The sequence below is a fragment of the Mycobacterium sp. NPDC049093 genome, from assembly GCF_040704635.1.
Classification (GTDB): Bacteria; Actinomycetota; Actinomycetes; order Mycobacteriales; family Mycobacteriaceae; genus Mycobacterium.
In genome coordinates, this window is the sequence record NZ_JBEZJS010000003.1 from 518105 (window position 1) to 574998 (window position 56894).

The 56894-nt window shown below is 67.3% G+C and carries 56 protein-coding genes and 1 pseudogene (2 of these 57 running past the window's edge); 19 read left to right on the forward strand and 38 right to left on the reverse strand.

Annotation, left to right across the window (positions count from 1 at the left end):
* The 3 genes from AB0876_RS12885 to AB0876_RS12895 all read left to right on the forward strand — a co-directional run.
* Positions 1-600 carry the 3' portion of an NADP-dependent oxidoreductase gene (locus AB0876_RS12885; protein ID WP_526042148.1) on the forward strand. 321 nt of this gene lie to the left of the window's left edge, so only the last 600 of its 921 coding nucleotides appear in the window; its start codon lies off the left edge, out of view; it ends in the stop codon at positions 598-600.
* A gap of 12 nt (positions 601-612) precedes the next feature.
* The gene (locus AB0876_RS12890) at positions 613-1074 is read left to right on the forward strand and encodes a cupin domain-containing protein (protein WP_526042149.1); all 462 of its coding nucleotides are present in this window, start codon (positions 613-615) and stop codon (positions 1072-1074) included.
* An 87-nt stretch (positions 1075-1161) separates the two neighbouring features.
* Positions 1162-1563, forward strand: coding sequence for a carboxymuconolactone decarboxylase family protein (locus AB0876_RS12895; protein ID WP_526042344.1), 402 nt, complete (start codon positions 1162-1164; stop codon positions 1561-1563).
* 70 nt (positions 1564-1633) lie between these two features.
* On the opposite strand, the gene AB0876_RS12900 is transcribed toward AB0876_RS12895, so the two are convergent.
* Entirely contained in the window at positions 1634-2059 is a 426-nt protein-coding gene (locus tag AB0876_RS12900) for an Rv2576c family protein (RefSeq protein ID WP_174554256.1), read from the reverse strand.
* 158 nt (positions 2060-2217) lie between these two features.
* Here AB0876_RS12900 and AB0876_RS12905 point away from each other — a divergent pair, with 158 nt between their 5' ends.
* A complete protein-coding gene (locus AB0876_RS12905; RefSeq protein WP_491838957.1) occupies positions 2218-3879 on the forward strand; it encodes a purine-cytosine permease family protein in 1662 nt (553 codons plus the stop codon).
* A 72-nt stretch (positions 3880-3951) separates the two neighbouring features.
* Here the strand turns inward: AB0876_RS12905 and hisS are convergent, their stop codons facing one another.
* The gene (gene hisS / locus AB0876_RS12910; RefSeq protein WP_491838956.1) at positions 3952-5217 is read right to left on the reverse strand and encodes a histidine--tRNA ligase; all 1266 of its coding nucleotides are present in this window, start codon (positions 5215-5217) and stop codon (positions 3952-3954) included.
* On the reverse strand, positions 5214-5879 hold the full coding sequence (locus AB0876_RS12915) for an MBL fold metallo-hydrolase (protein ID WP_491838955.1): 666 nt from the start codon (positions 5877-5879) through the stop codon (positions 5214-5216). The genes hisS and AB0876_RS12915 overlap by 4 nt, the downstream gene beginning before the upstream one ends.
* A 133-nt stretch (positions 5880-6012) precedes the next feature.
* Between AB0876_RS12915 and AB0876_RS12920 the strand changes: the two genes are divergently transcribed.
* Together AB0876_RS12920 and AB0876_RS12925 are read left to right on the forward strand one after the other, a co-directional pair.
* On the forward strand, positions 6013-6888 hold the full coding sequence (locus tag AB0876_RS12920; protein WP_491838954.1) for a peptidylprolyl isomerase: 876 nt from the start codon (positions 6013-6015) through the stop codon (positions 6886-6888).
* A 7-nt stretch (positions 6889-6895) separates the two neighbouring features.
* Positions 6896-7852 carry a peptidylprolyl isomerase gene (locus AB0876_RS12925; RefSeq protein WP_526042150.1) on the forward strand — a complete coding sequence of 319 codons (957 nt, stop codon included), beginning with the start codon at positions 6896-6898 and terminating at the stop codon, positions 7850-7852.
* 10 nt (positions 7853-7862) lie between these two features.
* On the opposite strand, the gene AB0876_RS12930 is transcribed toward AB0876_RS12925, so the two are convergent.
* The 6 genes from AB0876_RS12930 to yajC all read right to left on the reverse strand — a co-directional run bounded on the left by AB0876_RS12930 (position 7863) and on the right by yajC (position 16008).
* Entirely contained in the window at positions 7863-10214 is a 2352-nt protein-coding gene (locus tag AB0876_RS12930; RefSeq protein ID WP_491838952.1) for a RelA/SpoT family protein, read from the reverse strand.
* Positions 10215-10254: 40 nt separating this feature from the next.
* Positions 10255-10782 carry an adenine phosphoribosyltransferase gene (locus tag AB0876_RS12935; RefSeq protein ID WP_491838951.1) on the reverse strand — a complete coding sequence of 176 codons (528 nt, stop codon included), beginning with the start codon at positions 10780-10782 and terminating at the stop codon, positions 10255-10257.
* The gene (locus AB0876_RS12940) at positions 10779-12446 is read right to left on the reverse strand and encodes an ABC transporter substrate-binding protein (RefSeq protein ID WP_491838950.1); all 1668 of its coding nucleotides are present in this window, start codon (positions 12444-12446) and stop codon (positions 10779-10781) included. The genes AB0876_RS12935 and AB0876_RS12940 overlap by 4 nt, the downstream gene beginning before the upstream one ends.
* Positions 12447-12452: 6 nt before the next feature.
* Positions 12453-13730 (reverse strand): protein translocase subunit SecF, encoded by a 1278-nt coding sequence (secF, locus tag AB0876_RS12945; RefSeq protein WP_491838949.1) that lies wholly within the window; start codon positions 13728-13730, stop codon positions 12453-12455.
* Positions 13731-13734: 4 nt separating this feature from the next.
* Entirely contained in the window at positions 13735-15582 is a 1848-nt protein-coding gene (secD, locus tag AB0876_RS12950; protein WP_491838948.1) for a protein translocase subunit SecD, read from the reverse strand.
* Positions 15583-15654: 72 nt separating this feature from the next.
* Positions 15655-16008 (reverse strand): preprotein translocase subunit YajC, encoded by a 354-nt coding sequence (yajC, locus tag AB0876_RS12955; protein ID WP_409552074.1) that lies wholly within the window; start codon positions 16006-16008, stop codon positions 15655-15657.
* A gap of 160 nt (positions 16009-16168) precedes the next feature.
* Here yajC and gabT point away from each other — a divergent pair, with 160 nt between their 5' ends.
* Positions 16169-17509: a 4-aminobutyrate--2-oxoglutarate transaminase gene (gene gabT, locus AB0876_RS12960; RefSeq protein WP_526042151.1), complete on the forward strand. Its 1341-nt coding sequence runs from the start codon at positions 16169-16171 to the stop codon at positions 17507-17509.
* 4 nt (positions 17510-17513) lie between these two features.
* On the opposite strand, the gene AB0876_RS12965 is transcribed toward gabT, so the two are convergent.
* A complete protein-coding gene (locus tag AB0876_RS12965) occupies positions 17514-18131 on the reverse strand; it encodes a hypothetical protein (protein ID WP_526042152.1) in 618 nt (205 codons plus the stop codon).
* 68 nt (positions 18132-18199) lie between these two features.
* Between AB0876_RS12965 and AB0876_RS12970 the strand changes: the two genes are divergently transcribed.
* From AB0876_RS12970 to car (AB0876_RS12980), 3 genes are all read left to right on the forward strand, one after another.
* The gene (locus AB0876_RS12970; RefSeq protein ID WP_491838945.1) at positions 18200-18835 is read left to right on the forward strand and encodes a maleylpyruvate isomerase N-terminal domain-containing protein; all 636 of its coding nucleotides are present in this window, start codon (positions 18200-18202) and stop codon (positions 18833-18835) included.
* Positions 18836-19005: 170 nt separating this feature from the next.
* Entirely contained in the window at positions 19006-22491 is a 3486-nt protein-coding gene (car, locus tag AB0876_RS12975; protein WP_491838944.1) for a carboxylic acid reductase, read from the forward strand.
* Between the two features lie 170 nt (positions 22492-22661).
* Positions 22662-26144 (forward strand): carboxylic acid reductase, encoded by a 3483-nt coding sequence (gene car, locus AB0876_RS12980; protein ID WP_526042153.1) that lies wholly within the window; start codon positions 22662-22664, stop codon positions 26142-26144.
* A gap of 100 nt (positions 26145-26244) precedes the next feature.
* Here car (AB0876_RS12980) and AB0876_RS12985 read toward each other — a convergent pair whose 3' ends face one another.
* From AB0876_RS12985 to AB0876_RS13015, 7 genes are all read right to left on the reverse strand, one after another.
* The gene (locus tag AB0876_RS12985; protein WP_491838942.1) at positions 26245-27024 is read right to left on the reverse strand and encodes a MerR family transcriptional regulator; all 780 of its coding nucleotides are present in this window, start codon (positions 27022-27024) and stop codon (positions 26245-26247) included.
* A 74-nt stretch (positions 27025-27098) separates the two neighbouring features.
* Positions 27099-27482, reverse strand: a complete 384-nt coding sequence (locus AB0876_RS12990; protein ID WP_491838941.1) for a DUF1304 domain-containing protein — start codon at positions 27480-27482, stop codon at positions 27099-27101.
* Positions 27483-27487: 5 nt separating this feature from the next.
* Complete coding sequence (gene ruvB / locus AB0876_RS12995; RefSeq protein WP_491838940.1) at positions 27488-28543, reverse strand: Holliday junction branch migration DNA helicase RuvB; 1056 nt, start codon at positions 28541-28543, stop codon at positions 27488-27490.
* Positions 28543-29130 (reverse strand): Holliday junction branch migration protein RuvA, encoded by a 588-nt coding sequence (ruvA, locus tag AB0876_RS13000; RefSeq protein ID WP_491838939.1) that lies wholly within the window; start codon positions 29128-29130, stop codon positions 28543-28545. The genes ruvB and ruvA overlap by 1 nt, the downstream gene beginning before the upstream one ends.
* Complete coding sequence (gene ruvC, locus AB0876_RS13005) at positions 29127-29696, reverse strand: crossover junction endodeoxyribonuclease RuvC (RefSeq protein WP_064929840.1); 570 nt, start codon at positions 29694-29696, stop codon at positions 29127-29129. The genes ruvA and ruvC overlap by 4 nt, the downstream gene beginning before the upstream one ends.
* A gap of 75 nt (positions 29697-29771) precedes the next feature.
* The gene (locus AB0876_RS13010) at positions 29772-30092 is read right to left on the reverse strand and encodes a hypothetical protein (RefSeq protein WP_491838938.1); all 321 of its coding nucleotides are present in this window, start codon (positions 30090-30092) and stop codon (positions 29772-29774) included.
* Positions 30093-30163: 71 nt separating this feature from the next.
* Positions 30164-30766 carry a TetR/AcrR family transcriptional regulator gene (locus AB0876_RS13015; protein WP_526042154.1) on the reverse strand — a complete coding sequence of 201 codons (603 nt, stop codon included), beginning with the start codon at positions 30764-30766 and terminating at the stop codon, positions 30164-30166.
* Between the two features lie 68 nt (positions 30767-30834).
* Between AB0876_RS13015 and AB0876_RS13020 the strand changes: the two genes are divergently transcribed.
* Together AB0876_RS13020 and AB0876_RS13025 are read left to right on the forward strand one after the other, a co-directional pair.
* On the forward strand, positions 30835-31668 hold the full coding sequence (locus AB0876_RS13020; protein ID WP_491838936.1) for an alpha/beta fold hydrolase: 834 nt from the start codon (positions 30835-30837) through the stop codon (positions 31666-31668).
* A gap of 37 nt (positions 31669-31705) precedes the next feature.
* Complete coding sequence (locus AB0876_RS13025) at positions 31706-32356, forward strand: SDR family oxidoreductase (protein ID WP_491838935.1); 651 nt, start codon at positions 31706-31708, stop codon at positions 32354-32356.
* Between the two features lie 3 nt (positions 32357-32359).
* Here AB0876_RS13025 and AB0876_RS13030 read toward each other — a convergent pair whose 3' ends face one another.
* The 6 genes from AB0876_RS13030 to AB0876_RS13055 all read right to left on the reverse strand — a co-directional run bounded on the left by AB0876_RS13030 (position 32360) and on the right by AB0876_RS13055 (position 37083).
* Positions 32360-32689, reverse strand: coding sequence for a rhodanese-like domain-containing protein (locus AB0876_RS13030; RefSeq protein ID WP_491838934.1), 330 nt, complete (start codon positions 32687-32689; stop codon positions 32360-32362).
* A 21-nt stretch (positions 32690-32710) separates the two neighbouring features.
* Positions 32711-33130, reverse strand: coding sequence for a MarR family winged helix-turn-helix transcriptional regulator (locus tag AB0876_RS13035; protein WP_526042345.1), 420 nt, complete (start codon positions 33128-33130; stop codon positions 32711-32713).
* Between the two features lie 3 nt (positions 33131-33133).
* Complete coding sequence (locus AB0876_RS13040; protein WP_064886608.1) at positions 33134-33889, reverse strand: YebC/PmpR family DNA-binding transcriptional regulator; 756 nt, start codon at positions 33887-33889, stop codon at positions 33134-33136.
* Positions 33890-33966: 77 nt separating this feature from the next.
* Positions 33967-34293 carry a hypothetical protein gene (locus tag AB0876_RS13045; RefSeq protein ID WP_526042155.1) on the reverse strand — a complete coding sequence of 109 codons (327 nt, stop codon included), beginning with the start codon at positions 34291-34293 and terminating at the stop codon, positions 33967-33969.
* Between the two features lie 28 nt (positions 34294-34321).
* The gene (locus AB0876_RS13050; protein WP_526042156.1) at positions 34322-35749 is read right to left on the reverse strand and encodes an acyl-CoA reductase; all 1428 of its coding nucleotides are present in this window, start codon (positions 35747-35749) and stop codon (positions 34322-34324) included.
* Positions 35746-37083 (reverse strand): long-chain-fatty-acid--protein ligase, encoded by a 1338-nt coding sequence (locus tag AB0876_RS13055; protein ID WP_491838931.1) that lies wholly within the window; start codon positions 37081-37083, stop codon positions 35746-35748. The genes AB0876_RS13050 and AB0876_RS13055 overlap by 4 nt, the downstream gene beginning before the upstream one ends.
* Before the next feature lie 75 nt (positions 37084-37158).
* Between AB0876_RS13055 and AB0876_RS13060 the strand changes: the two genes are divergently transcribed.
* Genes AB0876_RS13060 through AB0876_RS13080 form a run of 5 tightly spaced genes read left to right on the forward strand, consistent with a single transcriptional unit; the run spans position 37159 to position 41384 of the window.
* Positions 37159-37791, forward strand: a complete 633-nt coding sequence (locus tag AB0876_RS13060) for a TetR/AcrR family transcriptional regulator (protein WP_526042157.1) — start codon at positions 37159-37161, stop codon at positions 37789-37791.
* Positions 37788-39206: an aldehyde dehydrogenase family protein gene (locus AB0876_RS13065; RefSeq protein ID WP_526042158.1), complete on the forward strand. Its 1419-nt coding sequence runs from the start codon at positions 37788-37790 to the stop codon at positions 39204-39206. Before AB0876_RS13060 ends, AB0876_RS13065 begins: the two co-directional genes overlap by 4 nt.
* Positions 39207-39233: 27 nt before the next feature.
* The gene (locus AB0876_RS13070) at positions 39234-39629 is read left to right on the forward strand and encodes a carboxymuconolactone decarboxylase family protein (RefSeq protein ID WP_526042159.1); all 396 of its coding nucleotides are present in this window, start codon (positions 39234-39236) and stop codon (positions 39627-39629) included.
* Complete coding sequence (locus AB0876_RS13075; protein WP_526042160.1) at positions 39622-40524, forward strand: NAD(P)-dependent oxidoreductase; 903 nt, start codon at positions 39622-39624, stop codon at positions 40522-40524. Before AB0876_RS13070 ends, AB0876_RS13075 begins: the two co-directional genes overlap by 8 nt.
* Entirely contained in the window at positions 40521-41384 is an 864-nt protein-coding gene (locus AB0876_RS13080; protein WP_526042161.1) for an SDR family oxidoreductase, read from the forward strand. The genes AB0876_RS13075 and AB0876_RS13080 overlap by 4 nt, the downstream gene beginning before the upstream one ends.
* On the opposite strand, the gene AB0876_RS13085 is transcribed toward AB0876_RS13080, so the two are convergent.
* The 12 genes from AB0876_RS13085 to AB0876_RS13140 all read right to left on the reverse strand — a co-directional run bounded on the left by AB0876_RS13085 (position 41374) and on the right by AB0876_RS13140 (position 53294).
* The gene (locus AB0876_RS13085; protein ID WP_491838925.1) at positions 41374-43263 is read right to left on the reverse strand and encodes a glycosyltransferase family 39 protein; all 1890 of its coding nucleotides are present in this window, start codon (positions 43261-43263) and stop codon (positions 41374-41376) included. The two genes, AB0876_RS13080 and AB0876_RS13085, sit on opposite strands and share 11 nt — an antisense overlap.
* A gap of 60 nt (positions 43264-43323) precedes the next feature.
* Complete coding sequence (gene pdxT, locus AB0876_RS13090; RefSeq protein ID WP_526042162.1) at positions 43324-43905, reverse strand: pyridoxal 5'-phosphate synthase glutaminase subunit PdxT; 582 nt, start codon at positions 43903-43905, stop codon at positions 43324-43326.
* Positions 43902-44750, reverse strand: a complete 849-nt coding sequence (gene tesB / locus AB0876_RS13095; RefSeq protein WP_064929812.1) for an acyl-CoA thioesterase II — start codon at positions 44748-44750, stop codon at positions 43902-43904. The genes pdxT and tesB overlap by 4 nt, the downstream gene beginning before the upstream one ends.
* Before the next feature lie 42 nt (positions 44751-44792).
* A complete protein-coding gene (gene pdxS, locus AB0876_RS13100; protein ID WP_055120035.1) occupies positions 44793-45704 on the reverse strand; it encodes a pyridoxal 5'-phosphate synthase lyase subunit PdxS in 912 nt (303 codons plus the stop codon).
* Between the two features lie 65 nt (positions 45705-45769).
* Positions 45770-46828, reverse strand: coding sequence for an NUDIX hydrolase (locus AB0876_RS13105; RefSeq protein WP_526042163.1), 1059 nt, complete (start codon positions 46826-46828; stop codon positions 45770-45772).
* Positions 46829-46830: 2 nt separating this feature from the next.
* Positions 46831-47955, reverse strand: coding sequence for a glycosyltransferase family 4 protein (locus AB0876_RS13110; protein WP_491838922.1), 1125 nt, complete (start codon positions 47953-47955; stop codon positions 46831-46833).
* A 2-nt stretch (positions 47956-47957) separates the two neighbouring features.
* Positions 47958-48866: a phosphatidylinositol mannoside acyltransferase gene (locus AB0876_RS13115; protein WP_526042164.1), complete on the reverse strand. Its 909-nt coding sequence runs from the start codon at positions 48864-48866 to the stop codon at positions 47958-47960.
* The gene (gene pgsA, locus AB0876_RS13120; RefSeq protein ID WP_491838921.1) at positions 48863-49510 is read right to left on the reverse strand and encodes a phosphatidylinositol phosphate synthase; all 648 of its coding nucleotides are present in this window, start codon (positions 49508-49510) and stop codon (positions 48863-48865) included. Before pgsA ends, AB0876_RS13115 begins: the two co-directional genes overlap by 4 nt.
* Positions 49507-50070 (reverse strand): ATP adenylyltransferase, encoded by a 564-nt coding sequence (locus tag AB0876_RS13125; RefSeq protein ID WP_491838920.1) that lies wholly within the window; start codon positions 50068-50070, stop codon positions 49507-49509. Before AB0876_RS13125 ends, pgsA begins: the two co-directional genes overlap by 4 nt.
* Before the next feature lie 34 nt (positions 50071-50104).
* Positions 50105-52159, reverse strand: a complete 2055-nt coding sequence (gene thrS, locus AB0876_RS13130) for a threonine--tRNA ligase (RefSeq protein ID WP_526042165.1) — start codon at positions 52157-52159, stop codon at positions 50105-50107.
* Positions 52160-52233: 74 nt separating this feature from the next.
* Positions 52234-52665, reverse strand: coding sequence for a TIGR02611 family protein (locus AB0876_RS13135; RefSeq protein ID WP_491838918.1), 432 nt, complete (start codon positions 52663-52665; stop codon positions 52234-52236).
* Positions 52662-53294 (reverse strand): PaaI family thioesterase, encoded by a 633-nt coding sequence (locus AB0876_RS13140; protein WP_526042166.1) that lies wholly within the window; start codon positions 53292-53294, stop codon positions 52662-52664. The genes AB0876_RS13135 and AB0876_RS13140 overlap by 4 nt, the downstream gene beginning before the upstream one ends.
* A gap of 31 nt (positions 53295-53325) precedes the next feature.
* Here AB0876_RS13140 and AB0876_RS13145 point away from each other — a divergent pair, with 31 nt between their 5' ends.
* Both AB0876_RS13145 and AB0876_RS13150 read left to right on the forward strand, forming a co-directional pair.
* On the forward strand, positions 53326-53823 hold the full coding sequence (locus tag AB0876_RS13145) for a DUF1990 domain-containing protein (RefSeq protein ID WP_491838916.1): 498 nt from the start codon (positions 53326-53328) through the stop codon (positions 53821-53823).
* A gap of 14 nt (positions 53824-53837) precedes the next feature.
* The gene (locus tag AB0876_RS13150; RefSeq protein WP_491838915.1) at positions 53838-54905 is read left to right on the forward strand and encodes an NAD(P)H-dependent amine dehydrogenase family protein; all 1068 of its coding nucleotides are present in this window, start codon (positions 53838-53840) and stop codon (positions 54903-54905) included.
* On the opposite strand, the gene AB0876_RS13155 is transcribed toward AB0876_RS13150, so the two are convergent.
* The 3 genes and pseudogenes from AB0876_RS13155 to AB0876_RS13165 all read right to left on the reverse strand — a co-directional run.
* Positions 54906-55712 carry an SDR family NAD(P)-dependent oxidoreductase gene (locus tag AB0876_RS13155; RefSeq protein ID WP_491838914.1) on the reverse strand — a complete coding sequence of 269 codons (807 nt, stop codon included), beginning with the start codon at positions 55710-55712 and terminating at the stop codon, positions 54906-54908.
* A 36-nt stretch (positions 55713-55748) separates the two neighbouring features.
* Positions 55749-56546, reverse strand: coding sequence for an NADPH-dependent oxidoreductase (locus AB0876_RS13160; RefSeq protein WP_491838913.1), 798 nt, complete (start codon positions 56544-56546; stop codon positions 55749-55751).
* Positions 56546-56894 (reverse strand): annotated as a pseudogene (locus tag AB0876_RS13165) (TauD/TfdA dioxygenase family protein); it runs 590 nt beyond the window's last position. The gene AB0876_RS13160 and the pseudogene AB0876_RS13165 overlap by 1 nt, the downstream one beginning before the upstream one ends.

Consider the following 56894-nt stretch of genomic DNA (forward strand, 5'->3'; position numbering starts at 1 on the left):
GCCCGTAACCTGGCGCCGCTGCCGGCAGATGTCGACCACGTGGTGGCTGCCGCACTGCCGATATCCGGATTGACCGCGTGGCAGGGCCTGTTCGACCACGGCCGGCTCGCCACCGGGCAGACGGTGCTGATCCACGGCGCCGCGGGTGGAGTCGGGTCCATCGCGGTGCAGCTCGCTCGTGAGGTAGGCGCACACGTCATCGGTACCGGCCGCGCGGCGGACCGGGACCGGGCGCTGGCGCTCGGTGCCCACACCTTCGTCGACCTTGCCGCTGAAAAGCTGGAGGAGGCAGGCGAAGTCGATGTGGTGTTCGATGTGATCGGCGGAGACATTCTCGCCCGCTCAGCCGCTCTGGTGCGGGCCGGAGGCACCCTCGTCACCATCGCCGAACCACCAGAAGTCCGCCCCGAGGACGGACGGGCGGTCTTCTTCGTCGTCGAACCCGATCGGGTCCGGTTGGCCGACCTCATCGCGCGAGTGCGGGACGGACGACTCACCCCGGTCGTCGGCGCCGTGCGGCCGTTGGCCGAGGCAGCGGGCGCGTTCGCGCCGGGCAAGCGCATCCCCGGCAAGACGATCATCCAGGTGACCGAAGACTGACAGGAGCAGAACATGACGGGAATGCGTATCGCGGGAGGGATTCTGGCCGTCGCCGCCCTGACCGGCGCCACGGCGTGCACGTCTGCGAGCCAGGCGGCCCCCACCACGACACCGGCGCCTGCTGCCACATCGGAAGCCTCTTCGGAGACCCTGACCCCGTTGATCGAGCAGGCCCTTCCGAACGTGCCGGGAAAGACGTTCACCTCGACGGTCGTCAGCTTCCCGCCCGGGGCCCGCGCCGTGCCACACCGCCACGGCGAGGCCTTCGTGTACGCCTACGTCCTCGAGGGATCCGTGCGCAGTGCGGTCGACGACAACCCGGTGACCACCTACCGCGCCGGCGAGAACTGGGTCGAGCAACCGGGTGCCCACCACCCCGTCACCGAGAACGCCAGCGACACGGATCCGGCCAAACTACTGGTTGTCTTCGTCTCCAACACCGGAGACCGCCTCAAGGTCGATGACCACCAGTAGCAGTCCCGCACCGACGAATCGAAGGAATCAATGGTGAGCTCACCGCGCGTCAACGTCGGCACCCAGCATCCGGCCGCCTACAAGGCGATGTTCGCTCTGTCGGGAGAGGTGGAGAAATGCGCGGCAGACGCCGGCCTCGACCCGCTCCTCATCGAGCTGGTCAAGATCCGCACATCCCAGATCAACGGGTGCGCGTTCTGTCTGCGTATGCACACCCGAGACGCCCTCGCCAAGGGCGAGAGCCCGGATCGGATCGCCGTGCTACCCGCATGGGAAGAAACCGGCTACTTCTCCGAGACCGACCGCGCCGCTCTCGCTCTGGCCGAAGCGGTCACCCGGATATCGGGTACGCACGTCAGCGATGAGCAATACGCCACCGCTGCCTCCGCACTCACCGCTGACCAGATCTCGGCGGTCATCTGGCTGGCCACCGTGATGAATGCCTTCAACCGCATCGCGATCTCCAGCCGGTACCGCGTCGCCGGCTGAATCGGATGGGGCGGGTCAGATCACCACACCCGCGAGCGGGTCAAATTACCACACCCGCGAGCGGGTCAAATTACCACTGACCGAGCTGGCAGCGCGGGCTGTACGGATGATCGTTCTGGACGGCGATCTGGCCGTCGACGGAGATCTCGCAGTGCGCGTTGGGCTGAGCCTGGCCCCCGTGCGTCGTGCTCGCGACCGTGAAGACAGCCCACTGCGGATCGGCGAGCGTGGTCTCGAACACCCAGGGCGTGTCGGGACCGACGTTCACCGTCGCCTTCTGCAGGTACTTGTACGCATCGGCGTTGTAGGCGTCTTTGCTCGCAGGCTGCGTCGTCAGGTAGTAGAGGTCGAATTCGTACGGCGCGCCGGAGGTGAGCGTGTACTTCACCTGATGGCCCTGGCCGGACGGGTCCGCATACGACGTTGCGTTGGAGACCGCCATACCCGCAGCCGCCAGTACGAGCGCCGCACCGACCGTGGTTGTCGCTTTTCGCATATTCGTCACATACGTCATATCCGAGCACGGTACCGCCTTGTTACACCTGTGACAGGACCGGTGGTGCATCATCATTGCGCCGACAACGTCCGAAATCTGTTCACGCTGGGAACATGGCTGTCATCGGGAGGTAACAAGCCGCTCTTAATTTTTCCCGCATGACACAAGACCTCGGCAGTAAGCCGGCGGACGAAACTGTCGAGCCCGGCCTCGACACCATGAATGCCACCAGGGAAACCCTGGAGGACTACACGCTGCGGTTCGCGCCGCGCAGCTACCGGAAATGGTCGACGCGGGTGGTGGGGATCTCCGCACTCGGCGGCATCGCCTACCTGGCCGACTTCGCGATCGGCGCCAACATCGGCATCTCGTACGGCACCACCAACGCGCTGTGGGGCATCCTGATCTTCGCGGTCGTCGTCGTCCTCACCGGATTCCCGGTCGCCTACTATTCCGCGCGCTACAACATCGACCTCGACCTCGTCACGCGCGGTAGCGGATTCGGCTACTACGGCTCCGTCGTCACCAATGTCATCTTCGCGACGTTCACCTTCATCTTCTTCGCACTCGAAGGTTCGATCATGGCGCAGGGCCTCAAGCTGGGCCTTCACATCCCGCTGTCGCTGGGCTATGCGGTGTCCACACTGGTTATCTTCCCGCTGGTCATCTACGGCATGAAAGCGCTTTCCACACTCCAGGTCTGGACGACTCCGCTGTGGCTGGTCCTGATGGTGGCACCGTTCGTCTATCTCGTGGTGAGCCACCCGGAGTCGGTCGGTCAGTTCTTCGCCTATCAGGGCGAGAACGGCGTCAAGGGCTTCGATCTCGGCTCGACGCTGTTGGCCGCCGGCGTGTGCTTGTCACTCATCGCCCAGATCGCCGAACAGAACGACTATCTGCGGTTCATGCCGCCGCTGACTCCGGAGAACAAGCGCAGCTGGTGGACCTGGATGATCCTGGCCGGGCCGGGTTGGGTGTTCTTCGGCGCCGTCAAGCAGGTCGTCGGGCTCTTCCTCGCGGTCTATCTGATCGCCAACGTCGCCGACAGTGCCGGAATCGCCAACCAGCCAGTGCACCAGTTCCTGGAGATCTACGAGAACTTCCTGCCCGGTTGGCTTGCGATGACTCTGGCCGTGGTGCTCGTGGTGATCAGTCAGGTCAAGATCAACGTCACCAATGCGTACTCCGGTTCGCTGGCGTGGACGAACGCCTTCACCCGCGTCACCAAGCACTACCCTGGGCGGCTCGTGTTCCTCGGGCTGAACCTGTTGATCGCACTGATCCTGATGGAAGCCAACATGTTCGACTTCCTCAACACGATCCTGGGCTTCTATGCCAACTGCGGCATGGCGTGGGTGGTCGTGGTCGCCAGCGACATCGTGTTCAACAAGTACCTGCTCAAACTGTCCCCGAAAGAACCCGAGTTCCGGCGCGGGATGCTGTATGCGTTCAACCCCGTCGGTTTCGGCTCGATGCTGATCGCTGCCGGGCTGTCGGTGATCGCGTTCTTCGGCGGACTCGGCGAGGCCATCCGGCCCTACTCGCCATTGGTCGCCATCGGCCTCGCGCTGGTGCTGCCGCCGATCATCGCCGTCGCCACGAAGGGGAAGTACTACCTGCGCCGCACCGACGACGGCATCGACCTGCCGATGTTCGACGAGTTCGGCAACCCCTCCGGTGCGCACCTCAAATGCCATGTCTGCCATCACGATTACGAGCGTCCGGACATGCTCAAGTGTGAGACACACGATGCCTACGTGTGCTCGCTCTGCGTGAGCACCGACAAGGTCGCCGACCACGTGCTGCCGGCCGCACGGTAAGGCTCGACCCACGTACGTTCACGTCCCGGCGGCCCGCTATCGATCGGATAGCGGGCCGTCGGGCTCGCAAGACTAGCCGGCGAGGCGGGAAAGAACCTCGGCGACAACGGAATCGGCGGGTACATCGACCTGCTCGCCGGTCGAGAGGTCCTTGAGACCGACGGTGCCGGCCTCGATGTCGCGGTCGCCGGCCACCAACGCGTACTTCGCACCGGAGCGGTCGGCCGCCTTCATCGCGCCCTTGAGCCCGCGGTCTCCGTAAGCCAGGTCGACGCGCACCCCGTCGGCACGCAGCCGCGCGGCGAGCTTGGCCAGCTCGAGCTTGGCGGCATCGCCCAGCGGCACACCGAACACCTCGACGCCACCGACGCCGGCCACCGTCTTGCCCTCGGCCTGCAGGGCGAGCAGGGTGCGGTCGACGCCGAGGCCGAAGCCGATCCCCGAGACGTCCTGACCGCCGAGCTGACTCATCAGCCCGTCATAGCGGCCACCGCCACCGATGCCGGACTGTGCGCCGAGACCGTCGTGCACGAACTCGAAGGTGGTCTTGGTGTAGTAGTCCAGCCCGCGCACCATCCGCGGGTTGATCACGTACGGCACGCCGAGCGCGTCGAGGTGCGCCTGCACCACCTCGAAGTGGGCCTTGGCGCTGTCGGAGAGGTGGTCGAGCATCAGCGGCGCGTCCGCGGTCATCTCCCGCACCTGGGGCCGCTTGTCGTCGAGCACGCGCAGTGGGTTGATCTCCGCGCGCCGCCGGGTCTCCTCGTCGAGGTCGAGCTTGAACAGGAACTCCTGCAGCAGTTCCCGGTACGCGGGCCGGCAGGTGTCATCGCCCAGCGAGGTGAGCTCAAGACGGAAACCGTCCAGACCCAGCGACCGGAACCCGGCGTCGGCGATCGCGATCACCTCGGCGTCCAGTGCCGGGTCGTCCACCCCGATGGCCTCCACGCCGACCTGCTGCAGCTGCCGGTAGCGGCCGGCCTGCGGACGTTCGTAGCGGAAGAACGGACCCGCGTAGCAGAGCTTGACCGGCAGGGCGCCCCGGTCCAGGCGGTGCTGGATCACGGCGCGGATCACCCCGGCGGTGCCCTCGGGGCGCAGGGTCACCGAGCGGTCGCCGCGGTCGGCGAACGTGTACATCTCCTTGGACACCACATCGGTGGACTCACCGACCCCACGGGCGAACAGCGCGGTGTCCTCGAAGATCGGCAGCTCGATGTCGCCGTAGCCGGCCCGGCGTGCCGAAGCCAGCAGACCGTCCCGGACCGCCACGAACTGTGCCGACTCGGGCGGTAGGTAGTCGGGCACGCCCTTGGGCGCCTGGAATGCAGAAGTCACAGAGTCAAACCTTCGAGAAACGGGTTGGTACGGCGTTCATGCCCAATGGTTGTGCGCGGGCCGTGCCCTGGTAATACCACGGTGTCGTCGTCGAGTGCCAACAGCTTTGTCACGATCGAGTCGAGCAGGTCACGTCCGCTGCCGCCGGGCAGGTCGGTACGGCCCACCGAGGACCGGAACAGCGTATCCCCCGTGAAGACGGTTCCGTCCACCCGGAACGCCACCGATCCCCTGGTGTGGCCCGGGGTGTGATCCACCGTCACGGAGACACCGCCGAAATCGAGCGTCTCGCCGTCGCGGTCCAGCTCGACGAGCTGTTTGGGCTCGGACAACAGCACCCCGAACGCGAGCCGGGCCAGCCCTCCCAACATCGCCGGGCCGAAACCCTTGATCGGATCGGTCAGCATGAAGCGGTCTTCGGGGTGGATGTAGGCGGGACAGCCATAGGTATCGGCGACCTTCTGAGCCGACCAGATGTGATCGATGTGACCGTGGGTCAGCAGGACCGCCGCCGGAGTCAGGCGGTTGTCGTCGAGAATCCGGCGCAGCCGGTCCATCGCCCGCTGACCCGGGTCGACGACGATCGCGTCGGACCCTGGCCGCTCGGCCAGGACGTAGCAGTTGCATGCCAGCATCCCGGCCGGAAATCCGGTAATGAACACGGCCCCAGTTTCCCACGCGACCACTTGCCCGATGTGCCGCGACCTGCGGTCCCCGCGGGTCGCAGAACCGGTATGCAGGTTCGCCTGGCACACTCGGTGCCAACCTCAACCGCCTACAAGGAGGACTGCCGCGGTGCCGACCAACGAACAACGGCGTGCGACGGCCAAGCGCAAGCTGGAGCGCCAGCTGGAGCGTCGGGCCGCCCAGGAACGCAAACGACGCATCCTGGCCATCTCAGGAAGCGCGGTCGCGGCCCTCGTGATCATCGGCGCGGTCGTGGCCACCTTCGTCTTCACCAGCAAGGACTCGGGCAGTACCACCGCCTCGGCGGATACCACCACCGCGACGTCGGGCGCACCGGCCCAACCCGCCGCCAACGGCCAGCTACCTGCCTTCGCCGCCCCCGCCGACCTCGGCGCCAACTGCCAGTACCCGGCCGCAGCTGCGGCCAGCAAGCCGGCCACCCCGCCGCACACCGGCAAGGTTCCCACCGACCCGGCCACGGTCAGCGTCAGCATGGTCACCACCCAGGGCAACATCGGGCTGCAGCTCGACAACGGCAAGGCACCCTGCACGGTCAACAGCTTCGCGAGCCTGGCCGGGCAGAACTACTTCAACGACACCCCCTGCCACCGGCTGACCTCGGGCGGCCTTTCGGTGCTGCAGTGCGGTGATCCGACCGGCCAGGGCACCGGCGGCCCCGGCTACAAGTTCGCCGACGAGTACCCGACCAACCAGTACCAGCCGGACAACCCGGCGCTGCAGCAGCCGGTGGTGTACCCCCGCGGCACCTTGGCCATGGCCAACGCCGGTCCGAACACCAATGGCAGCCAGTTCTTCCTGGTCTACCAGGACTCGCAGCTGCCCCCGAACTACACGGTCTTCGGCAAGATCGATGACACCGGCCTGGCCACCCTCGACAAGATCGCCGCAGCCGGCGTCGCGGGGGGCGGACCGGACGGAAAGCCGGCACTCGATGTCCAGCTGAAGTCCGTGGCTCTGGACTAGGTACCCGTTGACCGCTCCGCCCCCTTACGGCGGTTACCAGCCCGGCTATCCCCCGCCTGCCCGCACCAACGGGATGGCGGTCGCCGCACTGGTGTCCTCGGTGCTCTTCGCACCGCTGGGCATCATCTTCGGGCACATCTCACTGTCGCAGCTCAAACGCAGCGGCGAGCACGGTCGCGGTATCGCGATCACCGGCCTGGTCATCGGGTACGTGATGACGGCGCTGGCCCTCGTGGCCGTGGTGTTGACGGTGGTGTTCGCCGTCATCGTCGTCAAGGCAGCAGAGAACATGCCACGCCAGGACCGCTACACGGCCTCCCCGGGTGCCGGCCAGGAGCTGCCTGCCTTCACGCCGTCGCAGAATCTCGGTGCCAACTGCCAGTACCCGGCCACCACCGAACCCGCCGCCAAGCGGGCCACTCCGCCACGCACCGGCGCTGTGCCGACCCAACCCGCCACGGTGCCCGCAGGCATCGTCACCGACCGCGGCAGCATCGGGCTCAAGCTGGCCAACGACCGGGCACCGTGCACGGTGAACAACTTCGCCAGCCTGGCCGGGCAGGGATTCTTCGACGGCACCCAGTGCCACCGGCTGACCACCGGCGACCTCGCGACACTGCAGTGCGGCGACCCGTCCGCCGCCGGCACCGGTGGGCCCGGGTACCGGTTCCCCAATGAGTACCCGACCAACCAGTACCGGCTCTCCGACCCTGCCGTGCAGCGACCCGTCGTCTACCCGCGCGGCACCGTCGCCATGGCCAACTCCGGACCCGGCACCAACGGCAGCCAGTTCTTCCTCGTCTACGAGGATTCTCTGCTGCCACCGACGTACACGGTGTTCGGCACCGTCGACAAGACCGGACTGGCCACGCTCGACGCGATCGCCGCGGACGGGGTTGCCGACGGCAGCCACGACGGCCGGCCCGCCACCCCGGTGACGATCAAATCGGCGAGTATGGACTGACCAGGCGGCGCTAGGCCGCACTGGTGACGCGGTAGACGTCGTACACGCCTTCCACGTTGCGCACCACGCTCAGCAGGTGGCCGAGGTGCTTGGGATCGCCCATCTCGAAGGTGAATCGGCTGATCGCCACCCGGTCGTTGGACGTGGTCACCGACGCCGAGAGGATGTTGACCTTCTCGTCGGCCAGCACCCGCGTCACGTCGGACAGCAGGCGGTGCCGGTCGAGCGCCTCGACCTGGATCGCCACCAGGAACACCGACGACGGGGACGGCGCCCAGTTCACCTCGATGATGCGTTCCGACTGTTGTTGCAGGGACGCCGCATTCGTGCAATCGGTGCGGTGCACGCTGACGCCGCCACCGCGGGTCACGAAGCCCATGATGGTGTCGCCGGGGACCGGGGTACAGCACTTGGCGAGCTTGGTCAGGGTTCCCGGCGCTCCCGGCACCGCGACACCGGTGTCGTCGGTGCTGCGCTGGCGCACCGGCATGGTCAACGGGGTGGACCGCTCGGCGAGTTCGTCCTCGGCCGCGTCGTCGCCGCCGAACTGGGCGAGCAGACGCTGCACGACGTGGCGCGCCGAGACGTGGCCCTCACCGACCGCGGTGTAGAGCGCGGACACGTCCGTGTACCGCAGCTCCCGGGCCAGTGCACCCATGGAGTCGGCATTGATCAAGCGCTGCAACGGAAGTCCGCCCCGGCGGACCTCCCGCGCGATGGCGTCCTTGCCGGACTCCAAGGCTTCTTCGCGGCGTTCCTTGGCGAACCACTGGCGGATCTTGGCCTTGGCCCGTGGCGACACCACGAAGGTCTGCCAGTCGCGTGACGGCCCGGCGTTGGGTGCCTTCGAGGTGAACACCTCGACGACCTCGCCGTTCTCCAGCTTGCGTTCCAGCGCGACCAGCCGGCCGTTGACCCGGGCCCCGATACAGCGGTGCCCCACCTCGGTGTGCACCGCGTAGGCGAAGTCGACCGGGGTCGATCCGGTGGGCAGGTTGATCACGTCACCCTTGGGGGTGAAGACGAAGATCTCTTTGACCGCAAGGTCGTAACGCAACGACTCGAGGAACTCGCCGGGATCGGCCGCCTCCCGCTGCCAGTCGAGCAGCTGGCGCATCCAGGCCATGTCGTCGATCTCGGTGGCTGCATGGCTGTGCGGAACACCGTTGCGGCCCTTGGCCTCTTTGTAGCGCCAGTGCGCCGCGATGCCGTACTCGGCGGTGCGGTGCATGTCACGGGTGCGGATCTGCACCTCCAGCGGCTTGCCCTCGGGCCCCACGACCGTGGTGTGCAGGGACTGGTAGACGCCGTAGCGAGGCTGGGCGATGTAGTCCTTGAACCGGCCCGCCATCGGCTGCCACAGCGAGTGCACGACGCCGACGGCCGCGTAGCAGTCCCGGATCTCGTCGCACAGGATCCGTACGCCGACCAGGTCGTGGATGTCGTCGAAGTCGCGGCCCTTGACGATCATCTTCTGGTAGATCGACCAGTAGTGCTTGGGCCTGCCCTCGACGACAGCGTTGATCTTCATCGCGCTCAGTGCCACGCCGATCTCGGCGCGCACCTTGGCCAGGTAGGTGTCGCGTGACGGCGCCCGATCGGCGACCAGCCGCACGATCTCCTCGTACTTCTTCGGGTGCAGGATGGCGAAGGACAGATCCTCAAGCTCCCACTTGACCGTCGCCATGCCGAGCCGATGTGCCAGCGGCGCAATCACTTCCAGCGTCTCGCGGGCCTTGCGGGCCTGCTTCTCCGGCGGCAGGAACCGCATGGTGCGCATGTTGTGCAGCCGGTCGGCCACCTTGATCACCAGCACCCGCGGATCGCGGGCCATCGCGATGATCATCTTGCGGATCGTCTCGCCCTCGGCGGCCGAGCCCAGCACCACCTTGTCCAGCTTGGTGACGCCGTCGACCAGGTGCCCCACCTCGGCCCCGAACTCGGCGGTCAGGGCCTCCAGGGTGTAGCCGGTGTCCTCCACCGTGTCGTGCAACAGGGCGGCCACCAGCGTGGTGGTGTCCATACCGAGCTCGGCCAGGATGTTGGCCACCGCCAGCGGATGGGTGATGTAGGGGTCACCCGACTTGCGCAGCTGGTCGGCGTGGCGCTGATCGGCCACGTCGTAGGCCCGCTGCAGCAACTGCAGATCGGCCTTGGGGTAGATCTCGCGGTGCACCGCGACGAGGGGCTCCAGAACCGGGTTGACCGCGCTGCGCTGCGCCGTCATCCGGCGGGCCAACCGCGCGCGCACCCGCCGTGAGGCGCTGGTCTTCGTGGCGTCGGGTCCCGTGGCGCCCGGCAACGCCGGGGGCGACTGCACCGCCTGGCCCACCGTCGCGTCCGTACCCGTATCGCCGGCCATCGTCACCTCCCGATCTTCGCCCAGAATCCGAGGATATCCCTCACACCGTGTGCAGGCTGGTGACCCGTAGCGGTGCCACCACGTCCCGGCCGCCCAGGGCCGCCAATTCCAGCACCACAGCGGCGCTCAGGACGTTCGCACCGCCGGCCTCGAGCAGTCGCATCGCCGCGGCCAGCGTCCCGCCGGTGGCCAGGACATCGTCGATGATCACAACGTTGCGCCCGGCGATATCAATCCCGTCGGCCGGGATCTCCAGCGTCGCACTGCCGTACTCCAGCTGATACGTCACGCTGTGCACCGGAGGCGGCAGTTTCCCGCCCTTGCGTACCGCCAGGACACCGGTACCGAGCCGGGTCGCCACCGCGGCGCCCAGCAGGAAACCGCGCGCGTCCAGGCCTGCGACCAGATCGGCGTCGGCCGCGGTGGCGGCCAGGGCGTCGGTCACCGCGCCAAGGCCCTCGGCGTCAGCCAGCAACGGGGTCAGGTCCTTGAACTGCACGCCGGGCTCGGGAAAGTCGGGAACCTCCCGGATCAGCTTCCTGACCAGCCCGGAAACATCCGTGCTCACGTGGACAACTTCCAGCGGTCCATGTTCCAACCCGCTCCCCACCGCGTCGGATTGCTGCTCACGGCATACATCTTGTTCGATGTCAGCACCGTGCGCTGCTGGCGGTACAGCGGCAGGGTCGGCATGTCGTTCCACAGGATCGGCGCGCCCTCCCCCGCCAGCCGGGCCAGTTCCTTCGGATCGCTCGTGACGGCCTGCGCATCGATGATGCCGTCGATCCGCTCGTTGAAATAGGCCGGCAGGTTGTTGCCGTTGCCGGAGTGGAATGCGTAGGCGTCGATCGCCGAAGAGCCCGAGGAACCGCTGCCCGCGGCACCGCCCGTGCTGGCCAGCAGACCGTCGATCTCGTTGTTGCGCAACGCCACCGGCCCCGCTGTCGCCGATCCGGCGTCCTGCACGGTGATGCCCGCCGCGGCGCACGATTTCGCGATCGCGCCGACGGTCGCGGCCAGTCTGGCGTTGGGCGTCTGATACCCGATGCGAATGGTCAGCGGCTTGTTGTTCAGTGCCGCGCGAGCCGCACCCGGGTTGGCTACGGCGAATTGCGCAGCCTCGCCGACATTCTCGGCCGCACTGAACGCATCGTCGCTGACCGGGCTGAGTCGCGAGTTGATGATCGGCGTCGCGGCGTTGCGGGCGATCACGTCACGCGGGGTGCACAGCGCGACGGCCCGGCGCGCCGGCGGGCCGGCCAGCGGACCACCCGGCGCGAAGATCAGCTGCTCGATACCGGCCGACGGGCTTTCGGTGCTGACGTAGTCGTCGGGAAGGTTGAGCAGGCCCGAGGATCCGGACTCGATGTCGACGACGTCGAAGGATCCCTGGTTGACCCGCTCCTGGATGTCGGCCCCGCGCGGCCATACCGCGATCCGGTTGGTGACGGGCGGAGTGCCCCACCACTTGTCGTTGGCGACCAGGACCACCACGCCGTCCTTGGACACCGAGTCGATCCGGTAGGGACCCGACGAGGGGAACCGTTTGAGGTCGAGATCCGGCTTGAGATCCCAGCTGGTGTTCCACGCCTTGGCGATCCGGTCGATGACCGGCTGGTCACCGTTCTGCAGCGCGGTGGCCACGCCGCCGTCGCCCAGGTCGAGTTCGTCGGCGAGGACGTGTGCGGGCATCAGCGAGGTGGCCGCAAACAGTTGGCCGTAGTCGAGGAATCCGCGGTCCTGGGCGAAGGACACCCGGGCCCGCTTCTGGCCGGGCGCGCAGTCCACCGAGGAGATGTCGCGGTAACCCGCCTGGCTGGCGGCGTCGAACACCGGGAACCGGCCGGACTGCGCACCCCAGGTCAACACCAGGTCGTCACAGGTGATCGGCTTGCCGTCGGAGTAGACCGCCTTGTCGCTGATCACGTAGTCGAGCACCAACGGGGCGCGACCCACCACCGACACCGAGCCGAAGTCGTTGTCGGCGACCACCTGTCCTTCCGGACCGTGATAGGCGAACCCGGTCAGTGCCCGGGCGAATGCCTGCGGTCCGGCGGACGCGGCACCGGCCACCGTGTTGGTGTTGTAGGTGGTCAGTGTTCCGTCGACGGCGTAGTCGATCTCGTCGGCCGAACTGCCCGAACATGCCGCCAGGCCCATCCCGGCGACCACGGACAGCGTGGCCACTGTCGCTACTGTCCGTGTTCGGGCCACGGCCCGCCACTGAACCATCTGGCGTTACCGCCGGGTGTTCCGCTTGCCCGACGGACGTCCGGTCCGGGTGCCCGGACGCGCGCCCGGCGCCGGCTTGGCCGGTGCGGGCTCGCTGACGATCGACGCCGACACCGTCCCAGCACCGGTGTCGTCGGCCTCGGTGGCGTCGGAGGCCGCGGCGGTGTCATTGGTAGCCGTCGCCGCCTTGTTGCCCTTCTCCCGGCGGTTGAGCACCCGCTTGGTGTGCTTACGCACCAGTTCGGTGCGTTCGCGCAACGACACCAGCAGCGGCGTGGCGAAGTAGATCGACGAGTAGGTACCGACGATGACACCGACCAGCTGGACCAGTGCCAGGTCCATCAGGGTTCCGACGCCCAGGAGCCACACCGCGACCACCATCAGCGCCACGATCGGCAACACCGAGATCAAGCTGGTGTTGATCGAACGCATGAAGGTCTGGTTGACCGCCAGGTTGGCCTGCTCGGCGAAGGTCCGGCGAGTGGTGTGTTCGAAGCCGTGGGTGTTCTCCTCCACCTTGTCGAACACGATCACCGTGTCGTACAGCGAGAAGCCCAGAATCGTGAGCAGACCGATCACCGTGGCCGGGGTGACCTCGAAGCCGACCAGCGAATAGACGCCGGCCGTCACGACCAGGTCGAACACCAGGGTGGCCATCGCGGCCATCGCCATATAGCGCTCATAGCGCCAGGCGATGTAGATCGAGGCCAGCACGATGAACACCACGAGCGCGATCAGTGCCTTCTGGGTGATCTGGCCGCCCCAGGTCTCGGACACCGCCGAGTCGCTGATCACCTGCTTGCTGGGCTGGCCGTCGGTGCCCTTCGGGTGGAACGCGTCGAACAGCGCGTTGCGCAGCTTTTCGGTCTCGTCGTTGGACAGGGTCTCCGAACGGATCTGGACCGTCGCCGAAGCTCCGCTACCGACCAGCACGACCGACTCCGGAGTCCGGTTCAGGGTCTTGTTGAAGACATCCTCGACCTGTTGCACCGTCACGATGCCTTCGGAACCGGCCGAGGGCATCGACACCTTGGTGCCGCCCTCGAAGTCGATGCCGAACGTGAACCCACGCAGCACCATGCTGGCGATACAGATCGCGACGATGACGCCGGAAACCGCGTACCAGAGCCTGCGGCGGCCGATGACCTCGAAGGCACCGGTGCCGGTGTAGAGCCGGACGAAAAAGCTGTGCTTGGGCAGGGCCGCAGACGTGGCCTCGATGCTCGGCGTCTCCACCGAGGTGTCCTTCACGTCCTCAGCGGTGGTGTCGTTCTTTGCTGCCATGTGCCTATCCCCGTCCCGCGGTCGCATGCGAAGCCTCCCGGCGTTCCCGCGCGATCTGCTGCACCGCGCCGAGACCGTTGAGGGCAGGTTTTGCCATCGTCGGGGACTTGGACGCCAGGTACACCAGCGGCCAGGTCACCAGGAACACCACCACGATGTCCAGGATCGTGGTCAATCCCAGTGTGAATGCGAAGCCCTTGACCTGTCCGATCGCCAGGAAGTACAGCACCGCGGCGGCCAGGAAGGTCACGGCGTTGCCGGACACGATCGTCTTGCGGGCACGCGCCCAGCCTCGGGGCACCGCCGACCGGAACGACCGGCCCTCGCGGATCTCGTCCTTTATTCGTTCGAAGAACACCACGAAGGAGTCCGCGGTGGTGCCTATACCGATGATCAGACCGGCGATACCGGCCAGGTCGAGCGTGTAACCGATGTATCTGCCGAGCAGCACGAGGATGGCGAAAACCATTGCGCCGGCAGCGACCAGCGACAGAGCCACCAACAGGCCGAGCACCCGGTAGTACAGCAGCGAGTACAGCAGCACCGCCGCCAGACCGACCGCGCCCGCGATCAGACCGGCCCGCATCGAGGACAGGCCCAAGGTTGCCGAAACGGTCTCCGCTTCCGACGACTCGAACGACAGCGGCAGCGACCCGTACTTCAGCACGTTGGCGAGTTCCTTCGCCGTGTCCGCGTTGAACTGACCGGTGATCTGCGTGTTGCCGCCGGGGATGGCTTCCCGGATCTCGGGTGCGCTGACCACCTGCGAGTCGAGGGTGAACGCCGTCTGCGTACCCACGTTCGCCGCGGTGAAGTCGGCCCAGGTCTTGGCTCCGCCGCTCTTGAAGGTCACGTCGACGACGTACTGGGCCTGCTGCTGGTTCAGACCTGAGGTGGCGTCCGCGATCTCTTCACCACTCATGATCGAGGGACTCAGCAGGTAGACGGTCTGGCCGTCGGTGGAGCACGTCACGAGCGGCAACTTGGGATCGTCGTTGCCGGCCAGAATGTCGTCCTTGTCGCAGTTCTGGGCGCGTTCCATGATCGCCTGGATCTGCATCATCGGGTTGGTGCTCTGACGGATCGTCTTCGCAAGCGTGATCAACGCGGCCCGAGTCTGTGCCTCGTCGGCTTTCGCCGGAGCGCCTGGCGGCGCGGGTTGCGGCGCCGGCGGCACCGGCGGCACTCCGGGAGCCGGAGCCGGGGCGGGTTCCGGAGCCGGTGCCGGAGTGGGCTCCGGCGCCGGGTCCAACGGGTACGGGCGCGGTTGCGGGGCCGGCTCGGGCTCACTCACGGGCGGCGCCGCGGGCTGCTCGGCCGGTGCCCCCGGGATCTGCCCGGGGATCGCACCAGGAAGGCCGGGCACGGCACCCGGGGCAGCGGGAGCACCCGGAGCCGCGGGAGCGCCCGGCGCTGCGGGGGCACCCGGAGCACCCGGTGCCCCACCCTGCGCGAGTTGCTTGATCTGCTGCACCGGTATGGCGCGAGCGACGGGCCGGATGTACAGCCGGGCGGTCTGACCCAGGTTGCGGGCCTCGGTGCCGTCGTTGCCGGGAACGGTGATCACCAGGTTGTCGCCGTCGATGACGACCTCTGAGCCCGAGACGCCGAGACCGTCGACGCGGGCACTGATGATTTGTTGGGCCTGGTTGAGTGCCTCTCTGGTCGGCGTCGAGCCGTCCGGGGTGCGCGCTGTCAGCGTCACCCGGGTACCGCCCTGCAGGTCAATGCCGAGTTTCGGCTTGGCCTGCTTGTCGCCGGTGAGGAACACCAGCAGATATACGCCGATCAGAAGGACCAGGAAAAGTGTCAGGTAGCGCGCAGGATGCACCGGCGCCGAAGACGATGCCACGTTTCTAGGGTCTCCTCGAGATCAGTTCGTCAGCACCGCAAAGGGTACGTGCTTGTCCTGGGTGCTCTGCGGTCAGTCTTTCTTGAGGCCGTCGGTGTCGGTGACACCGGTGCTCTCGGTCAGTTCGGTCGCCGCCGCCGGGACGTCGGTGCCGGCCTCGTCGTCGGTGTCCTCCTCGATGCGGTCGCGCACGGCGAGCTTCATCCAGGTGGTGACGACGCCGGGGGCGATCTCCAGGTCGACATTGTCATCGGTGATGCCGGTGATCGTGGCCTGCAGGCCCGAGGTGGTGTGCACGCGATCGCCGATCTGCAGCGAGTTGTGCAGGTCGATGGTCGCCTGCATGGCCTTGCGCTGACGACGCGACGCGAAGAACATAAACGCGCCCATGACGATCAGCAGGGGCAGGAAAATGACGAGATCCATGTCAACTATGTCTTTCGTGTCGGGTCAGATGTCAGGGCGACCGAGGCCACGATACCGCCGCCGACCCGGGCCACCCCATTCGCCGCCGACTGACGGCCCAGACGACTAGGCTCGATACGCGTTCTTTCCTTCGCCGCCGTTCCGTTTTCAGGAGGCAGTGTTGAGTCATCCCGAGCAGAGTCGCCATCTGGCCACCACCATTCCCGGACCCAAATCTGAGGCGTTGATCGGCCGAAAAACGGCGGCGGTGGCGCGCGGCGTGGGCAACACCATGCCCGTCTATGCGGCCCGAGCCGGGGGCGGCATCGTCGAGGACGTCGACGGCAACCGGCTCATCGATCTGGGCTCGGGCATTGCTGTCACCACCATCGGCAACTCGTCGCCGCGCGTGGTCGAGGCGGTGGCCGCACAGGCCGCCGAGTTCACCCACACGTGCTTCATGGTGACGCCGTATGAGCAATACGTCGCGGTCTGCGAGCACCTCAACCGGCTGGCGCCGGTCCGCGGCGAGAAGCGTTCGGCCTTGTTCAACTCGGGTTCGGAGGCCGTGGAGAACGCGGTCAAGATCGCCCGGTCCTACACCCACAAGTCTGCCGTCGTCGCGTTCGATCACGCCTATCACGGGCGCACCAACCTCACGATGGCGCTGACCGCCAAGTCCATGCCCTACAAGCACGGCTTCGGCCCGTTCGCCCCCGAGATCTACCGGGCTCCGTTGTCCTACCCGTACCGCGACGCCGAGTTCGGCAAGGAGCTGGCCACCGACGGCGCACTCGCGGCGAAGCGGGCCATCGACGTGATGGAGAAGCAGATCGGGGCGGACAACCTGGCCGCGGTCATCATCGAACCCATCCAGGGCGAGGGCGGGTTCATCGTCCCGGCCGACGGGTTCCTCCCAGCGCTGCTGGGGTGGTGCCGCGACAACAACGTGGTGTTCATCGCCGACGAGGTGCAGACCGGGTTCGCCCGGACCGGCGCGATGTTCGCGTGCGAGCACGAGGGCATCGATCCCGATCTCATCTGCACCGCCAAGGGCATCGCCGACGGTCTGCCCCTTTCCGGAGTGACCGGCCGCGCCGAGATCATGGACGCGCCGCACGTGTCCGGACTGGGTGGCACCTACGGCGGTAATCCGATCGCGTGTGCGGCGGCGCTGGCCACCATCGAGACCATCGAGGCCGACGGTCTGGTGGCCCGCGCCCAGCACATCGAACTGCTGATGAAGAACCGGCTGGGCCGGTTGCAGGCCGAGGACGACCGGATCGGCGACGTGCGCGGCCGTGGCGCGATGATCGCCGTCGAACTGGTCAAGGCAGGCACGACCACACCCGACCCGGATCTCACCAAGGCGCTGTGCGCCGGTGCCCATGCGGCCGGGGTGATCGTGCTGTCCTGCGGTACCTACGGCAACGTGTTGCGCTTCCTGCCGCCGCTGACGATCAGCGACGAACTGCTCGTCGAGGGACTCGACGTGCTCGAGCTGATCCTGCGGGACCTCTGACGCACTAGTGCGCGTGGGTGTGACGTCCACCGAAGAATCCACCCCAGGTCCGATGTCTGGGCGCGGGGGCTTCGGTCGGCGACGCGTCTGCGACTGCGACGGGTTCGGCCGACGCCGCCGTGGCGACAGGGCGTTGGGCATATTCGACATCGCGCACGCTGCGGACCGACAATCGGCCGACCGCCATGGCCCCCAGCAACACGATCAGTGCGCCCAGCCCGGAGAAGTAGGCCAACTCCAGCGACACCCGCTTGGCGTCGGTCACCGCAATCGGCATCCCGGCGTCGCCGATACCCAGCGGCCCGGCGAGCGCCCGGCCGATCACGAACCACGCTCCACTTAGTACGGCCAGCCATCCGCCGAAATGAGCCGTGGCCCGGTTACCCGAAACCAGAAGGAGCAGACCGCCCAGCGCTGTGACAGCACCCGGAAGCACCTCCAACCAGCCGCGCGCCGACGTCCACACCCAGGCTTGATCCGGGGTGTAGGCAAAGTCGAAGTACGGTCCGACGAACGGGATCAGAGCACCCCAGATTCCCAGTAGAACCAGCAGAAGTCCGCTGGCGGCACCGCGGCTGCGCCGCATGCGTAGCCGACCACCGCGGGTATCGAATTCGGTCATGATGCCTCCTTTGACACCCGGGTGGGTACCCCGAACTCAAGCGGGAATAACGCTCCTAGGGTGAAGGCATGCGTCTCGTCGGAAGGTTATTGCGCGACACGTTGGCCGACGCCTGGGAACGTTGGGGCCAGCGGTGTGCCGAGCTCACCGCGACACAGTGGCGAACCACCACCCGGTGTGAGGCCTGGGATGTGCAGTCGCTGGTTGCCCATGTCTGCCCGGAGGCATCGACGTTCAGCGCACTCGCCGGGGCGCGGGCGGACGGCCCGCCCGCAGTGACCGACGCTGCCGAGTTGCTGCGCATCTTCAACCAGCCCGACGGCGTCGCCAACACCACGGCCGACCGCATCGCCGCACAGGCCGTGCATGAGGCCTCGACAGTGCGTCCTGCGGCAGCATCGGCACGATTCCTCGACGCCGCGGACCGGCTGCGCCGGATGCCCGAAATGACCCGGGCAGGCGAGACGGTGATCCGCTATCCGGTTGTCGGCAGCACCACACTCGGGGTGGTTGCCGAGGTCGCACTGTTGGAAGCCACCGTGCATCTACTCGACCTGGCCGACGCTGTCGGCGGAGTGGCGCCATCGGCGGCGGCCCTGGCTGCGACCCGCGACCTGCTGATCGCGGTCCCGGATCCCGCAACGGCGGTGGAGGCGCTCGCCGGCCGGACGCCTCCCCAGACCGCGGTTCCGGTAATCCGCTGATTCGGTTAGCAGCCCGCCCCCGGGATATTCGCAGGAACGACCAGACTCACAGCACATTGACAGCTGAGAAGCTGGTTTTCCGGAAATAAGTTTAGCTTCACTAACGTAGTAGTCGGGTGGTGCAACGTCGCGCCGGTGACTATTTCCGCTATCTGTAAAGAGGGTTTTTGATGTCGTTTGATACTCGCGAGGAGCAACTGGCGATCCGCATCGCCGATCTGACCGCTACCGATCCACAGTTCGCCGCCGCGATACCGAGCGACACCGTCACCGCCGCCGTAGACGTCCCCGGCCTCCTTCTGCCCGAGATCGTCCAGACCCTCCTGCAGGGTTACGCCGATCGGCCCGCGCTCGGGGAACGCGCGCAGGAATTCGTCGCCGACCCGGCCACCGGTCGGACCACCGCCCGCCTGCTCCCCCGGTTCGACACCATCACCTACGGACAACTGTGGGACCGGGTGCGCGCCTTCGGTGCGGCCTTGCACGATTCCGGCGTCAAGGCGGGCGACCGGGTCGCCGTCCTGGGTTTCACCAGCGCTGACTACACCGTGATCGACACGGCTCTCGGCCAGATCGGCGCGGTGTCGGTGCCCCTGCAGACCAGCTCCTCACCCGAGTCGCTGGCGCCCATCGTGACCGAGACCGAACCGACTGTGATCGCCGCGAGTGTCGACCACGTCGCCGATGCCGTCGAACTGGCGCTCACCGCCCACGCTCCGGCTCGGGTGGTCGTCTTCGACCACCACGCCGAGATCGACGACCACCGCGACGCCGTGACATCGGCCGCCGAGCGGCTGGCCGGCGCCGGCGTCGCCGTCGAGACCCTGGCCGACCTGCTGGCCCGCGGCGCCGACCTTCCCTCTCCCGAGACGCCCAAGGCTGACGGCACCGACCCGCTCGCGCTGCTGATCTACACCTCGGGCAGCACCGGCGCCCCCAAGGGCGCGATGTACCTGCAGAGCTCGGTCGGCAAATTCTGGCGGCGCAACAGCAAGGCGTGGCTCGGACCGGTCAGCTCGGCGATCAACCTCAGCTTCATGCCGATGAGCCATGTGATGGGCCGCGGCATCCTGTACGCCTCGCTCGCCGCCGGCGGCACCTGCTACTTCGCGGCCCGCAGCGACCTGTCGACGCTTCTGGAGGACCTCGCCCTGGTGCGGCCCACCGAACTGAATTTCGTTCCGCGCGTGTGGGAGATGATCCACAGCGAGTTCCAGAGTCGGGTGGACCACCGTCTGGCCGAGGGTGGCGCGGACCGTGAGGCCGTCGAGGCCGAGGTGCTGGCCGAGGTGCGGGACAACGTCCTCGGCGGACGCTTCGTCGCCGCCATGACCGGCTCGGCACCCATCTCCGCCGAGCTCAAGACCTGGACCGAGGACATGCTCGGCATCCACCTGCTCGAGGGTTACGGCTCGACCGAGGCCGGCATGGCGCTGTTCGACGGGGTCGCCCAGCGCCCGCCGGTGATCGACTACAAGCTCGTCGACGTCCCCGATCTGGGCTACTTCGGCACCGATCAGCCGTACCCCCGCGGCGAGTTGCTGCTCAAGACCGAGAACCTGTTCCCCGGCTACTACAAGCGCCCCGAGGTCACCGCGTCCGTGTTCGACGAGGACGGTTTCTACCGGACCGGCGACGTGGTCGCCGAGATCGGTCCGGACCAGCTGCGCTACGTCGACCGCCGCAATAACGTGCTCAAGCTCGCCCAGGGTGAGTTCGTCACACTCGCCAAGCTGGAGGCGGTGTTCGGCAACAGCCCACTGGTGCAACAGATCTACGTCTACGGCAACAGCGCGCAGCCCTACCTGCTGGCCGTGGTGGTGCCCACCGACGCAAGCGTGTCCAAGGAAGCAATCAGCGAATCCCTGCAAGAGGTTGCCCGCGAAGCCGATCTGCAGAGTTACGAGGTTCCGCGCGACTTCATCCTCGAGACAACGCCTTTCAGCCTGGAGAACGGTCTGCTGACCGGCATCCGCAAGCTGGCCTGGCCGAAGTTGAAGGCACACTACGGCGAGCGCCTCGAGCAGCTCTACACCGAACTTGCCGAGACGCAGGCCGGTGAACTTCGGGCACTGCGCTCCTTGAGTGCCGACGCCCCCGTGCTGGAGACCGTGAGCCGGGCCGCAGGCGCCCTGCTCGGCGCTTCGGCGTCAGACCTGGCGCCGGACGCCCACTTCACCGATCTGGGCGGAGACTCGTTGTCCGCGTTGACCTTCGGCAATCTGCTGCGGGAGATCTTCGATGTGGACGTGCCGGTCGGCGTGATCGTCAGCCCGGCCACCGATCTGACCGGGATCGCCGCCTACATCGAAACGCAGCGCAACGGGTCCCAGCGCCCGACCTATGCGTCGGTGCACGGCAGGCACGCCGCCGAAGTGAGTGCCTCCGATCTCACGCTGGACAAGTTCCTCGACGCCGCAACCCTGGCCGCCGCCCCGGGTCTGCCCAAGGCTCCGGCCGAGGTCCGCACCGTGCTGCTGACCGGCGCCACCGGCTTCCTCGGGCGCTACCTGGCCCTGGAGTGGCTGGAGCGCATGGACCTGGTCGACGGCAAGGTCATCGCGCTGGTGCGAGCCAAGTCCGACGAGGAGGCCTGGGCCCGGCTCGACGCCACCTTCGATAGCGGCGACGCGAAACTCCTTGCGCACTACCAGGAATTGGCCGCCGACCACCTCGAGGTGATCGCCGGTGACAAGGGCGAGGAGAACCTCGGCCTTGACCAGCAGACCTGGCAGCGACTCGCCGACGACGTCGACCTGATCGTCGATCCAGCTGCACTGGTCAACCACGTGCTGCCCTACAGCGAGCTGTTCGGACCCAATGCGCTGGGGACTGCCGAGCTGATCAAGATCGCGCTCACCACGAAGATCAAGCCGTACACGTACGTGTCGACCATCGGCGTGGGCGATCAGATCGAGCCCGGGAAGTTCGTCGAGAACGTCGATGTCCGCCAGATGAGCGCGGTCCGCGCGATCAACGACGGCTACGCCAACGGGTACGGCAACAGCAAGTGGGCCGGCGAGGTCCTGTTGCGCGAGGCCAACGATCTCTGCGGGCTGCCGGTGGCGGTGTTCCGTTGCGACATGATCCTGGCCGATACGACGTACTCGGGTCAGCTGAACCTGCCGGACATGTTCACCCGGATGATGTTCAGCCTCGTCGCCAGCGGTATCGCACCGAAGTCTTTTTACGAACTGGACACCGACGGCAACCGCCAGCGCTCGCACTACGACGGTCTGCCGGTGGAGTTCATCGCCGAGTCGATCTCAACCCTGGGCGGGCAGTCCGTGGAGAGCTTCGAGACCTACCACGTGATGAACCCCTACGACGACGGCCTCGGCATGGACGAGTTCACCGACTGGCTGATCGAGGCGGGCTACGCGATCGAGCGGATCGCTGACTACGGGCAGTGGATCCAGCGCTTCGAGAGCACCCTGCGCGCCCTGCCGGACAAGCAGCGTCAGGCCTCCCTGCTGCCGCTGCTACACAACTACCAGAAGCCCGAGCGGCCGATGTTGGGCGCCCTGGCCCCGACGGACCACTTCCGGGCCGCCGTGCAGGACGCCAAGATCGGGCCGGACAAGGACATCCCTCACGTCAGCCCGGCGGTGATCGTCAAGTACATCACCAACCTGCAGCAGCTCGGCCTGCTCTAGTCCCCCGTGCGCCCGTCCCACATCGCGGTGGGGCGGGCGCACGTCGGCGTGACGCATCTCGCAGCCGTCGGACTGGCATCTCGAAATATAATTAGTTTTACTAACGTAGTAATTAGTAGGCGCGGCAAACGTGCCGACCATAGTTATTTTGATTTGCTCAGGGGACTGATATGACCACCGAAACACGCGAGGACCGGCTGCAACGCCGCATCGCACGCCTGTATGACACCGACGCCCAGTTTGCCGACGCCCGCCCCAGCGACGCCGTCAACGCCGCCGTCGCCCAGCCTGAGCTGCGGTTACCCGCCGTCGTCAAAGGCATCTTCGCCGGATACGCCGACCGCCCCGCCCTCGGGCAGCGCGCCGTCGAGTTCGTCACCGACGCCGCTGGCCGCACGTCGGCCCAGCTGCTCCCCCGTTTTGAAACCATCACCTACCGCCAGTTGGGCGACCGCGTCCAAGCGGTGACCAACGCCTGGCACAACCACCCCGTGAAGCCCGGCGACCGCGTCGCCATCCTCGGCTTCACGAGCGTGGACTACACCACCATCGATACCGCGCTGATCGAGCTCGGCGCCGTGTCCGTGCCACTGCAGACCAGCGCCCCGGTCACCACCCTGCGCCCCATCGTCGCCGAGACCGAACCGGCCGTGATCGCGGCGAGCATCGATTTCCTCGACGACGCAGTCGAATTGGTGCGCTCCGGACCCGCGCCCCGGCGCCTGGTGGTCTTCGACTACCGGCCCCAGGTCGACGAGCAGCGCGAATCCTTCGAGGCCGCCAAGTCCGCGCTCACCGGCACCGATGTTGTCGTCGAGCCGCTGGCCGACGTCCTGGACCGTGGCCGGTCGCTGGCCGACGCGCCGCTGTACGTCTCTGGCCACGCCGACCCGCTGGCCATGCTGATCTACACCTCCGGCAGCACCGGCACCCCCAAGGGCGCCATGTACCCGGAGAGCAAGGTCGCCAACATGTGGCAGATCGCCACCAAGGCCACTTGGGACGAAAACCAGGCCGCCCTGCCCGCGATCACCCTCAACTTCATGCCGATGAGCCACGTCATGGGCCGCGGCATCCTGATCGGCACGCTGAGCTCGGGCGGCACCGCCTATTTCGCCGCGCGCAGCGACCTGTCGACCTTCCTGGACGATCTCGCCCTGGTGCGGCCCACGCAGCTCAGCTTCGTGCCGCGGATCTGGGACATGCTGTTCCAGGAGTACCAGAGCCGTCGCGACCGCTCCGCGGGCGACGAGTCCGCCGTCGAAGACCGGGTGCTCGCCGAGGTCCGTGAGGACCTTCTGGGCGGGCGGTTCGTCTCCGCGATGACCGGCTCCGCGCCGATCTCGGCCGAGATGAAGACGTGGGTCGAGCGCCTGCTCGACATGCACCTGTTGGAGGGCTACGGCTCGACCGAGGCCGGCTCGGTCTTCGTCGACGGGTACATCCAGCGTCCGCCGGTGATCGACTACAAGCTGGTCGACGTCCCAGATCTGGGCTACTTCCGCACCGACCAGCCCCATCCGCGCGGTGAGCTCCTGGTGAAGTCCGAGCAGATGTTTCCCGGCTACTACAAGCGTCCGGAGATCACTGCCGAGATGTTCGACGAGGACGGCTATTACCGCACCGGCGACATCGTGGCCGAACTCGGCCCCGATCACGTCGAGTACCTCGACCGGCGCAACAACGTCCTGAAGCTTTCGCAGGGCGAGTTCGTCACCGTGTCCAAGCTGGAGGCGGTCTTCGGGGACAGCCCGCTGGTGCGCCAGATCTTCATCTACGGCAACAGCGCCCGCTCGTATCTGCTGGCCGTCGTGGTGCCCACCGATCCCACCGCCTCGAAGCAGGCGATCGGCGATTCGCTTCAGGAAGCGGCCCGCACCGCCGGGTTGCAAAGTTACGAGGTTCCTCGGGATTTTCTTGTAGAGACCACACCGTTCAGCCTGGAGAACGGTCTGCTGACCGGTATCCGCAAGCTGGCCCGTCCCAACCTGAAGAGTCACTACGGCGAGCGTTTGGAGGAGCTGTACACCGAACTGGCCGAAGGACAGGCCAATGAGCTGAGCGAGCTGCGGCGCAACGGCGCTCAGGCTCCCGTGCTCGACACCGTGAGCCGGGCCGCCGGGGCCCTGTTGGGTGCCGCGACAACCGATCTCGCACCCGAAGCCCACTTCACCGATCTGGGCGGGGATTCGCTGTCCGCGTTGACCTTCGGAAACCTGCTCCAGGAGATCTTCGACGTCGAGGTGCCCGTGTCGGCCATCGTCAGCCCGGCATCGGACCTTCGGACCATCGCCGAGTACATCGAGGCTCAGCGCTCCGGTACCAATTTGCGGCCGACCTTCACCTCGGTGCACGGTCGCAACGCGACCGAGGTCCACGCGTCCGATCTGACACTGGACAAGTTCATCGACGCCGCGACGTTGGCCGCCGCACCGGGCCTGCCCGGTCCGGTCAGCGAGATCCGCACCGTACTACTCACCGGCGCAACCGGTTTCCTGGGTCGTTACCTAGCCCTGGAGTGGCTGGAGCGCATGGATCTGGTCGACGGCAAGGTCATCTGCCTGGTGCGCGCCAAGTCTGACGAGGAAGCCCGCGCGCGCCTCGACAAGACGTTCGACAGCGGGGACCCGAAACTGCTTGCCCACTATCAGGATCTGGCCGCCGACCATCTCGAAGTGATCGCCGGCGACAAGGGCGAGGCCGACCTGGGTCTCGACCCGGCGACCTGGCAGCGCCTGGCCGACACCGTCGACTTCATCGTCGACCCGGCCGCGCTGGTCAACCACGTGCTGCCCTACAGCGAACTGTTCGGCCCCAACGCACTTGGCACTGCCGAGCTCATCCGGATCGCGCTCACCACGCGGATCAAGCCGTTCGCGTACGTGTCGACGATCGGCGTGGGCGGCGGCATCGCGCCAGGGAAGTTCGTGGAGGATACCGATATCCGCGAGATCAGCGCGACCCGAAGCGTCGACGACGGCTACGCCAACGGGTACGGCAACAGCAAGTGGGCCGGTGAGGTCCTGCTGCGGGAAGCCCACGATCTGGCCGGCCTGCCGGTGACGGTGTTCCGCTGCGACATGATCCTGGCCGACACCACCTATGCCGGACAGTTGAACCTTCCGGACATGTTCACCCGCATGATGTTCAGCCTCGTCGCGACCGGTGTCGCGCCGAAGTCCTTCAACCAGCTCGACGCGGACGGCAACCGCCAGCGCTCGCACTACGACGGCCTGCCCGTCGAGTTCATCGCCGAGGCCATCTCCACCCTGGGCGCCCATGTCCAGGACGGCTTCGAGACCTACCACGTGATGAACCCGCACGATGACGGCCTCGGCATGGACGAGTTCGTCGACTGGCTCGTCGAGGCCGGCTACCCGATCCAGCGTGTCGAGGACTACCAAGAGTGGTTGTCCCGCTTCGAGACCACGTTGCGGGCGTTGCCCGACAAGCAACGTCAGGCCTCGCTGCTGCCGCTGCTGCACAACTACCAGCAGCCCGGCATGCCGGTGCACGGCGCGATGGCACCGACCGATGTGTTCCGTGCCGCCGTGCAGGACGCGAAGATCGGCCCGGACAAGGACATCCCGCATGTCACCCGCGAGGTCATCGTGAAGTACATCAGCGATCTGAAGCTGCTCGGATTGCTGTAAATAGACTTCCCCACAAGGGAAGAATCCCCTGAGCGGCCGCGGTCCTTATCCAGGACCGCGGCCAATCAGTATCTAGGGCGGCCGCGGAAGCTGTGTCGCGTCAGCGATCAGCTCGGTCCGCATTCGCATGAATCGCGTCGCGACAGAATGCCGCCAAGCCCGGAAGCGCGAAGGATTCGTCGTACTTTGCGACGTATGCTGGATCGCTCACGTACAGGTCTCCCAACTTGCGGTGGAACTCGCTCGGGCAGTCATAGAACCAGCGGTTCACGTGGAGCCGATGCCGCTCGGCTGCATCCATTGCCGCGTCGGAGTCGGCGGGTAATCCGTTGCGGAACGCGTCGGACAGGGCCTGCTCGACGGCTTCTCCTTCGGCTTTGATCTGGATCCACTCGTCCTTGCCGTAAGCCTTCGTTCGACGCTGCGACTCCTTCCACTCCGCCGTCTCGCCCCACTTCTGTTCGACCTCCGCCTGATAGTCGTCGAAGTCCTCGCCGAAGAGTTCGCGCATATCGTCATCGGTCATGGGGGTGTTCGTCATTGCCTTCTCCAATGCCTGGTCGATGGCCTCGACGAGGTCCTTCATCTCGTCGAGGCGGGTCATGACGCGTTCGCGCTGACGGACCAGGTGACTGACCTCATCACCCTCGTCCAGCAGCATCGCGATCTCATCAAGAGTGAACTCGAGCCGGCGGTAGACGATGATCTGGGACAGTCGCGTCAGGTCTGACGATGTGTACACCCGGTATCCCGAGGCGCCACGCCGGGTCGGGGTCAACAACCCGATCTCGTCGTAGTGATGAAGTGTCCGGACCGTGATGCCAAATCGCTCGGCCACCTGGCCCACGGTGAGCTCGCCCACCGGCAACTCCTGCGTCATGTTGAACAGACTGGTGCCTCACGCCGCGTGAGGGTCAAATGCTCATGCTCCGGCGGGGTGCCTCTGGTGCCGGCCTAGACCAGGCCGATCACCAGCAACACGACAGCGATCAGCGGGAAGGCACCTTGGGTTACCGCGGCGCGCGCCTTGTCCGGCGAGCTGGTGAGCAGCACGACGGCCGCCGCCAGCATCGACCCGACGCCGGCGAACACCAGCGCGGCACCAACCGCGTTGTGCCCCAAGCCAACCGCGACGATCCCGATCACCGTGACGATCGCGAGGAACAGGTTGTAGAAGCCCTGGTTGAAGGCGAGCTCCTTGGTGGCCTGCGCCTCCTCCTCGCTGATGCCGAAGGTGGCGCGGGTACGCGGTGAAGTCCAGGTCAGCGACTCCATCACAAAGATGTAGATATGCAGGACCGCGGCGAGCGCGGCGAACACCAGACCGGCGATGACCATGCGGTCTATTCAAACAGGCCGGGCTGCCCCAGTCCGGTAACCGGCGGTTGCATACCCAGATGAGTCCACGCCAGCGGCGTGGCCACCCGACCTCGCGGGGTGCGGGCCACCATCCCGGCGCGCACCAGGAAGGGTTCGCAGACTTCCTCGACGGTGGTGGCCTCCTCGCCGACGGCCACCGCCAGCGTCGACACCCCGACCGGGCCACCGCCGAAACTACGAGTGAGCGCCGACAGCACTGCACGATCCAGGCGATCCAACCCGAGCTCGTCGACGTCGTAGACCTCCAGCGCAGCCTTCGCGATGTCGCGGGTGATCACCCCGTCGGCGCGAACCTCGGCGTAATCCCGGACCCGGCGCAGCAGTCGGTTGGCGATACGCGGTGTACCGCGGGAGCGCCGGGCGATCTCGGTGCCGGCCTCGCGACCCAACTCGATGCCGAGGATGCCGGCCGACCGGGCCAGTACCCGCTCGAGTTCGACCGGCTCGTAGAAGTCCATGTGCGCGGTGAACCCGAAGCGGTCCCGCAGGGGGCCGGTCAGCGCCCCGGACCGGGTGGTGGCCCCCACCAACGTGAAGGGTGCGACCTCGAGCGGGATCGACGTGGCACCAGGGCCTTTGCCCACCACCACGTCGACGCGGAAGTCCTCCATCGCCAGGTACAGCATTTCCTCGGCCGGCCGGGCGATGCGGTGGATCTCGTCGATGAACAGCACGTCGTGCTCGACGAGGTTGGACAGCATCGCCGCCAGGTCACCGGCGCGCTCCAGCGCGGGGCCCGAGGTGAGCCGCAGCGAGGAGCCCAGCTCGGCCGCGATGATCATCGCCAGCGAGGTCTTGCCCAGCCCGGGCGGACCGGACAGCAGGATGTGATCCGGTGTGCCACCGCGATTCTTGGCGCCCTCGAGGACCAGCTGTAGCTGCTCCCGTACCCGCGGCTGACCGATGAACTCTCCGAGGGAGCGCGGGCGCAGGCTGGCGTCGACGTCGCCCTCACCGACCGTCAGCGCCGGCGAGACCTCCCGCTCATCAGGTTCCTCGGTGTCGTCGAAACGGCCCATTACTTCTTACCCAACATGGACAGCGCGGCCCGCAGCGCGGACGCCGTGGTGGCCTCGGGATCGTTGGCCAGCACCTTGTCGGTGGCCTCCTCGGCCTGTTTGGCGGCAAAGCCAAGTCCGACAAGGGCTTCCACCACCGGAGCCCGCACCGCGTGGCCGATCGCCCCACCGATGGCCCCCGGAGTGACCGGACCGATCTTGTCCCGCAGCTCCAGCACCATGCGTTCGGCGCCGCGCTTGCCGATACCGGGAACCCGGGTCAGCGCCGTCACATCGCCGTCGGCCAGCGCCTGCCGCAGGGCCTGGGGGTCATAGACAGCCAGTGTCGCCAACGCGATCTTGGGGCCGACGCCGGAGACGCCGAGCAGCGTCAGGAACAGGTCGCGGGCATCGCCATCGGCGAACCCGTACAGCGTCATCGAATCCTCGCGCACGATCATCGCGGTGATCAGCCGTGATTCGGTGCCACGGCGCAGGTTGGCCAGCGTCGAGGGCGTGGCCATCACCTTGTAGCCGACACCGGCGGCTTCGATCACGGCATGGTCGAGGGCGATGTCGATGACCTCGCCGCGCACCGAGGCGATCATGCCCGGGCCGCCTTCGCGGTGGCCTTCAACCTGGCCTGGTACTTGCGGCGTTGTTCGGCCGCCATGGCCTCGGCGGCGGCCATGCGCTCGATCATCGGGGCGCGCCAGCAGTGGCAGATGGCAAGGGCCAGCGCGTCGGCGGCGTCCGCTGGGGACGGCTTGGCTTGCAGCGCAAGAATTCTGGTGATCATCTCGGTGACCTGAGCCTTGTCGGCACGACCGTTTCCGGTGACCGCCGCCTTGACCTCTGAGGGGGTGTGAAAGTGCACCTCGATGTCGCGCCGGGCCGCGGCCAGGGCGATCACTCCGCCGGCCTGGGCGGTGCCCATCACGGTGGACACGTTCTGTTGGGCGAAGACGCGCTCGATCGCGATCACGTCGGGGCGGTGGGTGTCCATCCAGTACTCGGCAACGTTGCTGATCTCCAGCAGCCGCTTCTGCAGCGGTGCGTCGGCCGGGGTGCGGACCACATCCACATCGAGGGCGGTGACCTGCCGGCCCTTGCCGCTCTCGACCACGGACAGGCCGCAGCGCGTCAACCCGGGATCCACTCCCATCACCCGCACACGAACCCCTTCGTCAGAACACCTGTTCGATAGCCTAGCGGGCCGGGTCGGCGGGGCGTGGCAGGGACACGCCAGTCACCGGTAGTGCGAGACGTCGGCCCCGAGGATGCTCTGGCGGATCTGGTCGATTCGTCGCCCCGATGCCCGCCAACCCCTGACGCGTTCGGTGCCGACTTCCCGGCCGGCCCGCTCGATCACGATCGTCCACGACACCCCGAGGAACTTCGCCGCGAACCAGAACGGCCAGGCCAGGAGAACCAGCAGCCAGACAATGGCGAAGATCGCCCCGACCACACCGTCGGAGTCCCCCGACGTATCCGGGACGTACATCCACTTGCGTCGCACCGTCCAACCGACCCCGTGCGGGTCGGTCACCGCCCCGTTGACCAACTGCATGACCCCGTCCTCCTGCGCACCCACAAACGTTCGAGATCACCGTAACCGTGTGAACGAGGGGCGCCGTGCGGTCAATTCGCCGTATCGGTCAACACTCGCGCCCCCAGCGCGAGCCCCCGATACTGCGGGGCGAGTGCGCGGCCGGCAGCCAGCAGTGGTTCGACGTCACGCAGCGTGCGCGCCAGGATGAACGCGCCTTCGAGTGCGGCGACGATTGCCATCGTGACGTCACGCGCCATCGTCGGATCCACGCCGCGCTGGGCGAAGTAGGCGGCGCCACCGTCGAGCCATGCGGTGAAAATCCCGGCCGCGACGACCCGCAACTCCTCGACCGTGTCGGAGGTTTCGGCCGCCACCGTGCCGACCGGGCACATGTTCGCGTAACCGCTGGCTGCCATGTCCTCCGCGGCTTGGCTGAACACCCCCTCGACCGCACGGCCCAGGTCGTCGTACTCGTCGACGATGGTCGGAATGAGCAGCCCGTAGGCGGTCCCCGCATCGACCAGGGCCTCGCGGGCGATCTGCAGCTTGCCGCCCCGGAAATGGTGATAGAGCGACCCGATCGGGGCGCCGGAGGCCGCGACGATGTCCTTCATGCCGACCGCCGCATAACCCTTGTGCCGCATCAGCTCGGCCGTGGCGGTCAGGATCGTCTCCCGCGTGGACCTTGCCATCTGAACCTCCTGCAGACACACTAGAGCATAAATTCTAGAATCAACGTTCTAATGCCAGGAAGGTCGCCATGAAATCAGTGGAACTGCCCGCGGGGACCATCGAATATCGCGAAGAGGGGGATCCGTCCGGCCCGCCGGTGGTGCTGCTGCACGGACTCTTGATGAACGACACGCAGTGGACGACGACGCTGCCGTTGCTACCCGAGGGGTTCCGATATCTGCTCCCGGTACTCCCGATGGGTGGACACCGCATCCCGATGCGCGAGGACGCGGATCTCAGGATGGACGGGATGCTCGGCATCGTCGCCGATTTCCTCGATGCCCTGGATCTGGCGGACGTCACGCTGATCGTCAGCGACTGGGGCGGACCGCTGTTCCTCACCGACACCGGACGCGACAAACGGGTGGCACGGCTGGTGATCTGCCCGTCGGAGGCGTTCGACAACTTCCCACCGGCGCCCTACGCCAAGGTTCTGTGGCTCGCCAGCCGCACCACCGGCACCGTCTCCTTCGCGCTGCGCCAGATGCGCATCGAGTGGCTGCGCCGGCAACCGATGCTGTGGGGCGAGATGTCGAAAAAGCCGATCCCCCAGCATATTTTCGAGGGCTGGACCGACGCCGCACTGGCCGACCGGCGGATCCGCCGCGACCTGATCAGCTACTGCCGCAGCCGATTCGACAAGGCGGAGTTGATCCGGGCCACCAACGCACTCGCCGATTTCACCGGCCCGGCTCTGGTGTTGTGGAGCGACAACACCGTGATGCCACCCGCGCACGGGCGACGACTGGCCGACCTGCTGCCCGATGGGCAGCTACGCCAGATCGAGGACGCCCGGGTGCTGATCATGCTCGATCAACCCGAACGGACCGCCGAGGAGATCGGCCGCTTCCTGACCCGATGAGCGCGCCGCGGCTACCGTGTCGGTGGGAGGTACGGAAATGCGCGTGGTCATTGCGGGCGGACACGGAAAGATCGCCCTGATCCTCGAACGGCTGCTGGCCGCACGAGGGGACGAGGTAGTCGGGCTCATCCGCAACCCGGCCCAGTCGGCGGACCTGGAGGCGGCCGGGGCGACCCCGGTCGTGTTGGACCTGGAGAGTGCATCGGTCGACGACGTGGCCGACGCCGTGCGCGGCGCCGATGCCGTGGTGTTCGCGGCGGGCGCGGGGCCGGGCAGCGGCGCGGGCCGCAAACAGACGGTCGACCGGGATGCCGCGATTCTGCTGGCCGATGCCGCCGAGGCCGCGGGCGTGAGCCGCTACGTGATGGTGTCGGCGCTTGCGGCCGACGATCGCTCGCTCGACGAGAACTATGACGAAGTGTTCCGCGCCTATATGCGGGCCAAGTCCGAAGCCGATGCCGACGTGCGGGCCCGCGCGGGCCTACGCACCACGATCGTGCGGCCGGGCGGACTCACCGACGATGCCGGGACCGGGAATGTCACGGTCGCCGAATCCACCGGACGCGGCAGCATCCCCCGTGAGGACGTCGCGCAGGTGCTCCTCGCCGTGCTGCACGAGCCGGAGACCGCAGGCCGGACCTTCGAGGCGATTTCCGGGTCGACGCCCATCGACGCGGCGCTGCACTGACCGTCACCCGGTCAGCGGTCCACCCGCCGCACGCCAGTGGATCAGGCCACCGCTCATGTTGACGGCCTCGAAACCGTTCTCCACCAACAGGTTCGCCGCACCTGCCGACCGGATTCCGCCGGTACAGAAGGTGATGAGCAGGCGGTCGTCAGGGAGGTCCAGGCAACGCTCGGGCAGTTCCTCGAGCGGCATGTGCACCGCAGCCGGGATGTGGACCCGATTCCACTCGAACGCGCGGCGGACATCGATGACCAGTGCGCCCTCCTCGACGAGGCGGACCGCCTCGGCGGCGCTGACGGCCGGGGGCCGGCGAAGGTAGTGCCGGAAGCTCATAACCTTCAGGCTAACTGAAGGCTAGAGGGAACCCGACATGATCCGAGTCATATACGCGCGGAGCGCTTCGGTGAGTTCGGGGTGTTCGGCGGCGAACTGCGCATCGAGTGTGGTCACTACCTCGGCGGCCCGGTCCAACAGTGCCGCGCCTTTTGCCGTGACCTGCAGTGTCGACGCGGCACCGGCTTGCGCCGTCGCGTCGTCGACCAGGCCCGCCTCGACGAACGATGCCACCGCGGCGTGTGCACTCTGCACGGTGATGCGCGAACGTCGCGCGAGTTCACTGAACGAGATGCCCGGATTACCCCGAACATGCCCCAGCAGCCCGTACTTGCGGGTGGTCAGTCCGAGGGGTTTCAGCGCGTCGGTGAACGCGGATTCCCAGACTCGGCTGACAGTGAGCAACCCGACGGTCGGGCTGAACGGGGGCGGCTCGGGCAGTGGCTACTCCTCGTCGAGCTGCGCAGCGACATCGTCGGGGATGTCGATGTTGGTGTACACGTCCTGCACGTCGTCGCTGTCCTCCAGCGCATCGACGAGCTTGAGCACCTTACGGGCGCCCTCGAGGTCGACGGGCACACTCACCGAGGGCTGGAAGCTGGCCTCGGCCGAGTCGTAGTCGATGCCGGCGTCCTGCAGCGCGGTGCGCACCGCAACCAGGTCGGTGGGCTCGGAGATGATCTCGAAGGCGTCGCCGAGGTCGTTGACCTCTTCGGCACCGGCCTCCAGGACGGCCATCAGCACGTCGTCCTCGGTCAGACCGTTCTTCTCCAGCGTTACCACGCCCTTGCGGGAGAAGAGGTAGGCCACCGAGCCCGGGTCCGCCATGTTGCCGCCGTTGCGGGTCATCGCGACCCGCACCTCGCCGGCCGCGCGGTTGCGGTTGTCGGTGAGGCACTCGATGAGCACCGCCACACCGTTGGGGCCGTAACCCTCGTAGGTGATGTTCTGCCAGTCGGCGCCACCCGCCTCTTCACCACCGCCGCGCTTGCGGGCGCGTTCGATGTTGTCGTTGGGCACCGAGCTCTTCTTCGCCTTCTGGATGGCGTCGTAGAGGGTGGGGTTACCGGACGGGTCTCCCCCGCCGACACGTGCCGCGACCTCGATGTTTTTGATCAGCTTGGCGAACATCTTGCCGCGCTTGGCATCGATGACGGCCTTCTTGTGCTTGGTGGTGGCCCACTTGGAATGGCCGCTCATGCAGGTACGCCCCTTTTCCGGTTAAAACTCCGGCCCTCCAGTCTACGTGGCCGGTCCCACCGCACTCGATACGACGCCTACAGTCCCTGCAGCAACGCGAACGTTCTCGCCGCCGCGGCAGTGCACAGCACCGGCCAGAACCAGATGTGCCAATGCCGCCAATGCCCGACCGCCATGCCGATCGGCGCGAGCACAACGGTCGCCCAGGTGAGCACAACCCAGACGAACAGGTTGCCGGCCTCATCGGCTTGATCGGGAAACGCCCCACTGAACCCCAACGGGAAGATCGCGGCGAACGTCAGCAACACGGCAGCCAGACCGTTCGCCGCCCAGACTGCCCAACTGATCACCGACTCGACCACACCCGGCCGCCGCCGGACTGACGCTGGCGACGAGGCAGACATGGAGGCAGCGTACGCCGCTGAGGTGGCGCTACCCGGCACCAATTGGCAGCGCCGCGTTGGCGTCAGCGGTGAGAATGTCGTCGTCACCCATCCAGTGCACGAACCGGGCCAACGGGTACATCGCGTCGTGTGGCCCACCGACCACGTGACCATTGGCGGTGCCCACCCGGCACACCCGCTGACCACCCGCGCCGGCAAGCGCATCGCGCAGCTGGGCCTTGCGCTCATAGGGGTAGACACCGATGGTCTGGGTCGCGACGTTGACGTGGCGGATCGCGTCATCGAGCGAGGCCACCATGACCACGTTGGAGACCTTGTTCGACGGATGGAAGTCCACCGGCGTATCCGAAAGCAGCACCATTCCGCGCCCGTCGAAGCGGCCGAACACCTCGAGTTCGTCACCCATCGCGCCCATCACCTCGATCTCGTCGCGGATGTCGGTGGGCGGCAACGGCGCCACGGCCGACCCGAACAACCGGTCGGCGCCCAGTCGCGGCCAGAGCGCGGCGCAGAACCGCCGGGCCTCGGCCGGATCGGTGGTCTCCAGGAAGACGAATCGACTCGCCAGACACGCCTCCTGGTTGAACACGCAGGTGTCGGCGGCGACCCGCTCGGCCACCTCGGCCAGCACCTCATCGGAGGCGAACACCTCACGGCCGATCATCGAGATGGAGCTCTTGGGGTCGAACGACACCAGCTGAATTCCCGGCCCCAGGTAGCGGATGACGTTGTTGATGGCCGGTCCACCGCCCCACGCCACGATCTTGTCGAAGTACTGCGGGCGGTAGATGGTGCGCTCGATCGCCTCGTCACCGCCGGCCCAGTACACCGCCGACATCGACTGCACCACAGGATGATCGGCGTCGATCTCGGCCATGGTCCGTAATACCGCGACGGTGGTGAACGGGTCCGAGGACGGCATCTTGAACAGGTTGACCGCCTTGACCAGAGCGCCCTGGGCGATCGAGGCGATACAGCCCGCCGGGGCATTGCCGGCCAGCATGTGCACCATGCGGGGCGTGAAGGCCCGGATCGCACCGATGTTGCCGGCCGCATCCGTCCGGCTCACCCAGCCGTCGAGCACCGCCGGGTCGGCGAAGTTCGATTCGACCTGTGCCCACAGGCTGTCGCGGCGCAGCAACTCCGGAGCGGTGCGGTACAGGTTCTCCACCACCCGGCGCGGCAGCGGATTGGTCTCGGCCACCAGATCCAGGCAGCGCTGCAGGTACGGGTTGTCGTCGAGTGCCAGGCGCTCGCCGGTCTCGACGAGGAAGTCGACGATCTCGGCCAGCGGCACGTCCAGCAGTGGCGGCAGTTGCGTGCGGGGCGTGATCAGGGCATCCAGATCGATTGCCGGCGTGACGAAGTCGATGCCCAGGTCGCGGGAGGTGTGCCGGACCGCGTCACTCTCGACGAGCTCACCGCGAATCACGAACGGGGCGTTCAGCGGGCTCATGCCTCACCCCGCACGTAGGCGTCGATGGTGCCCGAGCAGGTGATCTTGTCGCCACCCAGATCGGCGTAGCGGGTGATGTCCGGCCCGACGGTCGGACCTTGATGACCGCACTCGCAGGCTCCGAAGTCGGCGTCGATGCGGTCCCCGGAAATGACCCCGCCCCAGCGGCCGTCCAGTGACAGGTCGAAGAATGCGCCGCGCGCCTGCACCGGTCCGGATGCGATGTCGACGAGGTTCTCGCCCGGCTCGTCGAGTGGCAGCAGCAGCACCCATGGCGGCACGTGGTAGCGCCCGGCCCGGCATTTCGGGAATGGGGTGTTCAGTTCCTGCATCGTGTAGAAGTGGTACACCCGCTCGTCGGCGATGTTGAAGGTGTCGAAGATGAACTCCCGGTAGTCCGGTGGCAGCGCGGCGCCTTTGAGCCCGCCGGCCACCAGCAGCGCGGTGTCATCACGGAAGTCGTTGCCGGAGAATCCTTTTGCCCGGACCCCCTGAGCCACCTGGTACAGAGAGGCGAACATTCCGGTCAGCAAGAGTTGCCGTTCCCGACTGGTGATCAGCTCATCGACCGCACCGGCGGTGGCGGTGTCCATCGCGCTCTGCCGGCCGGCACTGGTGGTCTCGAACGCGGCGATCTCCGAGGGGCCGGCCGTGCCGTCGGCAATGCGGCGGCGTAGGTCGATCATGCCCATGATGGAGCCGACCGAGATGGGGTCGACGGGCAGCTGATAGGTGTCGGCCTCGGTAGAGAACGCCTCGACGAGCGCGATCCGGGTGCGTTCGTTGCGCTCGACGTTGGTGCGCGGCCCCAGGCCGAACAGCTTGCGGGTGCCGTCGGCCGGTATGCCGGTGGCCCAGGTCAATCCGGTGACATTGGCCCGTGAGGCGACGTCGAGGTCGGACTCCGAGCAGGCGATCATGGCCGGCTTTCCGGTGGTGCCGCTGGAGCAGGTCAGATAGCAGCCGACGGACTCCATCCGGGTCACGAAGTCGTCGAGACCGGCGACCCCGCCGACGTCGACTCCCGCCGGATCACACGTGGAGACGGTGCCCACCCATTTGGCCATTCGGTCCCATCGACCGTCGGTCAGCCAGTTCTGGGCGTAGCTCTTGTAGGCGCCGTGGGCGAACAGCAGCGGCACCAGATCCTGGATCTCGACCACCTTGGTGATGTCCGCAGACTGAGAGCGGTTGCGCAGCAACGGGATCTGATCGGCATGCACGGCAAACCGCTCGTTGACGGCGTCGATCTGCAGCTGCCGCACGTCGGCGGGTGCGATGTCGTAGCGATCCGGCGCGGTCTGCAGGGCGAGGAGTTGGTCGACTGCGGTCATGGCGACTCCTGACGGAATTGGGAGAACTCCCGATTAATAGCACCTAGTGCGTTTCATTACTGCTACTGTGACGCCGTGGACCGAATTCGTCAAGTGGGCCGCCCCACCCGGGAGCAGGCCGCGCAGCGCCACGTCGAGTTGCTCGACTGCGCGCTGGAAGTGTTTCTGGAGAATGGATTCGAGCGCGCCACCATCGACGGCATCGCGACCGCCGCCGGCATGGCCAAGCGCACCATCTACGGCCTCTACCCCGACAAGGCCGCTCTGTTCGAGGCCTCGGTGCAACGTGCGGTGGACCGGTGGCTGGTCCCGATCGAGACGCTGCGTGCCGTCGAGACCGACGATCTGGAGGAAACCCTGCTCGCCATCGGCCGGATCCGACTGGCGGGCATCACCAGCCCGGCCGGCGTCGCGTTGCAGCGCATCCTCAACGCGGAAGGCAACCGCTTCCCACGCCTGTTCCGGCTCGTATATGACCAGGGCACCGTGCCGGCGCTGACCTTCATCGCCGAGGTCCTCGCCCGCCACGCCGAGGCCGGAATCATCGAGATCGACGACCCTGCCGTGGTGGGAGGTGCGTTCCTGAGCATGGTCGTCGGCGGACCCGCCACCGGCGCCCTCTGGGGCGTGACCTGGGATCCTGACGACCTGGAGAAACGCATGCGGATCTTGGTACGGCTGTTCCTCGACGGGGTACGACCGCGATGACCCAATCATTCATCGACGGCGCATCGGTGCCCTCGGCGCAGCAGTACGACAACATCGATCCCGCGACGGGCCGATCGATCGGGACGGTGGCACGCGGCGGCGCCGACGAGATCGACCGGGCGGTCACCGCGGCGCACCGGGTGTTCGGCGCGTGGCGCAAGACCGCGCCCGCACAGCGCTCCGACGCACTCGGTGCGATCGCCGACGTCATCGACGGCCACCGGGAGCGGCTGGCGCTGCTGGAATGTGAGGACACCGGCAAACCGCTGAGCCAGGCCCGCACGGACATCGCCGTGGCCGCACGGTATTTCCGTTTCTACGCCCATGCGATCGACAGCTACTACGGCCAGACCATCCCACTGACCGAGGATCTGCACGTCTACACCCGGCGCGAGCCGTTGGGCGTCACGGGCCACATCATCGCCTGGAACTACCCGATGCAGCTGCTGGCCCGTGCGGTGGCACCGGCGATCGCCGCGGGTAACACCGTGGTGCTCAAACCCGCCGATGAAACACCCCGCACCGCAGTCGAGTTCGCCCGCCTCGCCGTCGAGGTGGGACTGCCTGCCGGGATCGTCAACGTGGTCACCGGGATCGGCGCCGAGGCCGGCGCCGCACTGGCCGCACACCCCGGGGTGGATGCCATCGGATTCGTCGGGTCGACCCGCGTCGGCTCCGAGATCGCCCGCGCCGCCGCAGACCGGGTGGTTCCGGTGGTGCTGGAACTCGGCGGGAAATCCCCACAGATCGTCTTCGCCGATGCCGACCTGCCCCGCGCGGCCGACTTCATCACGAGGGCGATCCTGCAGAACGCCGGGCAGACGTGTTCGGCGGGATCGCGATTGCTCGTCGAGACGACCGTGCACGACGAGCTCCTTGAGCTGGTGCTCGACCGGTTCCGGCAGGTCAGCATCGGACCCGGGATCGCCGATCGCAATCTGGGTCCGCTGATCTCCCGAAAGCAGCAGCAGCGGGTGACCGATCTGGTGTCGGGCAACGCCACCGGTGAGATCTTGTGCGGCGGCGCACCCCCGCAGGACCGGGAACTCGGCGACGGCGCCTACTTCGCCCCCACCGTGATCGACGGCGTCGATCCCGCCTCGCCGATCGCCCAGCAGGAGATCTTCGGCCCGGTACTGACCGTCAACAGCTTTCACGACGAACAGGAGGCGGTCGCGCTGGCCAACGGAACCGAGTACGGGTTGCTGGCTGCGTTGTGGACGCGGGACGTGTCCCGGGCCCACCGACTTGCCGCCGATGTGGTCGCCGGGCAGGTGTACGTCAACACCTACGGCGCCGGCGGCGGCGTCGAGCTCCCGTTCGGCGGCTTCAAGAAGTCCGGATACGGCCGCGAAAAAGGTTATGAGGCACTCGATGCCGTGACAGCCACCAAGACCGTCGTGGTGGCCCTGTGATCTGCCCGAGCTACTGAAAGGCACGCCATGGATCAAGACACGTATGACAAGGGACTGGCGATCCGCACCGCCGTCCTCGGCGAGGAGTACGTCCGCAAGGCGGCCGGGAACGTCGACGCCTTCTCCAAACCGCTGCAGGACCTGGTCACCGAATACTGTTGGGGCGCAGTGTGGGGCCGCGAAGGCCTGGAACTGAAGACCCGCAGCATGCTGAACCTCGCGATGATCGCGGTGCTGAACCGGCCCAACGAGTTGAGCACCCACATCCGGGGTGCGCTCACCAACGGTGTCACCCGCGAGGAGATCTGCGAGATCTTCCTGCAGGTCGGCATCTACGCGGGCATCCCGGCCGCGGTCGACAGCTTCCGACTGGCCCGCGCCGTGTTCACCGAACTCGACGAGAGCCCGGCAGCCGATGAGTGAGCCGATCGGGTTCATCGGTCTGGGCAACATGGGGTGGCCCATGATGGAACGGCTGCTGGCGGCGGGATTTCCGGTGGTGGCGTTCGACGTGCGCGACGACGTTCTGGCCAGGGCGACCACAGTGGGGGCTTCGCGGGCTGACTCGGTGCGCGACGTGGCCGACCGCACCGAGTCGGTACTCGCCAGCCTGCCGACCCCGCGGGTGTCCGAATCCGTGGTAAACGAACTCGTCACCGGGACCTCCTCCGATTCCAAGGTCCGGCGCTTCGTCGACCTGTCCACGGTGGGCGGCGGGGCAGCACAACGCAATCACGCAGTACTCGCCGCACAGGGGATCGCCGCCCTGGACAGCCCGGTCAGCGGCGGGATGCACGGTGCGCAGGCTGGCACCCTGGCGGTGATGGTGTCCGGCGCGCGGGTCGAATTCGATGCGCTGTCCCCGGTTTTCGACGTGCTCGGTCGGGCGATCTTCGTCTCCGAACAGCCCGGCGCCGCGCAGACCATGAAGCTGATCAACAACCTGATGGCCGCCACCACCCTGGCCGCGACCGCCGAGGTGATGGTGATGGGCGTCAAGGCCGGGCTGAGTGCCGACGTGATGATCGACGTGCTGAACGCCGGATCGGGCGGGACACACGCCAGCCGCGACAAGTTTCCGCGTGCGGTACTCCCCCGCACCTTCGACTACGGGTTCGCCACCGGATTGATGGCCAAGGACGTGGGGCTGTACCTGGCTGAGGCCACGTCTCTGGGCCTGCCGGTCCAGATGGCCGAGACCGTGCAACGGATCTGGGAGCAGACGCTGCGAACCGAAGGCGCCGAATCCGACTTCACCTCCGTCATCAAACCGATGGAGCAGGCCGCGGGTGTCATCGTCGAGGGCGGAAACCGATGAGTATGCGTGGCAAGACCTGCGTGATCACCGGTGCCACGTCGGGGCTGGGCCGCGAGTCGGCCCGCGCCCTGGCGTCGGCCGGGGCTCATGTGGTGCTGGCGGCGCGCAATGCCGACGCGCTGGAGCAGACCCGCGACTCGATTCGGGCGGATCAGCCGGGGGCGCAGGTGTCGACCGTGGTCGTCGATCTCGCCTCACTGGCCAGTGTGCGCGAGGCCGCATCCCAGATCGCCCAACTCGCCCCCGTGATCGACGTGCTGATGAACAACGCCGGGGTGATGTTCACCCCGTTCGGCCGCACCCTCGATGGGTTCGAAACACAGTTCGGGACAAACCATCTGGGTCACTTCGCGCTGACAAACCTACTGCAGCCTCAGTTCGCCGCAGGCACCCGTATCGTCAATCTCTCCTCCGAGGGCCATCGTCTCGGCGACGTCGATCTGGACGATCCCAACTGGCGCCGCCGCGAATACGACAAGTTCGCCGCCTACGGCGCAGCCAAGACCGCCAACATCCTGCATGCCGTCGCACTCGACGACCGGCTTCGCGATCGGGGCATCCGCGCGTTCGCCGTGCATCCGGGAATGGTGGCCACCAACCTGGCCCGGCACATGTCTCGCGACGATGTGATCGCGGTCAGCGGCCGGGCTCGCTCGCACGCCATCGAGGTGTCCACGCCCGAGCAGGGTGCGGCCACCCAGGTGTGGGCATCCGTCAGCACCGACCTCGACGGCCGTGGCGGGCTGTACCTGGCGGACTGCGCCGTGCGCTCCGATGCCGAGCCCTATGCGACCGATCCCGATCGCGCCGAGAAGCTGTGGGAGGTTTCGGAATCGCTGTGCGCGGTGGCTACTTCTTGAGCGGAGCGCGCAGGTCGTACACCGTGTCCGACCCCACCTTGGTCGACGTGAAGTTCGCCTTCACCCAGTCGGAGATGTCGGTGTGGGAATTGTTGCCGAAGAACCCGCCGCCGTGGTCCTTGTTCTTGGGTTCCGGGAGGATGTAGTAGGTGATCTGCCGGTCGGCGACATAGGTCTGGAACTGCGCCAGCGTCGGCACCGGATCGCTTCCGGTGAAGCCACCGATCGCCATGACCGCTGTGCCCGTGGACAATTCGAGTCCGGATGCGGCCCCGGACCGGTTGATGGCCGCCGACCATTTGGTGGTGGTGGCCCGCAGCATCGCGTTGACCTCGGGATTGTCGGAATGCCAGCTGTGCCCGTGGCCGTCGTCGGGATCGGCCGGCCCGACACTCGGACCTCCTCCGGTGTGGGGCTGCCCCAGGGTGGCCACCGTGTAGGCGGTAGATCCGGCCAACCCTCCGATGATCGCCACCGCCAGGGCTGCCACCGCCGTTGCGCGGGTACCCGTCCGCAGCGCCCAGAGCAGGGCCACGGTGGCCGCCACCGTCACCGCCAGGATCGACCAACGCAGCGGTGGCAGCCACGACGCATTGCGGGCCAGGATCCAGAAGCTCCACACCCCGGTGCCCAGAAGGATGGTGGCCAAACCGATCTGACCCAGCCGACCGTCGCGCCGGCGCCACATCTCGTGGATGCCGATCGCGAACATCGCCGCCACGGCCGGAGCCAGAGACAGGCAGTAGTAGGGGTGCACGTTGGTCTTCATGAAGCTCAGCACCAGACCGTCGATCAGCAGCCAGGTGCCGAACAGGATGGCCCCGGCCCGCACGATGTCGGTGCGTGGCGCCCGCCCGCGCGACACCAGCACCAGCACCATCGCGAGCAGGGCCGCGGGCACCAGCCAGCCGATCTCGAATCCGAATTCGCCGGTGAACAAGCGCGGCAGGCCCTGGGTCTGGTTGCCGAATCCGCCGAAACCGTGCTGTTGCCCGGCGGAGGCAACCGGATCGACGTCGACGTGCGTGCCGTAGTGGTTGTGACCGAGGACCCGGCCGAATCCGTTGTAGCCCAACACCAGATTCATGAAGTTGTTGTCGGTGGACCCTGCGAGGTAGGGCCTCGACGAGGCCGGCCACACGAGGGTGAGCAGCACGAACCAGCCCGACGACGCCAGGAACGCGGCCAGCGAGCCCAGCAGGTGCAACAGCCGGCGGCGGACCGTGACGGGTGCTGCCACCAGATAGACCAGTCCGATGGCAGGCATCACCATCAGCCCTTCGAGCATCTTGGCGAGGAACGCGAACCCGAGCGCGACACCGGCGAGCGCCATCCAGCGGGCGCCGTTCTGCTCCAGGGCCCGGACCGCACAGTAGGCGGCAGCCGTCATCAACAGGACCATCACAGCGTCGGGATTGTTGAACCGGAACATCAAGGCCGTCACCGGCATGAGCGCCAGTGCGGCGCCGGCCAGCAGCGCGGCACAGGGTCCACTGATCCGCCGCACCGCCCCGTAGAGCAGCGCGACCGAGCCGACGGCCATCAACGCTTCCGGAATCAGCATGCTGGCGCTACTGAACCCGAACAGCTGACCCGACAGCGCCATCACCCACTGCGACACCGGCGGCTTGTCCACGGTGATGAAGTTGCTCGGATCCAGCGACCCGAACAGCAACGCCTCCCAGTTGGTCGAACCGGCCTGAACCGCGGCGGCGTAGAACTCATTGCCCATCCCGTTGACGGTGATGTTCCACAGATATGCCGCGGCCGTGGCGATTAGCAGCGCCGCCAAGCCCAGGCGCTCACGATCGAATCGCGGAGCAGCCGGCGGGGTTTCCTGGGCGGGCTCGGCGCAGGCCTCGTCAAGCGTCGTCGTCACACGTCCATTAAGTCGGTGCCGGCTATGACTGAGCTATGCGGCCGCCGTGGGTTTGCTGGATCAGAGCGAATCGACGAACAGCTTGTGGATGCGACGGTCCCCGGTCATCTCGGGGTGGAACGACGTCGCCAGCATCGAGCCCTGGCGCACCGCGACGATGTGGTCCGCGGCGCGGGCCAATACCGTGACGTCGGGCCCGACCCGCTCGACCCACGGTGCCCGGATGAACACCGCGTGGACCGGGGTGTCGAGGCCTTCGAAGTCGATGTCGCCCTCGAACGAATCGACCTGACGGCCGAAAGCGTTGCGCCGCACCGTCATATCGATGCCGGCGAGCGGAACGGCCTCCCGCCCGGGCGTGCCGGCGTCGTTGATCTCACTGGCCAGCAGGATCATCCCGGCGCAGGAGCCGTAACAGGGCAATCCGGCGGCGATCCGCGCCCGCAGTGGCTCGAGCAGCTCGAACTCGCGCAACAGATGACTCATGGCGGTGGACTCCCCACCGGGGATCACCAGGGCGTCGACCGCGTCGAGTTCGGAAAGTCGCCGCACGGTGCCTGCTTCGGCACCCGCCTCACGCAGCGCAGCGAGATGCTCGCGGGTGTCCCCCTGCAGCGCGAGCACCCCGACCCGGGGGCTCACGAGCCCTCGGGGGGCGCGAAGTTGCGCTGGTAGCGGGTCAGGCCCTCCTGCATCACCGCGGCCACCATCTCGCCGTAGCGGTTGAAGATCTTGCCCTGGGTCAGCGAACGCCCGCCGCACGCCGAGGGTGACGACTGGTCGTAGAGCAGCCATTCGTCCGCGCGGAACGGCCGCATGAACCACATGGCGTGGTCGAGTGAGGCCACGTTCAGATGCTTGCGCACATCGAGGTGGTTGACCTGGGCCGAACCCAGCAGGGTCAGATCGCTCATATAGGCCAGCGCGCAGATGTGCAGCACGTGATCGTCGGGCAGCGGGTCGCGGTGGCGGAACCACACCTGCTGTTGCGACGCCTTGCCGGGCAGCCGGGCCACCTTGTCCCGGGGCACGATCCGGACGTCCCATTCGGCGAACTGCGCGAATCCGGCGTCGTCGAACGCTCCCCCGGACCGGAACCCGGGAAGGTCGTCGGGTCCGGGCGCCTCGGGCATCGCATCCTGATGTTCGATGCCGGTCTGGTCGGTCTGGAAGGACGCCGACATCGTGAAGATCGTCTCGCCGTGCTGGATCGCGCTGACCCGCCGGGTGCAGAACGATCCGCCGTCGCGGATGCGCTCGACGATGTACACCGACGGTGCCCGGGCATCGCCCGGTCGCAGGAAGTAGCCGTGCAGGGAATGCACCTGGAACGTCGGATCCACCGTGCGGACCGCGGACACGAGCGACTGGCCGGCCACGTGACCGCCGAAGGTGCGCTGCAGGAAGCCCGACTCCGGGCTGAACACCCCGCCGCGATAGATGTTGACCTCGAGCTGTTCCAGATCGAGGATCTCTTCAATCGCCATCCGCTACGGCCGTCTGCTCTTCGCGCAAGCGCTCATCGCCGTTTACCAGCCGCGCTCAGCGAGCCGGTGCGGCTGGGCGATCTCCTCGACGTTGATACCGACCATGGCCTCGCCCAGTCCGCGCGACACCTTGGCCAACACATCCGGATCGTCGTAGAACGTGGTGGCCTTCACGATCGCCGCGGCACGCTGCGCGGGGTTGCCCGACTTGAAGATGCCCGAACCCACGAACACACCCTCGGCCCCGAGCTGCATCATCATCGCCGCATCGGCCGGAGTGGCGATCCCACCGGCAGTGAACATCGTGACCGGCAGCTTGCCGGCCCGCGCCACCTCGGCCACCAGCTCGTACGGAGCCTGCAGCTCCTTGGCCGCCACGTACAGCTCGTCCTCGCTCATCGAGGTCAACCGACGGATCTCGCCGCCGATCTTGCGCATGTGGGTGGTGGCATTGGAGACATCCCCGGTGCCGGCTTCACCTTTGGAGCGGATCATCGCCGCACCCTCGGTGATGCGACGCAGCGCCTCGCCCAGGTTGGTCGCCCCGCACACGAACGGCACGGTGAAGCGCCACTTGTCGATGTGGTTGGCGTAATCGGCCGGGGTCAGCACCTCGGACTCGTCGATGTAATCCACACCCAGGCTCTGCAGGATCTGCGCTTCGACGAAGTGCCCGATGCGCGCCTTGGCCATCACCGGGATGGTGACCGCTTCGATGATCCCCTCGATCATGTCGGGGTCGCTCATCCGCGACACCCCGCCCTGGGCGCGGATGTCGGCCGGCACCCGCTCCAACGCCATGACGGCGACGGCTCCCGCGCCCTCGGCGATCTTGGCCTGTTCAGGGGTGACGACGTCCATGATGACGCCGCCCTTGAGCATCTCAGCCATCCCGCGCTTCACCCGCGCGGTACCGGTCTGGTTGCTCGAACCGTTCTGCGCTGCGATATCCATCGCAATCACCTCCACATTCCCACTGATTCAGTCTATTAAAGCCGCCAAATCCATTAAATCCGCAATCACCGGATGGCTTGCAGCTCCCGATGCGCGGTTCCACGCGTATTCGCCAGCGGCGCTGTCGGCTGTTCGGCCAGTTCATTGGCCTGAGCCAGCAGCTCACCCAGTTGAAGCGGATACACGGCCTCCCCGCCGGCAACCAACTCGGCGATCATTGTCTCATCGCACCAGCGGTGCCCGTGAATGTAGTGCCGCTCCAGCGTCGTGCGCCCCGTCGCCGAAGGCTCGAACCGGGTGGTCCGGTGGATGAAGAAGAACTCCTCGCTGCGGATCACCGAGGCGTTGAAGTCGATGACGGCGTCGCGCCGCCACACCGGCCCGACAAGCTCGGCCGGCGTCGCCTGCAGTCCGGTCTCCTCGGCGAGCTCACGGACCGCCGCGTCGGCCAGATCCTCGTCGGGGCGGACGGCACCGCCGACGGTGAACCACCACCGCGGCGCGGGTTTGTCCGGGGTGTCGATCGCGGGGTCGCTGCCGCGCAGCAGCAGGACCGCGCCGGTCTCGTCGAGCAGCACCACCCGCGCGGAGGTCCGACGACTCACCGGGTTCACCTCGGCCTGGGAGTCCGGGCGTTCGACGATCTCGAAATAGGTTGGCAATGCGGCGGTTCCGCCGAGCCGGAGCGCCCGCACCATCGGGCGCTCCCGCAACGCCAGGGTGTCGCGGACGGCGTCGTTGTGGAACCGCCGGGCCAGGAGCACCCGAGCTTCGGCGTCGGCCACTTCGGCGACGAGCGCCACCGGCAGCTCGGCAGGGTCGACCGCGGTCAGTGCGGCCGAGAGCTCGTTCTCGGCGGCCTCACGCGCCGGGCGCGGGGCGCGTTCGGCGGCGTCCGCCAGCTTCGCGAGCCGTCTGCCCTCGGGGGCCCCGGCGTAGGCATCGACCGCGACGGCGCGGGCCACGACGGCGCGCCGGGCCAGTGCGCCATCCAGCGCCTGCCACGACAGGTCGTAGCGCACGTGGAGCCGGTCGAGGCGGTTGGCGGTCTGATACGCCCATCCCCCGACGAGCAGCAGGACTACCAGCAGCGCCAGGGCCGCGATCACAATCCAGGTCGACATGGTTAGTCGCCCACCTGCACTTTCACCCCGGGGCTCGCCACGGTCTCGTACACCCGCATGATCTGTCCGGCCACCACCGACCAGTCGTAGCGCGCCACCCGCTCGGTGGCCGCGTCGATGTAGCGGTCGCGCAGCGCGTCGTCGCCGAGGACCTCGATCAGCGCATCGGCCAGGGCGTCGGCGTCGCCGACCGGCACCAGGCGGCCGGCCTGTCCGTGATCCAGAACGCGCGCGAAGGCGTCCAGTTCACTGGCCACCACGGCCGTTCGGGCCGCCATCGCCTCGACCAGCACGATGCCGAAACTCTCGCCACCGAGGTTGGGTGCGCAGTAGACGTCGGCGCTGCGCATGGCCGCGGCCTTGGCGTCATCGTCGACCTGGCCCAGGAAATGCAGGTGCCCGGCGAGCTCGCCGGCCTGTTCCCGCAGTGCCTCCTCATCGCCACGGCCGACGACCAGGATCTCGACGTCGGGGAACCGCCGCACCAGTTTCGGCAGAGCACCCAGCAGCACCGGCATGCCCTTTCGGGATTCGTCGAAGCGCCCGAGGAACAGCACGCTGCGGCCGGGCCGCGGATAGCCTTCGAGCCGCGGCGCATTCGCGAACGACGGCACATCGACACCGTTGGGGATCTCGACCGCGTCGGAGCCGAGCGCCTCCATCTGCCAGCGCCGGGCCAGGTCGGACACCGCGATGCGGCCGACGATCTTCTCGTGGAACGGGCGCAGAATTCCCTGAAACACACTGAGCGTCAACGATTTTGTCGTCGAGGTGTGAAAGGTGGCCACGATCGGCCCCTCGGCGGCCTGTAACGCGAGCATCGATAGGCTCGGCGCGTTGGGCTCGTGCAGGTGCAGTACGTCGAAGTCGCCTTCGGCGATCCACTTCTTGACCTTGCGGTGGGTGGCGGGTCCGAACCGCAGGCGAGCCACCGAGCCGTTGTACGGGATCGGGACGGCCTTGCCGCCCGACACCACATAATCGGGCAGCTTCACGTGCGGCGACGACGGCGCCAGGACGCTGACGTAGTGTCCGCCGGCGCGCATCACCTCGGCCAGTTGCAGCACATGGGATTGCACACCGCCCGGCACGTCGAACGAATACGGACAGACCATCCCGATACGCATGGTCAGGTACCTAACCGGGCACGGCGTTCATCGGACAGATCGGCCAGCCACTGCGGCTGCAGCATGTGCCAGTCTTCGGGGTGGGCGGCGATGTTGGCCTCGAACCGGTTGGCCAACGCCTGGATCACCACGGACACCTCCCCGGACGAGGTGTCGAGTGCGTCGAAAATCTCGACCACGCAGTCGTCCCCGTCGTAGTGGACGTGCGCAGGAAACAGCGGGGCGCCCGTCTCGATCGCCAGCTTGGCCGGCCCGGCAGGCATCCGGGTGGGTTCACCGAAGAAGTCGACCTCCACCCCGTTGCGGGTGAGGTCCCGGTCGGCCATCAGGCAGACGAACATGTTGTTGCGCAACCGTTCCGAGAGCACCTCGAACGGTGGTCGCTCCCCGCCCGACAACGGGAACACCTCGAATCCGAGGCTCTCCCGGTAGTCGATGAACCGCCGGTACAGCGATTCGGGCTTGAGCCGTTCGGCGACGGTGGCGAAGGTGCCGTACTGCTGGGCCAACCACACGCCGGCCATGTCCCAGTTGCCGCTGTGCGGCAGCGCCAGTACACCGCCAAGGCCGGCGTCGTGGGCGGCCTTCAGCTTGTCCGCCCCGATGAACACCTCATCGACCCGCTTGGCCACGGCGATCAGGTCCATCGACGGCAACCGGAACGCTTCCCGCCAGTACCGGGCATACGAGGCCAGCGAGGCACGCATCAGCTCGTCCGGCACCTCGGCGGGGGCCACCCCGATGACCCGCGCCAGGTTCTTGCGCAGCTGCTTCGGCCCGCCGCCACGCGAGGCGTAGAGGGCACCCGCGTCGAACACGTTGCGCGCCACGATTTCCGGCATCGCGCGGACCAGCTGCCAACCTGCCGCATAACCCAGGTCGGTCACCTGCCCGGACAGCGGAATGTTCACGAGACTCCCGGGGGTTGCAGCGGGTCCATGGCGCCCTCCGACGTGCGCACCGCGTGCAGTCGCTGCGCCACGGTGATGATGCTGGCCACGGCCAGCAGCCACGCCGCGACCTGCAGCAGCCACGGCACATGCAGGAACGGCACGCCGGACAGCCCGGCGCCGACCAGCACGATCACCAGTCGCTCGGGACGCTCGATGATGCCGCCGTCGCCACGCAGACCACTGGCCTCGGCGCGCGCCTTGATGTAGGAGATCACCTGCGAGGTGACCAGGCAGATGAGAAGCGCGACGACCAGCGTCGCGCTGTGCAGGCCGAACGCCGCCCACCACAGCAGACCGGCGAACACCGCGCCGTCGGCTATCCGGTCACACGTCGCGTCGAGCACGGCACCGAACCGGGTGCCACCGCCGCGTTCCCGGGCCATCGCGCCGTCGAGCATGTCGGCGAGCACGAAGACGAACACCGCGAATGCGCCCCACCACAACTGACCGATCGGGAAGAGGGTCAGCGCGGCGGTCACCGTGCCGGCGGTGCCGAGGATGGTGACGATGTCGGGGGTCAGGCCTGCCCGCAGCGCCGCCTTGGCCACCGGCCGAGACAGCTTGACGTAGGCCGCCCGGCTCATCAGGAAGAGATTGCTCACGGCTGGCGGGCCCATTCTCCTGCCAGCAGCTCCCGGGTCTCGCTCAGTAGCTGCGGAATGACCTTGGCGCCACCGATGATCGTGATGAAGTTGGCGTCTCCGCCCCAGCGCGGCACCACGTGCATGTGCAGGTGCTCGGCCAGCGAACCCCCGGCCGAGGTGCCCAGGTTCAGTCCGACGTTGAATCCGTGCGGACGCGATACGGCCTTCATGACGCGAATCGCTTTCTGCGTGAACGCCATCAGCTCGGCGCTCTCGTCGACGGTGAGGTCCTCCAGCTCCGACACCCGCCGGTACGGCACCACCATGAGATGGCCCGGGTTGTACGGGTAGAGGTTGAGCACGGCGTACACCAGTTCACCGCGGGCCACCATCAGCCCGTCCTCGTCGGACATCGCGGGGATGTCGGTGAACGGCTGCGACGAGCCGGCGGAGCCCACCTTCTGGTCGCTCTTGACCGCGTCGACGATGTAGCTCATCCGGTGCGGTGTCCACAGCCGCTGCAGGTGGTCGGGTTCACCCACGCCGTGATCGACGATCGACCGCTCGTCCCCCGTCATTCGCGTACCCGTCGGTTCTTCGCGCGAGCGCTCATCACAAGCCCACCGGTACCAGGTCCGCCGTCGGCACCGCATTGTTGCGGTCGGCGATCCACTTCACGATGGCCTCCACGGCTTCGTCGCGCGGCACGCCGTTGATCTGGGTGCGGTCACCGAACCGGAAGCTCACGGCGCCGGCCTCCAGATCTTTGTCGCCCGCGAGCAACATGAACGGCACCTTCTGGTTGGTGTGGTTGACGATCTTCTTCGCCATCCGGTCGTCGCTGCCGTCGACCTCGACCCGCACACCGCGCGACTTCAGCTGGGCGGCAACGTCGTACAGGTAGTCCACGTGGGCGTCGGCCACCGGGATGCCGACCACCTGCACCGGCGCCAGCCAGGCCGGGAACGCACCCGCGTAGTGCTCGGTGAGCACCCCGAAGAAGCGCTCGATGGAGCCGAACAGGGCGCGGTGGATCAACACCGGACGCTGACGCGTTCCGTCGGCAGCGGTGTACTCCAGCTCGAAGCGGTCGGGCATGTTGAAGTCCAGCTGGATCGTCGACATCTGCCAGTTGCGCCCCAGCGCGTCCTTGACCTGAACGGAGATCTTGGGGCCGTAGAACGCCGCGCCACCCGGATCCGGCACCAGGTCCAGGCCGGAGGCCTCGGCGACCGAGCGCAGGGTCTCGGTGGCCTCGTCCCACATCTCGTCGGAGCCCACGTACTTGTCGGGATCCTTGGTGGACAGCTCCAGGTAGTAGTCGTCCAGGCCGTAGTCGGAGAGCAGGTCGAGCACGAACTGCAGCAGCGAGGTCAGCTCGTCGCGCATCTGCTCACGCGTGGTGTAGATGTGCGCGTCGTCCTGGGTCATGCCGCGCACCCGGGTCAGCCCGTGCACCACGCCGGACTTCTCGTAGCGGTATACCGAGCCGAATTCGAAGAGCCGCAACGGAAGTTCGCGATACGAGCGGCCCCGCGCCCGGTAGATCAGGTGATGCATGGGGCAGTTCATCGGCTTGAGGTAGTAGTCCTGGCCGGGTTTGCGCACGGTGCCGTCGTCGTTGTACTCCGCGTCGATGTGCATCGGCGGGTACATGCCGTCGGCGTACCACTCCAGGTGACCGGACGTGATGTAGAGGTGTTCCTTGGTGATGTGCGGGGTGTTGACGAACTCGTAGCCGGCCTCGGAGTGCTTGCGCCGCGAGTAGTCCTCCAACTCCTTACGGATCACACCGCCCTTGGGGTGAAACACCGGCAGGCCGGAGCCGAGTTCGTCGGGGAAGCTGAACAGGTCCAGCTCGACGCCGAGCTTGCGGTGGTCGCGGCGCTGCGCCTCCTCGATGAGCTCAAGGTGGCGGTCGAGTGCCTCCTGCGACTCCCAGGCCGTGCCGTAGACGCGCTGCAGGCTCGCGTTGTTCTGGTCACCGCGCCAGTACGCGGCGCTGCTGCGGGTGAGCTTGAACGCCGGGATGTACTTGGTGGTGGGGATGTGCGGACCGCGGCACAGATCGCCCCACACCCGCTCCTTGGTGCGGGCGTTGAGGTTGTCGTAGGCGGTCAGTTCGTCGCCGCCGACTTCCATCACCTCAGGGTCGTCGACACCGGACTTGTCGTCCACCAGCTCGAGCTTGTAGGGCTCGCCGGCGAGCTCCTCGCGGGCCTGATCCTTGGATTCGTAGACGCGCCGGGAGAACAGCTGACCGTCCTTGACGATCTTCTGCATCCGCTTCTCCAGCTTCTGCAGGTCTTCCGGGGTGAACGGCTCGGCGACATCGAAGTCGTAGTAGAAGCCATCGGTGATGGGCGGGCCGATACCCAACTTGGCCTGCGGGAACAGGTCCTGCACGGCCTGGGCCAGTACGTGGGCGCACGAATGCCGGATGACGCTGCGGCCGTCGTCGGTATTGGCGGCCACCGGAGTCACCTCGACGTCGGTGTCCGGGGTCCAGGACAAGTCGCGAAGCCGCCCCTCGCTGTCCCGCACCACCACGATCGCGTCGGGGGTCCCGCGGCTGGGCAGATCCGCCTCGCGCACCGCCGAACCGGCGGTCGTCCCGGCCGCGACCCGGATCGGTGCGGCGGGGGCTGGGCTGAGGGCGGCGCTCATCGGGGAGTCTCCTACCATGCGTGGGCTAGTGCGAACGCTGTCATGCTATCGGGGTGGGCCATCGGGGTTGCTGATCAGGACCCCAGGCCGATGGGGCTCTTGAGCCACTCCTGCTCCAACCCGACGAGACCCGCCGCGAAACCGACGACGCCGAACAGCCACAGCGTGCCGACCACGACCAGTCCCGTGAACGCCGCGCTGACCCCTTTGACCGCGATGTGCTGGCGGTCGAACCAGGCCATGACGGCGTCGTAGCGGGCCCGGACGTAGCGCAGCGCCCGCTTCGCGAAGTCGAATTCGCTGGCCAGGATCGCCAGGCCGAGAAACACGATGGCCCAGCCGGGTCCCGGGTACGGGATCGCCACGATGCCGACCGCCAGCACGAGGGTGCCGACGACGCCGACGACGATCCGGTAGGTGAATTCCGCGGCCGGGCGGGCGCGCAGCTGGTCCCGCCAGCGCGCCCAGCGCCGCTTCAGCTCGGCGAGGCTGGTGCCAACGCTCATGGCTGCCCCGGCTTGAGCCTGACGAACAACGCCTCGGCCTCGGCGAGCACGTCGTCGCCGTCGAGCAGTCGTCCCGCGACGAAGATCTTGCGGCCCTCGATGCGGTCGATGCCGGCCTGCACCTGCAGATCCTTATCGATCGGGGCGATCTTGCGGTAGTCGACGTGCAGATATGCGGTGCGCTGGTGCATGCTGCCGGTCAGTTTGGCGGCGGTGTAGCCGAGCAGCGAATCGAACAGCAGCGCCAGCGAACCACCGTGTACCGCGCCGTTGCGGCCGAGGTGGAAGCGACGGAAGTGGGCGGTTCCGGTGATCTGGTTGTCTGCAGTCCGTTCCAGATGCACCGGCACGTTGTTGACGTTGCCGCGGTTGGGAAGGTCCATCCGCCGGCCCGACGGCGAATTCCACTCGTCGGCCTCGTACGGAGCCAGCAGGGCCGACACCTTCTCGATCAGGTCGGCCGCCTCGGTGATGACCTCGTCGGGGGCGTCAGCGCTGCGGGCATGGTCCTGCAGCGTGCGCACCGCCTCGATGAAGCGACCGTAATCGGGGCCCCCACGATCGGTGGGGTCGGGCGGATTGAACCCACCGCCGGGGTGCGCGCCGGCGGTGTCGATTTCTGGGGCCACGAAGCCACCGTATTAGTGCCATGGTGGTGGTGTGAAACTGCATGACCTGGCAGAGCTGTCATTGACCTATCCGGAGGTCGGTGCCACGGCCGGCGAACTGCCCCCGGGCTACCGGCACACCCGGGCCTCCGCGGCGATCGGCACCGGCCGTGACCGCTTCGAGCAGGCGGGCGCCGACGTGCTGCAGTGGGGCATGCAACGGGGCGCGGGCCTGCGGGTGCAGGCCACCTCCGACTCCGCCGCCGAGGGCACCGAGTTGATCGTCGGACTCGGCCCGATCCCGGCACCGTGCCGGGTGGTCTACGTACTCGACGAAGCCGACCGCCGGGGGTTCGCCTACGGCACGCTGGCCGGCCACCCCGAATCGGGCGAAGAGTTGTTCTCGGTCCGCTACGACCCGGAGACCGACTCCGTGCATGCCGAGGTGGCTGCGTTCTCCCGCCCGGCCACCTGGTGGAGCCGGTTGGGCGGGCCGGTGACCCGGCTGCTCCAGCAGATCGTGACACGCCGGTATCTCAGCGGTATCTGAGCTTCAATAGCCCTATGGGATACCGGGTGATTCAGTGGGGCACGGGCGCGGTCGGGGTCGAGACGCTGGCGGCGACGCTGGACGACCGTCCCGATCTCGACCTGGTCGGCGTTCGGGTGTATTCGGATGCCAAGAACGGTGTCGACGTCGGCGACCTGCTGGGCCGGGCCCCGATCGGGCTCCGCGCCACGAGCGATGTCCAGGCCATCTTGGACCTGGAGGCCGACTGCGTCGTGTACACCCCGCGGACCACGAATCTCGACGACGTGTGCGCGCTGCTGGCCGGCGGCAAGAACGTGGTGACGACGGCGTTCCTGTTCCATCCGCAGCGCCTGCCCGAGGCCAGCCGCGACCAGCTGCTCGAGGCCTGCACGGCGGGCGGGACGACAGTGCACGGCAGTGGCCTCAACCCCGGCAACCTGTCCGGTGCCCTGCCGTTGGTGCTGTCGGGTATGAGCCGGCGCATCGACAAGATCACGCTGCAGGAACGCGCCGATTGGTCGGATTACGACAGCACCCACATCACCTTCGACAACATGTCCTTCGGCCGTCCTGTCGACGAGATCGGTGTCGACGCAACCGAATTCCTGGCGTTCAACAACGAACTCTTCACCGAGCAGGTGTGGCTTCTGGCCGACGCACTAGGCGCCGACATCGACGAGGTCACCTCGTCGGTTGAGGCTGTCCCCGCACGCCACGACCACCAGATCTTCGACCACGTGCTGGAAGCCGGTACCACGGCGGGGCAGCGGTGGAACTGGGTCGGGGTTCGCGACGGCGAGCCACTCATCGAGATCGAGACCCTCTGGACCGTCGGCAACGAGTACCCCGATCACTGGCCGCGGCCCAAGCACGGCTGGACGCTGACCATCGAGGGTGACCCGTCCATGCAGACCCATTTCTTCAGCCTGGCCAGCTTCACCCGCGAGGCCACGATGGCCGAGCACGTGCGGGCGGCGAACGTCGCCACGGCGATGCAGGTCCTCAACGCGGTACCGGAGGTGTGTGACGCCGCGCCCGGGTTCGCCACGCTCGCAACGCTGCCACTGATCCGCAGCCACACCGGGTTTCGGCGCCGGTGACTACCTGACGACGGCCGAGCTGGGCTCTCTCGGCGCACCGAGCATGTCCCGGTGCGACGGGGGCACCCGGCCACCTTCGTCGGTGATGCCGTAGCGGGTCGCGAGCTCGGCACCGATCACCGTGTGCCCGGACAGCTGCGTCAGGTCCGGATCCCGGTACAGCGCGTCGATGAGATAGCCGGTGAACTCCGGGGTTTCGGCGTGCTCGGCGGTCTTGGCCAGCGCGCCGGGGTGCCCGGCGAAGGCGGCCTTGAATTTCTCGGTGAGCAGGATGCCCATCCAGATCGAAACCGTCGACACTCCGGTATCGGCGAAGTCCACCGCCATATCCGCGGCGAGCTTGTCCACACCGGCCTTCTGGGCGCCGTAAGCGGGCCCGTGCATGTAGCAGACCGAGCCTGGTGACGAGGTGAACGCGATCAGTCCGTGGTCGGCGGCCAGCAGCAGTGGCGCGGCATACCAGGACGCCACATACGCCGTGCGTAATCCCACATCCAGCACGTCGGCCAGTTCGATCGGTTTCTCCCAGAACGGTTTCGGGTTGACCAGATCGTCGTGGACCGCGGCGGCGTTGTTAACCAGAAGGTCCAGCCGGCCCTCCTGCTCGCCAATCCGCTCGAACAGCGCACCCACCGCGGCGTCGTCGGAATGGTCGAGGCGGACGGCAATACCGCCCTCCCCCGGATCGGTCACCGTGCGTCCGGTGACATACACCCGCCATCCCGAGGCGAGTAGGGCTGCGGCGATCCCGCGGCCCGCGCCGCGACTCGCCCCGGTGACGACAGCGATCGGGGTATCCACGGACATCAACCTACGGGGGTTTTCGACGTGTGGACACACCGGTCAGCGCGACGGCAGGCCGAGCCGTTCGAGTTGCTCGCGGAGCCGGTGCCGCCCGGACAGCGAGTGCGGCCCGGCCAACCGGCTCAACACCCGCTCACTCCAACTGCCCGACAACCCGTATCGGGTGTTGTAGACCGCCAGGCGTTCGTCGTAGCCAGGCAGGTGCGAATCGGCGGACGCGGCGTCGTACTGCTCGTGATGCAGCACCGCGGCCTGGGGTAACCGTGGTTTGATGCCGGCGTTCTCCGTCGGATCGGGTGTACCAACCGCGAGCCCGAAGGTTGCGACTGCGTGCGGCGGTAGCCCGAGCTCCGCCGCGACCTCCTCGGGATGGTTGCGGACGGCCCCGACGAAAACTGTTCCCAGACCCTGGGATTCGGCGGCCACCACGGCGTTCTGCGCAGCCAGCGCAGTGTCGACGAAACCGATGATCGTGGATTCCAGGTAATCTGCGCCGTCCAGCGCGGCCCCGGTCCGCTGCGCCAACCGGCGGGCCCGCCCCAGGTCTGCCACCCAGACCAGGAACAACGGGGCCTCGTTGATGAACTGCTGGTTGTTGGCCAGGACCGCCAACCGGGCCTTGCGCTGCGGATCCCGCACGGCGATCACGCTCCAGGGCTGCAGGTTCGACGAGGTCGCCGCGGACTGGGCCGCGGCGACCAGCGCCGAGAGTTGCGCGTCGCTCACAGGTTGTCCGCTGAACTTGCGCACGGACCGGTGCGCGAGTTGCAGGGCGAGGGTGGCGTTGTGCACCTCGAGCGCAGCGTCGACATCGCCGTAGCGTGCGATGACCGTCATCAGGATCCGTAGAACGGCACGCCGGACACCGACTCGGACGAACGTCCGTCGACACCGGTGGGGACATCGCCTTCGAGGGTGACGCGGTACAGCACCCGGTCGTAGTCGAGGTGACCGGCATCGTCGATCGCCAGGTGCGCGGTGGCCCGGTTGTCCCAGAACGCGATGCTGCCCGGCGCCCAGCGGAACCGGACGGTGTACTCGGTGCGGGTCGCCTCGTCCCACAGCAGCTTCAGGATCGCCTCGCTCTGAGTCGGCGAGTAACCGCGGATCTCCCGGGCCCCGCGGGTGAATCCGGGGCTGACGAACAGTGCGCGCTCCCCCGTTACCGGATGCACCCGGACCGCG

What these genes read in the sequence shown, in the direction of transcription:
- AB0876_RS13030 (WP_491838934.1), bottom strand. Translation starts at nt 32,689, where the DNA reads ATGAGCTTCCGGCACTACCTTCGCCGGCCCCCGGCCGTCAGCGCCGCC.
- AB0876_RS13125 (WP_491838920.1), bottom strand. Translation starts at nt 50,070, where the DNA reads ATGACGGGGGACGAGCGGTCGATCGTCGATCACGGCGTGGGTGAACCC.
- AB0876_RS13045 (WP_526042155.1), bottom strand. Translation starts at nt 34,293, where the DNA reads ATGTCTGCCTCGTCGCCAGCGTCAGTCCGGCGGCGGCCGGGTGTGGTC.
- AB0876_RS13155 (WP_491838914.1), bottom strand. Translation starts at nt 55,712, where the DNA reads ATGTCCGTGGATACCCCGATCGCTGTCGTCACCGGGGCGAGTCGCGGC.
- tesB (WP_064929812.1), bottom strand. Translation starts at nt 44,750, where the DNA reads ATGGCGATTGAAGAGATCCTCGATCTGGAACAGCTCGAGGTCAACATC.
- ruvA (WP_491838939.1), bottom strand. Translation starts at nt 29,130, where the DNA reads ATGATCGCCTCGGTGCGCGGCGAGGTCATCGACATCGCCCTCGACCAT.
- AB0876_RS12965 (WP_526042152.1), bottom strand. Translation starts at nt 18,131, where the DNA reads ATGACCGAATTCGATACCCGCGGTGGTCGGCTACGCATGCGGCGCAGC.
- AB0876_RS12990 (WP_491838941.1), bottom strand. Translation starts at nt 27,482, where the DNA reads ATGGTCATCGCCGGTCTGGTGTTCGCCGCGCTCGCCGCGGTCCTGCAT.
- thrS (WP_526042165.1), bottom strand. Translation starts at nt 52,159, where the DNA reads ATGAGCGCCGCCCTCAGCCCAGCCCCCGCCGCACCGATCCGGGTCGCG.
- yajC (WP_409552074.1), bottom strand. Translation starts at nt 16,008, where the DNA reads ATGGATCTCGTCATTTTCCTGCCCCTGCTGATCGTCATGGGCGCGTTT.
- pdxS (WP_055120035.1), bottom strand. Translation starts at nt 45,704, where the DNA reads ATGGATATCGCAGCGCAGAACGGTTCGAGCAACCAGACCGGTACCGCG.
- AB0876_RS13015 (WP_526042154.1), bottom strand. Translation starts at nt 30,766, where the DNA reads ATGGCAAGGTCCACGCGGGAGACGATCCTGACCGCCACGGCCGAGCTG.
- AB0876_RS13110 (WP_491838922.1), bottom strand. Translation starts at nt 47,955, where the DNA reads ATGCGTATCGGGATGGTCTGTCCGTATTCGTTCGACGTGCCGGGCGGT.
- car (WP_526042153.1), top strand. Translation starts at nt 22,662, where the DNA reads ATGACCACCGAAACACGCGAGGACCGGCTGCAACGCCGCATCGCACGC.
- AB0876_RS12905 (WP_491838957.1), top strand. Translation starts at nt 2,218, where the DNA reads ATGACACAAGACCTCGGCAGTAAGCCGGCGGACGAAACTGTCGAGCCC.
- AB0876_RS13105 (WP_526042163.1), bottom strand. Translation starts at nt 46,828, where the DNA reads ATGTCGACCTGGATTGTGATCGCGGCCCTGGCGCTGCTGGTAGTCCTG.
- AB0876_RS12940 (WP_491838950.1), bottom strand. Translation starts at nt 12,446, where the DNA reads ATGGTTCAGTGGCGGGCCGTGGCCCGAACACGGACAGTAGCGACAGTG.
- secF (WP_491838949.1), bottom strand. Translation starts at nt 13,730, where the DNA reads ATGGCAGCAAAGAACGACACCACCGCTGAGGACGTGAAGGACACCTCG.
- AB0876_RS12970 (WP_491838945.1), top strand. Translation starts at nt 18,200, where the DNA reads ATGCGTCTCGTCGGAAGGTTATTGCGCGACACGTTGGCCGACGCCTGG.
- AB0876_RS13050 (WP_526042156.1), bottom strand. Translation starts at nt 35,749, where the DNA reads ATGAGCCCGCTGAACGCCCCGTTCGTGATTCGCGGTGAGCTCGTCGAG.
- car (WP_491838944.1), top strand. Translation starts at nt 19,006, where the DNA reads ATGTCGTTTGATACTCGCGAGGAGCAACTGGCGATCCGCATCGCCGAT.
- AB0876_RS13150 (WP_491838915.1), top strand. Translation starts at nt 53,838, where the DNA reads ATGGGATACCGGGTGATTCAGTGGGGCACGGGCGCGGTCGGGGTCGAG.
- AB0876_RS12985 (WP_491838942.1), bottom strand. Translation starts at nt 27,024, where the DNA reads ATGACGCAGGAGTTGCCGGTGGGCGAGCTCACCGTGGGCCAGGTGGCC.
- AB0876_RS13020 (WP_491838936.1), top strand. Translation starts at nt 30,835, where the DNA reads ATGAAATCAGTGGAACTGCCCGCGGGGACCATCGAATATCGCGAAGAG.
- AB0876_RS12895 (WP_526042344.1), top strand. Translation starts at nt 1,162, where the DNA reads ATGTTCGCTCTGTCGGGAGAGGTGGAGAAATGCGCGGCAGACGCCGGC.
- ruvB (WP_491838940.1), bottom strand. Translation starts at nt 28,543, where the DNA reads ATGGGCCGTTTCGACGACACCGAGGAACCTGATGAGCGGGAGGTCTCG.
- AB0876_RS13025 (WP_491838935.1), top strand. Translation starts at nt 31,706, where the DNA reads ATGCGCGTGGTCATTGCGGGCGGACACGGAAAGATCGCCCTGATCCTC.
- AB0876_RS13040 (WP_064886608.1), bottom strand. Translation starts at nt 33,889, where the DNA reads ATGAGCGGCCATTCCAAGTGGGCCACCACCAAGCACAAGAAGGCCGTC.
- AB0876_RS12890 (WP_526042149.1), top strand. Translation starts at nt 613, where the DNA reads ATGACGGGAATGCGTATCGCGGGAGGGATTCTGGCCGTCGCCGCCCTG.
- AB0876_RS13135 (WP_491838918.1), bottom strand. Translation starts at nt 52,665, where the DNA reads ATGAGCGTTGGCACCAGCCTCGCCGAGCTGAAGCGGCGCTGGGCGCGC.
- AB0876_RS13080 (WP_526042161.1), top strand. Translation starts at nt 40,521, where the DNA reads ATGAGTATGCGTGGCAAGACCTGCGTGATCACCGGTGCCACGTCGGGG.
- AB0876_RS13010 (WP_491838938.1), bottom strand. Translation starts at nt 30,092, where the DNA reads ATGCAGTTGGTCAACGGGGCGGTGACCGACCCGCACGGGGTCGGTTGG.
- AB0876_RS13055 (WP_491838931.1), bottom strand. Translation starts at nt 37,083, where the DNA reads ATGACCGCAGTCGACCAACTCCTCGCCCTGCAGACCGCGCCGGATCGC.
- AB0876_RS13070 (WP_526042159.1), top strand. Translation starts at nt 39,234, where the DNA reads ATGGATCAAGACACGTATGACAAGGGACTGGCGATCCGCACCGCCGTC.
- AB0876_RS12900 (WP_174554256.1), bottom strand. Translation starts at nt 2,059, where the DNA reads ATGCGAAAAGCGACAACCACGGTCGGTGCGGCGCTCGTACTGGCGGCT.
- AB0876_RS13065 (WP_526042158.1), top strand. Translation starts at nt 37,788, where the DNA reads ATGACCCAATCATTCATCGACGGCGCATCGGTGCCCTCGGCGCAGCAG.
- AB0876_RS13160 (WP_491838913.1), bottom strand. Translation starts at nt 56,546, where the DNA reads ATGACGGTCATCGCACGCTACGGCGATGTCGACGCTGCGCTCGAGGTG.
- AB0876_RS13075 (WP_526042160.1), top strand. Translation starts at nt 39,622, where the DNA reads ATGAGTGAGCCGATCGGGTTCATCGGTCTGGGCAACATGGGGTGGCCC.
- AB0876_RS12930 (WP_491838952.1), bottom strand. Translation starts at nt 10,214, where the DNA reads ATGGCCGGCGATACGGGTACGGACGCGACGGTGGGCCAGGCGGTGCAG.